At 72.1% G+C, this 48,294-nt stretch carries 42 protein-coding genes and 1 pseudogene; 20 read left to right on the plus strand and 23 right to left on the minus strand.

Annotated features, from left to right (window positions below; translation table 11 throughout):
- Positions 1 to 71: 71 nt before the first annotated feature.
- Positions 72 to 803, minus strand: a complete 732-nt coding sequence (locus tag ACWCRJ_RS40870) for a glycoside hydrolase family 75 protein (protein ID WP_450944046.1) — start codon at positions 801 to 803, stop codon at positions 72 to 74.
- 425 nt (positions 804 to 1,228) lie between these two features.
- Here ACWCRJ_RS40870 and ACWCRJ_RS40875 point away from each other — a divergent pair, with 425 nt between their 5' ends.
- Both ACWCRJ_RS40875 and ACWCRJ_RS40880 read left to right on the plus strand, forming a co-directional pair.
- Complete coding sequence (locus ACWCRJ_RS40875) at positions 1,229 to 2,209, plus strand: fibronectin type III domain-containing protein (RefSeq protein ID WP_450944047.1); 981 nt, start codon at positions 1,229 to 1,231, stop codon at positions 2,207 to 2,209.
- Between the two features lie 185 nt (positions 2,210 to 2,394).
- Positions 2,395 to 2,931, plus strand: coding sequence for a hypothetical protein (locus ACWCRJ_RS40880; protein ID WP_450944048.1), 537 nt, complete (start codon positions 2,395 to 2,397; stop codon positions 2,929 to 2,931).
- Between the two features lie 15 nt (positions 2,932 to 2,946).
- Here the strand turns inward: ACWCRJ_RS40880 and ACWCRJ_RS40885 are convergent, their stop codons facing one another.
- From ACWCRJ_RS40885 to ACWCRJ_RS40900, 4 genes are all read right to left on the minus strand, one after another.
- Entirely contained in the window at positions 2,947 to 3,510 is a 564-nt protein-coding gene (locus tag ACWCRJ_RS40885) for a PadR family transcriptional regulator (RefSeq protein ID WP_450944049.1), read from the minus strand.
- Between the two features lie 60 nt (positions 3,511 to 3,570).
- Positions 3,571 to 5,592 carry an oxidoreductase gene (locus ACWCRJ_RS40890; protein WP_450944050.1) on the minus strand — a complete coding sequence of 674 codons (2,022 nt, stop codon included), beginning with the start codon at positions 5,590 to 5,592 and terminating at the stop codon, positions 3,571 to 3,573.
- Positions 5,593 to 5,721: 129 nt separating this feature from the next.
- Positions 5,722 to 6,498 (minus strand): putative protein N(5)-glutamine methyltransferase, encoded by a 777-nt coding sequence (locus tag ACWCRJ_RS40895; protein ID WP_450944051.1) that lies wholly within the window; start codon positions 6,496 to 6,498, stop codon positions 5,722 to 5,724.
- Positions 6,499 to 6,864: 366 nt separating this feature from the next.
- Complete coding sequence (locus ACWCRJ_RS40900) at positions 6,865 to 7,611, minus strand: GNAT family N-acetyltransferase (RefSeq protein ID WP_450944052.1); 747 nt, start codon at positions 7,609 to 7,611, stop codon at positions 6,865 to 6,867.
- Positions 7,612 to 7,844: 233 nt separating this feature from the next.
- On the opposite strand from ACWCRJ_RS40900, the gene ACWCRJ_RS40905 reads away from it, so the two are divergent.
- The 7 genes from ACWCRJ_RS40905 (at position 7,845) to ACWCRJ_RS40935 (ending at position 13,670) form a co-directional block, all read left to right on the plus strand.
- A complete protein-coding gene (locus tag ACWCRJ_RS40905) occupies positions 7,845 to 8,450 on the plus strand; it encodes a sulfite oxidase-like oxidoreductase (RefSeq protein WP_450944053.1) in 606 nt (201 codons plus the stop codon).
- Complete coding sequence (locus tag ACWCRJ_RS40910) at positions 8,443 to 9,237, plus strand: ferredoxin reductase (RefSeq protein WP_450944054.1); 795 nt, start codon at positions 8,443 to 8,445, stop codon at positions 9,235 to 9,237. Before ACWCRJ_RS40905 ends, ACWCRJ_RS40910 begins: the two co-directional genes overlap by 8 nt.
- 351 nt (positions 9,238 to 9,588) lie before the next feature.
- Positions 9,589 to 10,173, plus strand: a complete 585-nt coding sequence (locus ACWCRJ_RS40915) for an Rv1733c family protein (RefSeq protein ID WP_450944055.1) — start codon at positions 9,589 to 9,591, stop codon at positions 10,171 to 10,173.
- 114 nt (positions 10,174 to 10,287) lie between these two features.
- Positions 10,288 to 10,473: a hypothetical protein gene (locus ACWCRJ_RS40920; RefSeq protein ID WP_450944056.1), complete on the plus strand. Its 186-nt coding sequence runs from the start codon at positions 10,288 to 10,290 to the stop codon at positions 10,471 to 10,473.
- A gap of 526 nt (positions 10,474 to 10,999) precedes the next feature.
- A complete protein-coding gene (locus tag ACWCRJ_RS40925) occupies positions 11,000 to 11,968 on the plus strand; it encodes an acetylxylan esterase (RefSeq protein ID WP_450944057.1) in 969 nt (322 codons plus the stop codon).
- A gap of 14 nt (positions 11,969 to 11,982) precedes the next feature.
- The gene (locus ACWCRJ_RS40930) at positions 11,983 to 12,402 is read left to right on the plus strand and encodes a nuclear transport factor 2 family protein (RefSeq protein WP_450944058.1); all 420 of its coding nucleotides are present in this window, start codon (positions 11,983 to 11,985) and stop codon (positions 12,400 to 12,402) included.
- Between the two features lie 107 nt (positions 12,403 to 12,509).
- The gene (locus tag ACWCRJ_RS40935; protein ID WP_450944059.1) at positions 12,510 to 13,670 is read left to right on the plus strand and encodes a serine hydrolase domain-containing protein; all 1,161 of its coding nucleotides are present in this window, start codon (positions 12,510 to 12,512) and stop codon (positions 13,668 to 13,670) included.
- Between the two features lie 116 nt (positions 13,671 to 13,786).
- Here ACWCRJ_RS40935 and ACWCRJ_RS40940 read toward each other — a convergent pair whose 3' ends face one another.
- Positions 13,787 to 14,545 (minus strand): class I SAM-dependent methyltransferase, encoded by a 759-nt coding sequence (locus ACWCRJ_RS40940; RefSeq protein ID WP_450944060.1) that lies wholly within the window; start codon positions 14,543 to 14,545, stop codon positions 13,787 to 13,789.
- 64 nt (positions 14,546 to 14,609) lie between these two features.
- On the opposite strand from ACWCRJ_RS40940, the gene ACWCRJ_RS40945 reads away from it, so the two are divergent.
- Positions 14,610 to 16,193 carry an alpha-amylase family glycosyl hydrolase gene (locus ACWCRJ_RS40945; protein WP_450944061.1) on the plus strand — a complete coding sequence of 528 codons (1,584 nt, stop codon included), beginning with the start codon at positions 14,610 to 14,612 and terminating at the stop codon, positions 16,191 to 16,193.
- A 61-nt stretch (positions 16,194 to 16,254) separates the two neighbouring features.
- Here ACWCRJ_RS40945 and ACWCRJ_RS40950 read toward each other — a convergent pair whose 3' ends face one another.
- Positions 16,255 to 18,153 (minus strand): sulfatase, encoded by a 1,899-nt coding sequence (locus ACWCRJ_RS40950; protein WP_450944062.1) that lies wholly within the window; start codon positions 18,151 to 18,153, stop codon positions 16,255 to 16,257.
- Between the two features lie 367 nt (positions 18,154 to 18,520).
- On the opposite strand from ACWCRJ_RS40950, the gene rho reads away from it, so the two are divergent.
- Together rho and ACWCRJ_RS40960 are read left to right on the plus strand one after the other, a co-directional pair.
- Positions 18,521 to 19,663, plus strand: coding sequence for a transcription termination factor Rho (gene rho, locus ACWCRJ_RS40955; protein ID WP_450944063.1), 1,143 nt, complete (start codon positions 18,521 to 18,523; stop codon positions 19,661 to 19,663).
- An 80-nt stretch (positions 19,664 to 19,743) separates the two neighbouring features.
- The gene (locus ACWCRJ_RS40960) at positions 19,744 to 20,949 is read left to right on the plus strand and encodes a D-alanyl-D-alanine carboxypeptidase family protein (RefSeq protein WP_450944064.1); all 1,206 of its coding nucleotides are present in this window, start codon (positions 19,744 to 19,746) and stop codon (positions 20,947 to 20,949) included.
- Here the strand turns inward: ACWCRJ_RS40960 and ACWCRJ_RS40965 are convergent.
- The 11 genes and pseudogenes from ACWCRJ_RS40965 to ACWCRJ_RS41015 all read right to left on the minus strand — a co-directional run.
- A pseudogene (locus tag ACWCRJ_RS40965) lies at positions 20,840 to 22,082 on the minus strand (glycosyltransferase 87 family protein); the annotation flags it as partial. The gene ACWCRJ_RS40960 and the pseudogene ACWCRJ_RS40965 overlap by 110 nt on opposite strands.
- On the minus strand, positions 22,079 to 23,467 hold the full coding sequence (gene mptB / locus ACWCRJ_RS40970) for a polyprenol phosphomannose-dependent alpha 1,6 mannosyltransferase MptB (RefSeq protein ID WP_450944084.1): 1,389 nt from the start codon (positions 23,465 to 23,467) through the stop codon (positions 22,079 to 22,081). The pseudogene ACWCRJ_RS40965 and the gene mptB, both read right to left, overlap by 4 nt.
- Positions 23,468 to 23,593: 126 nt before the next feature.
- Complete coding sequence (locus ACWCRJ_RS40975; protein ID WP_450944065.1) at positions 23,594 to 24,514, minus strand: glutaminase; 921 nt, start codon at positions 24,512 to 24,514, stop codon at positions 23,594 to 23,596.
- The gene (aspA, locus tag ACWCRJ_RS40980) at positions 24,514 to 25,929 is read right to left on the minus strand and encodes an aspartate ammonia-lyase (RefSeq protein WP_450944066.1); all 1,416 of its coding nucleotides are present in this window, start codon (positions 25,927 to 25,929) and stop codon (positions 24,514 to 24,516) included. Before aspA ends, ACWCRJ_RS40975 begins: the two co-directional genes overlap by 1 nt.
- A 247-nt stretch (positions 25,930 to 26,176) precedes the next feature.
- Entirely contained in the window at positions 26,177 to 27,223 is a 1,047-nt protein-coding gene (locus tag ACWCRJ_RS40985; protein WP_450944085.1) for an asparaginase, read from the minus strand.
- Positions 27,224 to 27,231: 8 nt separating this feature from the next.
- Complete coding sequence (locus ACWCRJ_RS40990; RefSeq protein ID WP_450944067.1) at positions 27,232 to 28,680, minus strand: amino acid permease; 1,449 nt, start codon at positions 28,678 to 28,680, stop codon at positions 27,232 to 27,234.
- Positions 28,677 to 29,408 (minus strand): FadR/GntR family transcriptional regulator, encoded by a 732-nt coding sequence (locus ACWCRJ_RS40995; protein WP_097250942.1) that lies wholly within the window; start codon positions 29,406 to 29,408, stop codon positions 28,677 to 28,679. Before ACWCRJ_RS40995 ends, ACWCRJ_RS40990 begins: the two co-directional genes overlap by 4 nt.
- Positions 29,409 to 29,473: 65 nt before the next feature.
- Positions 29,474 to 30,307: an undecaprenyl-diphosphate phosphatase gene (locus ACWCRJ_RS41000; RefSeq protein ID WP_097250941.1), complete on the minus strand. Its 834-nt coding sequence runs from the start codon at positions 30,305 to 30,307 to the stop codon at positions 29,474 to 29,476.
- 140 nt (positions 30,308 to 30,447) lie between these two features.
- Entirely contained in the window at positions 30,448 to 30,822 is a 375-nt protein-coding gene (gene crcB / locus ACWCRJ_RS41005; RefSeq protein ID WP_450944068.1) for a fluoride efflux transporter CrcB, read from the minus strand.
- Positions 30,819 to 31,364 (minus strand): fluoride efflux transporter CrcB, encoded by a 546-nt coding sequence (gene crcB, locus ACWCRJ_RS41010; RefSeq protein WP_450944069.1) that lies wholly within the window; start codon positions 31,362 to 31,364, stop codon positions 30,819 to 30,821. The genes crcB (ACWCRJ_RS41005) and crcB (ACWCRJ_RS41010) overlap by 4 nt, the downstream gene beginning before the upstream one ends.
- 261 nt (positions 31,365 to 31,625) lie before the next feature.
- A complete protein-coding gene (locus ACWCRJ_RS41015) occupies positions 31,626 to 32,612 on the minus strand; it encodes an SMP-30/gluconolactonase/LRE family protein (protein ID WP_450944070.1) in 987 nt (328 codons plus the stop codon).
- Positions 32,613 to 32,722: 110 nt separating this feature from the next.
- On the opposite strand from ACWCRJ_RS41015, the gene ACWCRJ_RS41020 reads away from it, so the two are divergent.
- Positions 32,723 to 33,556 carry a hypothetical protein gene (locus ACWCRJ_RS41020; protein WP_450944071.1) on the plus strand — a complete coding sequence of 278 codons (834 nt, stop codon included), beginning with the start codon at positions 32,723 to 32,725 and terminating at the stop codon, positions 33,554 to 33,556.
- Positions 33,557 to 33,609: 53 nt separating this feature from the next.
- Here the strand turns inward: ACWCRJ_RS41020 and ACWCRJ_RS41025 are convergent, their stop codons facing one another.
- Together ACWCRJ_RS41025 and ACWCRJ_RS41030 are read right to left on the minus strand one after the other, a co-directional pair.
- Positions 33,610 to 35,178, minus strand: coding sequence for a glycosyl hydrolase 53 family protein (locus ACWCRJ_RS41025; RefSeq protein ID WP_450944072.1), 1,569 nt, complete (start codon positions 35,176 to 35,178; stop codon positions 33,610 to 33,612).
- Between the two features lie 131 nt (positions 35,179 to 35,309).
- Positions 35,310 to 37,331 carry a beta-galactosidase gene (locus tag ACWCRJ_RS41030; RefSeq protein ID WP_450944073.1) on the minus strand — a complete coding sequence of 674 codons (2,022 nt, stop codon included), beginning with the start codon at positions 37,329 to 37,331 and terminating at the stop codon, positions 35,310 to 35,312.
- A 185-nt stretch (positions 37,332 to 37,516) separates the two neighbouring features.
- On the opposite strand from ACWCRJ_RS41030, the gene ACWCRJ_RS41035 reads away from it, so the two are divergent.
- The 4 genes from ACWCRJ_RS41035 to ACWCRJ_RS41050 are packed head-to-tail and all read left to right on the plus strand — an operon-like array spanning position 37,517 to position 41,740.
- Entirely contained in the window at positions 37,517 to 38,839 is a 1,323-nt protein-coding gene (locus ACWCRJ_RS41035; RefSeq protein WP_450944074.1) for an extracellular solute-binding protein, read from the plus strand.
- Positions 38,836 to 39,810 carry a carbohydrate ABC transporter permease gene (locus ACWCRJ_RS41040; protein WP_450944075.1) on the plus strand — a complete coding sequence of 325 codons (975 nt, stop codon included), beginning with the start codon at positions 38,836 to 38,838 and terminating at the stop codon, positions 39,808 to 39,810. Before ACWCRJ_RS41035 ends, ACWCRJ_RS41040 begins: the two co-directional genes overlap by 4 nt.
- The gene (locus ACWCRJ_RS41045; RefSeq protein WP_450944076.1) at positions 39,807 to 40,712 is read left to right on the plus strand and encodes a carbohydrate ABC transporter permease; all 906 of its coding nucleotides are present in this window, start codon (positions 39,807 to 39,809) and stop codon (positions 40,710 to 40,712) included. The genes ACWCRJ_RS41040 and ACWCRJ_RS41045 overlap by 4 nt, the downstream gene beginning before the upstream one ends.
- Positions 40,709 to 41,740, plus strand: a complete 1,032-nt coding sequence (locus tag ACWCRJ_RS41050; RefSeq protein ID WP_450944077.1) for a LacI family DNA-binding transcriptional regulator — start codon at positions 40,709 to 40,711, stop codon at positions 41,738 to 41,740. The genes ACWCRJ_RS41045 and ACWCRJ_RS41050 overlap by 4 nt, the downstream gene beginning before the upstream one ends.
- A 13-nt stretch (positions 41,741 to 41,753) precedes the next feature.
- On the opposite strand, the gene ACWCRJ_RS41055 is transcribed toward ACWCRJ_RS41050, so the two are convergent.
- Positions 41,754 to 43,367 (minus strand): MFS transporter, encoded by a 1,614-nt coding sequence (locus ACWCRJ_RS41055; protein WP_450944078.1) that lies wholly within the window; start codon positions 43,365 to 43,367, stop codon positions 41,754 to 41,756.
- 221 nt (positions 43,368 to 43,588) lie between these two features.
- Between ACWCRJ_RS41055 and ACWCRJ_RS41060 the strand changes: the two genes are divergently transcribed.
- On the plus strand, positions 43,589 to 44,389 hold the full coding sequence (locus tag ACWCRJ_RS41060; protein WP_450944079.1) for a VOC family protein: 801 nt from the start codon (positions 43,589 to 43,591) through the stop codon (positions 44,387 to 44,389).
- 23 nt (positions 44,390 to 44,412) lie between these two features.
- Here the strand turns inward: ACWCRJ_RS41060 and glgX are convergent, their stop codons facing one another.
- Complete coding sequence (gene glgX / locus ACWCRJ_RS41065) at positions 44,413 to 46,539, minus strand: glycogen debranching protein GlgX (protein WP_450944080.1); 2,127 nt, start codon at positions 46,537 to 46,539, stop codon at positions 44,413 to 44,415.
- Complete coding sequence (locus tag ACWCRJ_RS41070) at positions 46,536 to 47,051, minus strand: pep a2 (RefSeq protein WP_450944081.1); 516 nt, start codon at positions 47,049 to 47,051, stop codon at positions 46,536 to 46,538. The genes glgX and ACWCRJ_RS41070 overlap by 4 nt, the downstream gene beginning before the upstream one ends.
- Positions 47,052 to 47,318: 267 nt before the next feature.
- Between ACWCRJ_RS41070 and ACWCRJ_RS41075 the strand changes: the two genes are divergently transcribed.
- Positions 47,319 to 47,654 carry a DUF5133 domain-containing protein gene (locus ACWCRJ_RS41075; protein ID WP_450944082.1) on the plus strand — a complete coding sequence of 112 codons (336 nt, stop codon included), beginning with the start codon at positions 47,319 to 47,321 and terminating at the stop codon, positions 47,652 to 47,654.
- Between the two features lie 60 nt (positions 47,655 to 47,714).
- A partial coding sequence (locus tag ACWCRJ_RS41080; protein ID WP_450944083.1) for a maltotransferase domain-containing protein occupies positions 47,715 to 48,294 on the plus strand: 580 nt, incomplete at its 3' end.

Below are 48,294 nucleotides of genomic sequence, written 5' to 3' on the forward strand. Positions count from 1 at the left end.
CTCCCCGTGTTGGTGGTGGGGTGGGGGGGGGCGCCGCGGGCCGCGCGCCCCCCCCCCCCCCCCCGTCCGGGTCAGCCCGCCACTCCGCCGCGCATCGCCGCGCCCCTGCGCATCGCCGGACCTCCCACCCACTTCCGCGCCAGCGCCTCCCCCAGTCGCACCGCGGCGTCGTGGTTCTCGATCGGGGTCACCCGGGAGTCCTCGAAGACGATGTAGGTGACACCTGACGCGGTGCCGCCGCTGCGCGGGTCGGGACGGATGCCGAGGGCCTCGGCCGTGGCGTACGAGGCCTCGCCGATGATGTTCTGGGGGCCGGTGTCGCCGACGACGGCGTACTGGACACGGTCCTTGTACACGACGGCGGCCACCGAACCACCCCTGATGCCGTGGACCCGGTGGTCCCAGAGGCGGCTGGCGACGGGGACGACGATGAACGGCAGGCTCTCGGAGCGCAGGTACCGGCCGTCGGACTGCAGGAACGACGTGGCGGGCTGGAACCACGGGTCGGTGGCGCTGTTGCAGTGCGTGCTCGGCCGGCCGTCGCAGTCGATGTCCATGTCGGCCTTCCAGAACACCGCGCCGTCGACACCGCAGACCGGGATGTCGGCGGGGGTGCCCGCGTCGCTCCTGTACAGCCCCTCGGACACCCGGACACAGCCACGCGCCTTGGCCAGCAGGGCGGCGGCGGTCACCCCGCCCTCCCGGTGGTGCACCGGGCGCTGCGGGTGGGCCAGGGCGGGCAGGGCGACCGGGGCCAGCAGGGCGGCGCCGACGGCGGCCAGCGTCAACGACCGGACTCGCACGATGAGGACCCTCTCCTGGGGGACATGACGAACACCCACCCCAAGGTGGTGGGGGTCGGAGAGGACGGCCACCGGGAGGGGGCCGGACGGATCACGGCACGCCGCGCGACGGGTGCGCGGCCGAGGGCCGGGCCCGACTCGGCCCCGGCCGCTCGGCCGCTCTCGTCGGCGCGGGATCGGCGACGACAGCGGCCCGCGCCGTACGACGCGAACAGGCCCGGAAATCAGGCGAGTTCACGCCGTGTCAGGACACCAGCATACGTATCCGTCCGCCGTGCCGCGCACCGCGTCGCCGTCGGGGCCGAGCACCCGCGCGACGCGGACCGCTCCGCACCCAACCCTTGATGTGACCGCGTCAGTCATGCCATACATGGAGTCAGGTACAGACCAATCTCGTCCGGCTCGACGACCGAGGGGGCAGGATCGTGCGACGCGTTCCCGTGCCGGCACTCGCCCTGGTGCCGCTGGTCTGCGGCTCGCTGCTCCTCATGTCCGGCTGCGCGCTCGAGGAGACTCCCGGCCGCCGGCCGCCGCCGGCCCCGCCCGGCGTCACCGCCGAGGCGGGCAGCGCCACCAGCGTGCACGTCATGTGGAACCGGGCGTCCGGCGGCCCGCGGATCGCCGGGTACGCGGTGTACCGGGGCCGCACGAAGATGAAGGACGTGCCGGGCGGCGAGCACATGGCCGACATCACCCGGCTCCGCCCCGCCACCACCTACGTGTTCACGGTCCGCGCCCGCGATGCCGCCGGGGACCTCGGGCCGCCCAGCACACAGGTCCGGGCCACGACTCCCGCCGCCGGGACGGGGGACCGCCGGGCCCCCACCCGTCCCGGGCGCCCGGACGGCAGGACGGTCGGGAGCAGGGCGGTACAGCTGTCCTGGGGGCCCTCGACGGACGACCGTGACGTGGCGTCGTACGACATCCTCCAGGGCGGTTCGAAGATCCACAGCGTGGGCGGGCAGCAGACGGCGGCCGTGGTCACGGGGTTGCGGCCCGGCACCCGCTACTCCTTCGCCGTGCGCGCCCGGGACGCGGCGGACAACGTCTCTCCCGTGAGCCCGGCCATACGCCTCACCACCTCGCCGGGGGCGGACGACGGGCGGGGCACCGCGCCCACCGGGTTCCGCGCCGGCATCCGCCGGGTCGACGGGGCGTACTCCATCGAGCTGTCCTGGCGGCCGCCGCGCGCCGACGGGGTGATCACGGAGTACGAGATCCAGCTCGACGGACGCCCGGCGACCACGCTCGTCTGGGGCGGGACCCCGCCCCGCGACCGGGCCACCCACAGCTTCTACGCGGGCCGGGAGTCCGGGGTGTCCTACCGGGTGCGGATCCGCGCGAAGCTCCCGGACGGGACCTGGGGCGGATTCTCACCGGAACGGACGGTGACCACCGGCGGGTGAGCCGGGGCGGTCGCGGCGGGGCGTGTGCGCCGGGTCCCCCGTACGGCGCAACGCGTCACCTGCCCGGGGGCCGCCGGCGTGCGGACCGGGCGGACGGCACGTTGGCTCACCCTGAGGCAGCACGGGTCTCCCGATCCTCGGCGGCGCACGGGACGTGCCGCCACCGTGCCGCTGGAGGGCAGACCATGCGTACGTCCCAGCTACTCCTCCGCTTCGGCCCGACCGCGGCCGCCGCCGTGCTGCCGATCGCCCTGACCACGCCGTCGGCCGCCGCCGCCCCCACGGGCATCTCGGTGAGCACCACGGGTTCCTCGGTCACCGTCACCACAGACGACTGCCCCAACAGCACCAACGGCACGTTCGGCACCGCCTCGCTGCTCTCCAGCGGGCAGGCGAACTTCTCCCAGGGGCGGCAGGCGACCCTCACCGGCACGAGCGCCAACCAGTCCGCCTCCTGGGCGAACGTGGGCCCGGGCACCTACACCGTGATCGGGGTGTGCAAGGACGGGACCACGGCGGGGACCCAGTCCGTCATCGTCACGGCCGCCACCCCCACCATCGCCTCGACGGCCTCGCCCGCGCGGGGCGTCATGGGCGGCGTCGGCGGAGCCACCCGGGAGTACGGCACCGTCACCCTCGTCGGCGGCGGGGCGCTGGTGGCCCTGGGCACGGGCGCGGCCGTCTGGTACCTGCGCCGCCGGGCCAAGCCGCACCGCCTCTGACCGCCGGGCGGGTCCTCACCCCTCGCCGCCGTCGCCGTCGGCTTCCGGAAGGGTCTCGAACTCCTGCAGGGCGTCGGTCAGCCACTGGGTCCAGAAGGTCTGCAGGTCGATGCCCGCCCGCAGGATCAGATGCTGGAGCCGGTCCTGGGTCGTGTCCCGGCCGGGCCCGAAGTCCCGCTTCTCGATCGTCTCGTACTCCGCCAACTGCCTCTGATGCAGGGCGAGATGACGCCGCAGATCGTCCGCGAGACCTGCCGTGCCGACCACGGCCGCCGCGCGCAGCCGGACGAAGAGCGCGTCACGCCACGGCTTGGGGTCCTGGGGTGCGGCGGTCCAGCGGGCCAGCTCCTCACGGCCGGCAGGCAGGACCTCGTAGCTCTTCTTCTGCCCTCGGGCGGGACGCTCGGAGGGCAGGGCCCGGATGTGGCCCACGCCCTCCAGCCGTCCCAGCTCGCGATAGATCTGCTGGTGCGTCGCCGACCAGAAGTAGCCGATCGACCGGTCGAACCGCCGGGTCAGCTCAAGGCCCGACGACGGCTTCTCTAGCAGGGCGGTGAGGATCGCGTGCGGGAGTGACATGGGCTCATCCTAGGAAGGGCCGCAGAGCACGACCGCCGCACGCGTCCCGCGGCCGGCCGGCTACAGCGCCGCCGCCACCTCCGTCCCCTGCTGGATCGCCCGCTTGGCGTCCAGTTCGGCCGCCACGTCCGCGCCGCCGATGAGGTGTGCGGAGCGCCCGGCCGCCACCAGGTCGTCGTACAGGTCGCGGCGCGGGTCCTGGCCGGTGCACAGGACGACCGTGTCGACCTCCAGCACCTGGCGGACGCCGCCGACGGTGACGTGCAGACCGGCGTCGTCGATCAGGTCGTACTGGACGCCGGGGACCATGGTGACGCCGCGGTGCTTCAGCTCGGTGCGGTGGATCCAGCCGGTGGTCTTGCCGAGACCGGCGCCGACCTTGGAGGTCTTGCGCTGCAGGAGGTGCACCGAGCGCGGCGGGACGGGCCGCTCGGGCGCGGCGAGGCCGCCGGGGGTGCTGTAGTCCATGTCGACGCCCCACTGCCGGAAGTAGGCGGCCGGGTCCTCGCTGGTCTTCTCCCCGCCGTCGGTCAGGTACTCGGCGACGTCGAAGCCGATGCCGCCGGCGCCGAGGATCGCGACCCGGTCGCCCACGGCGGCGCCGTCGCGCAGGACGTCGAGGTAGCCGACGACCTTGGGGTGGTCGACGCCGGGAAGTTCGGGCGTGCGCGGGGTGACACCGGTGGCGACGACGACCTCGTCGTACGCCGTCGCCGTGAGGTCGTCGGCCGAGACCCGGGTGTTCAGGCGTACGTCGACTCCGTGCGCGTCGAGCCGGTTGCGGAAGTAGCGCAGGGTCTCGTCGAACTCCTGCTTGCCGGGGACCTTGCGGGCCACGTTGAGCTGGCCGCCGATCTCGCTCGCGGCGTCGAACAGCGTGACCGCGTGGCCGCGTTCGGCCGCGCTCACGGCGCAGGCGAGGCCGGCCGGGCCCGCCCCGACGACGGCGACCCGCTTGCGCGACCGGGTCGGGGAGAGGACGAGTTCCGTCTCGTGGCAGGCGCGCGGGTTGACCAGGCAGGAGGTGATCTTCCCGCTGAAGGTGTGGTCGAGGCAGGCCTGGTTGCAGCCGATGCAGGTGTTGATGGCGTCTGCGCGGCCCTCACGGGCCTTGACGACGAAGTCGGGGTCGGCGAGCATCGGGCGGGCCATGGACACCATGTCGGCGTGGCCGTCGGCGAGCAACTCCTCGGCCAGTTCCGGGGTGTTGATGCGGTTGGTGGTGACGAGCGGGACGGAGACCTCACCCATCAGCTTCTTCGTCACCCAGGTGTACGCGCCGCGCGGCACCGAGGTCGCGATGGTGGGGATACGGGCCTCGTGCCACCCGATGCCGGTGTTGATGATGGTCGCCCCGGCCGCCTCGACGGCCTTCGCCAGCGTGACCACCTCCTCGAAGCTGGAGCCGCCGGGGACGAGGTCGAGCATCGACAGCCGGTAGACGACGATGAAGTCCTCGCCGACCGCCTCGCGCACCCGGCGCACGATCTCGACGGGGAAGCGCATCCGGTTCTCGTAGGAGCCGCCCCAGCGGTCGTCGCGGTGGTTGGTCCCGGCGGCGATGAACTCGTTGATCAGATAGCCCTCGGAGCCCATGATCTCGACGCCGTCGTACCCGGCCCGGCGGGCGAGGCGGGCCGCGTTCGCGTAGTCGTCGATCGTCTGCTCGACCTCGGCGTCCGTGAGCGCGTGCGGGACGAACGGGCTGATCGGGGCCTGCAGAGCGCTCGGGGCGACCAGGTCGCGGTGGTAGGCGTACCGCCCGAAGTGCAGGATCTGCATCGCGATCCGGCCGCCCTCACGGTGGACGGCGTCGGTGATCCGACGGTGCTCGTCCGCCTCGGCCTCGGTGGTGAGCTTGGCGCCTCCCTCGGCCGGCCGGCCGGCCTCGTTGGGTGCGATGCCGCCGGTGACGATGAGACCCACTCCCCCGCGGGCCCGGGCCGCGTAGAACTCCGCCATGCGCTCGAAGCCGCGCTCGGCCTCCTCCAGGCCCACGTGCATGGAGCCCATGAGGACGCGGTTGGGGAGCGTGGTGAAGCCCAGGTCGAGCGGGCTCAGCAGGTGCGGGTAACGGCTCATCGGGACCTCCGTGCGGGGCGTCGTCATCAAGGTTCTAGACGACGCCCCCTCGTTTATGCAACTAGTTGCACAACCGTTGAGGGGAAGGCCACATCCGGCGCGGGAGCCCTGGGTGGGCCCTCGGGTGCCTCAGGGTCCGGTGCCGAGCACCACATGGGCGTACATCTCCTCCGAGACGGCCGTGCGCGCGGTGAGGCCGGAGCGCCGGAAGGCGTCCAGGGCGAGCGGCGCCTGGCGTTCGCTCGTCTCGACGAGCAGACAGCCGCCCGGGGCGAGCCACTCGGAGGCCGCGCCGGCGACCCTGCGCAGGACGTCGAGGCCGTCCCTCCCGCCGTCCAGGGCGACGAGGGGTTCATGGTCGCGGGCCTCGCTCGGCAGGAACGGGACCTCGCCGGTCGGGACGTACGGGACGTTCGCCGCGAGGATGTCGACGCGGCCCCGCAGACGGTCGGGCAGTGCCGCGAAGAGATCGCCCTCGTGGGCGTGGCCGCCGTGCGGGGCGATGTTACGGCGGGCGCAGCGGACGGCCGCCGGGTCGATGTCGGCGGCGTGGAGTTCGGCGCCGTCGAGCGCGGCGGCCAGCGCGGCGCCCACCGCGCCGGAGCCGCAGCACAGGTCGACGACGACCGCGGCGCCGGGGACGGTGGCCAGAGCCTGCTCGACGAGGAACTCGGTGCGGCGGCGGGGGACGAACACGCCGGGTTCCACGATGATGCGCAGGCCCGCGAACTCGGCCCAGCCGAGGACGAGTTCGAGGGGCAGGCCCGCGACACGCCGGTCCACCATGGTGGCGGCCTCGTCCGGGGTGCGGGCGGTGGTGAGGATCAACTCCGCCTCGTCCTCGGCGAAGACGCAACCGGCGGCGCGAAGTGCCGTGACGACAGAGGAGGTGGAGAGAAGTGGCATGACAGCCGGGAGCCTTTCGGTGGGCCGAAGGGCGCTCCCGCGGTGGCCTATCGGCGAGGCACCGCGCCGCGTTGGGGTGAGAGCACCCGACCTGACACAGCGGTAATGGGTCCCACCTCCTCGTTCCACGTGCTGACTGGCCCGGCAACCCTACCCCATGGTCATGCCCGGCCTTCAAGGGCGCGGCCGGCTCCCCCGAGCCCCCGCCGAGCCCCACGAGGGCGCTTGGCGCGCGGGCCGGATGTTGCGGTGGGGCTCCGCGTTCCGGCCGCCGCCAAGGCTCCCGGCCAAGGTCCGGCTCCGGCTCCGGCTCCGGCTCCGGCTCCGGCTCCGGCTCCGGCTCCGGCTCCGGCTCCGGGGAGGTTGCTACACCCCGACCCGTTCCTCCCCCGCGTCGAGCGCCGGCACCCTGGCCGCCATGAAGCGGGTGGTGCGGCGCAGGCGGAAGCCGAGGGATTCGTAGAGGCGGATGGCAGTCGTGTTGGTCGCGGCGGTGTGGAGGAAGGGCGTTTCGCCGCGTTCGCGGATGCCGTGGGCGACGGCGAGGACCAGACGGGTGGCGAGGCCCGCGCCGCGGAAGGCCGGGTCGGTGCAGACCGCGCTGATCTCGGTCCAGCCCGGCGGGTGCAGCCGCTCGCCGGCCATCGCGACCAGCGCGCCCCCGCGACGGATGCCCAGGTAGGTGCCCATCTCGACGGTACGGGGCAGGAAGGGGCCCGGCTGGGTGCGCTCGACGAGGTCGAGCATCTCGGGCACGTCGGCGGGGCCGAGTCGTACGGCCTCGTCGTCCGGGGCGGCGGCGATCCCGTCGTCGACGAGCTGCACGCCCTCGAGATCGAAGGTCACGTCCCAGCCGGCCGGGAAGCCCCCGGTGTAGGCCGGGACCGGAACCTCGGCACCGGGGCCGGCCAGCGCCGCGAGGTCGGCCCAGTCGTCCGCGCCCGGGTCGTCGGGGAGGGCCAGCCACGGCGACACGTCGAGCGGATAGCGCAGCACCCGCCCGCGCCGCTCGGCGAAGTGGGCGTGCGGCCCGGTGAGGGAGGCGAGAGCGGGATTGTCGAGGACGTGGGGCACGTTGCCCGCACCCTTGCTGCCACTCGCGTACTCGGACATGCGCTCTCCGCTCTGCTTCGGACTGTTCTGATCTGCTGCGACCGGGGCACGCCGACGGCCGGATCCGCCGGCACCCTCCTCTTGCGGCAAGGAAGATCGCCGAGCCCCTATTCCCGGGCCGCCGGAGAGTTCATACGGCCGCAACGATCGCCGTCCGGCCCTCGGGCCGGAGCACGCGCCCCGGACACGTACGGTGGTACGACTCAGCATTCACCGTCGTCACGTGGGACCCCATGAACGTCACCCGAGGCTTCACCGGACGCCCCCGCGTCCACCATCCCGGACTGCCGCCCGGCCAGTACGACGCCGGCGACGACTGGCCCGTCCTGTCCGCCGAGGTCACTCCCGATCTCACTCCCGCCGACTGGACGTTCCGGATCGACGGTCTGGTGGCGCGGCCGCGCACCTGGGACTGGGACGAGGCCCACGCGCTGCCCGCCTCGCTGTACGAGGGCGACATCCACTGTGTGACGAGCTGGTCGAAGTTCGGGGTGCGGTTCGGGGGCGTCTCGCTGGACGCGTTCCTGGACGTGGCCGGACCCGACGCGGCCGCCACCCACGCGGTCGCGTACTCGCACAGCGGCTACACCACGAACCTCCCGCTCGCCGACCTCACCGGCGGGCGCGCCTGGATCGCCTGGGAGTACGACGGCAAGCCGCTGCCCGCCGAGCACGGCGGCCCGGCGCGGCTGCTGGTGCCGCACCTGTACTTCTGGAAGAGCGCCAAGTGGATCGCGGGTCTGCGGCTCCTCGACCACGACGAGCCCGGCTTCTGGGAGCAGAACGGCTACCACGCGCGGGGCAACCCGTGGGAGGAGCAGCGGTACTCCGGTGACTGAGACAGCGACGAACACGGCCGTCACCCCACCGCCGGGCCCGGCCTTCACACCGCCCACGCGGTTCGCGGTGCCGGGCCGGATCGCCGTGAGCACCCGGGCCGCGTCGCTCTGGCAGCGGGCGACGCTCATCGAGATCCGGCGGGAGACACCGACCGTGGCCACGTTCCGGTTCGAGGTACCCGGGTGGGCGGGGCATCTGCCGGGCCAGCACCTGATGCTGCGGCTGACCGCCGGGGACGGCTACACGGCGCAGCGTCACTACTCGCTGGCGTCACCACCGGACGACGGCGGGCACATCGAGCTGACCCTGGACCATGTCGAGGGCGGCGAGGTCTCCGGGTGGTTCCACACCGAGGCCCGGACGGGTGACGTGGTGGAGGTGCGCGGCCCGCTGAGCGGCTTCTTCGCCTGGCCCGGGGACCGGCCCGCGCTGCTGATCGGCGCGGGTTCCGGTGTGGTGCCGCTGATGTCGATGATCCGCCACCACCGGGCGCGCGGGCTCGACGTCCCGCTGCGGCTGCTGGTCTCCGCGCGCGGGCCCGGGGAGCTGATCTACGGGGCGGAGTACGGCGCGGAGACCACGGCCGTGTTCACGCGCCGGGCGCCGGAGGGAAGGCCGGTGGGACGGCTGTCGGCGGCCCATGTGGCCCCGCTGCTGGCCGAGCGGCCGGTGGGCGGCTGGGAGGCCTACGTGTGCGGCTCCAACGCGTTCGCCGAGCACGCCTCACGGCTCCTGGTCGAGGCCGGACAGCCCGTGGACCGCATCCGCATCGAACGGTTCGGCTGAGGCCTGAGGGCTGAGGGCTGGGAAAAGCCTCGGCCGAGGGTTGGGGGCTCGGCTGAGGACTGGGCGGCGCGGTACGCCAGACCTCCGGGGCGGCGCCACGAGCGCGCGTCCCCCTCGGGCCGCGCGTCGCCCGCGGCCGCTCCAGGCCGACGCTCCCGCCCGGCCGACGCGCATCCCGTCCGGCCTGACCGGGACCCCACCAGGGCCCTTTTCGAGGCCTCTGCCGGACCGCGCCTCCATGACTTCTGGCGCAAACCATGCCATCACGCCCTCTTTCGGGTACACCGGAAGTGCGGACCAGTCCAGACCGGGGTTCTCGTACACGAGGACCGGACCGGCGAGGAGGGCGAGATGCGAGGCCAGGTGTTCGGGTGGCGTTGGCGGGCCAATCCACTGCGCCGCCGCTCGGACGTCGTCGAGGCGTGGACGGTGTTGTGCGTCGTGCTGCTGCTCGCCCTCGGCGCCCCGGCCGCCGGGCTGACGGTGGGCCGGTGGGCCCACGCGGACGCGCGGGCGCACGCGACGGCCGAGCGGGCCGTCCTCGACCGCGTGAGTGCCGTGATCGCCGAGAAGGCCCCGGCCTCCGTGCCCTCGGCGCACGACGACAAGCAGCCCACGTTCTGGGTGCGGGCCCGCTGGACCGAGCCCGACGGCGGCTCCCGTACCGGTGAGGCCCGGGTACCGGCCGGCACCGAGCGCGGCGACCGCGCCGACGTCTGGCTGGACAAGGCGGGCCGCAGCGTCGAGCCGCCCCCGACCGACACGGCCGTCTGGCAGCACGCGCTGGCCATGGGGACCTGCGCCACCGGCGGTGTCGTCGGCGTCGTCCTGCTCGGGCACGCGCTCGTCCGCCGGGTCGCCACCCGGCATCGGCTGGCCGAATGGGAGCGGGAGTGGGCGAAGACGGGCCCCGACTGGGGACACCGCTGGGCCTGACACCGTTCCCGCCGCGTCAGCGGCCCGTGCGACCGGCGGTCGCCGACTGCGCGCTCGCTGTGTGCACCCTCCACCTGGTGCCCGACTGGTAGGCAGCATCGCGTCGATGACTTCGTGGGGGAACCCGGACCCACCACCCGCATGATGGTCGTGATCGTCATCGGCGCGATCGTGACGATCCACGCGGGGACGGCTGCAGGCCGGGCGCCACTGTCGTCCGGCGTCAAGGCCGTGCTGCTCGTCGCCGGTGTCAGCGTGGTCGCCGTCCTGGTGTCAGCGTGGTCGCCGTCCTGGTGTTGAACCGCTTCGACTGGAACGCGTCCTCAGCACGATGTTCGCCCTCCTCGCCGGGGCACCGACACCACCACGCTGGCGTTCCTGGTGTTCGCGATCGTCACCTCTGCCATCCTGCCGACCCTCCTCCACAGCCTGTTCCGGCGCGGGTCCACCGCCCGCGGCGCCCCGCTCAGCCCGTACGGCGGGCTGGTCGCGTCCGTGGTGCCGGTGCTCTTCTCGCCGGTCGTCCCCTCCGCCCCGGCCTCGGTCCGGCCTAGGGCCGACTTCGCGCGGTTCCCGCTGCAGAACCCGGGCATCGTCTCGATCCCGGCGGGCTTTCTGCTCGGCCGGCTCGGCTCCCTGCTCATCCCCCGGCAGGAGGAGAGCGCGTACGGGACTTCGAGGTCCCGGCCCTGGCCGGAGAGGATCGGAGGTGAGGGGACGCGGGGCCGTCGAGGCCGTCGAGGCCCGAAAAAAGGCCCTTGGCGACCCGCGGCGCCCCACGTACGGTGTGATCATCCGCACCTCAGAACTCAAAAGGTGGTCCTTCATGGCCCTGTTCGACCTGCCGTTGGACGAGCTCCGTGGTTATCGAAGCGCTTCGACCGAGCCCGAGGACTTCGACACCTTCTGGGCGAAGACGCTCCAGGAGGCCCGCGAGCACGACCTCGACGCCCGTTTCGAGCCGGTCGAGACCCACCTGAAGACGGTCGAGGTGTACGACGTCACCTACTCCGGGTTCGGCGGGCACCCGGTCAAGGGCTGGCTGGCCCTCCCGGCCGGCGCCGACGGACCACTGCCCACCGTCGTGGAGTTCATCGGCTACGGCGGTGGCCGCGGCCTGCCCCACACCCACCTCCTGTGGGCCTCGGCTGGCTACGCCCACTTCGTCATGGACACCCGGGGCCAGGGCAGCGCCTGGGGCGGTGGCGGCGACACCCCCGACCCGGTGGCCGGCGCCCCCGCCTTCCCCGGCTTCATGACCCGGGGCATCGACGCCCCCGAGAACTATTACTACCGCCGGGTCTACACCGACGCCGTCCGCGCGGTGGAGGCCGCCCGCTCGCATCCGCTGACCGACGCGGCGCGTACGGCCGTCGCCGGTTCCAGCCAGGGCGGCGGCATCTCCATCGCCGTCGGCGGACTCGTCCCCGACCTGGTCGCGGTCGCGCCCGACGTACCGTTCCTGTGCGACTTCCCGCGCTCCACGACGATCACCGACCGCGATCCGTACCGCGAGATCGGCAAGTACCTCAAGACCCACCGCGGCCGCACCGAACAGGTCGGACGCACCCTCGCCTACTTCGACGGCGTGCACTTCGCCGCACGCGGCCGGGCCGCCGCCCTGTTCTCGGCGGCCCTGGAGGACCAGACCTGCCCGCCGTCCACGGTCTTCGCCGCCTTCAACGCCTGGGCGGAGTCGAACAAGCGCATCGAGGTCTACGACTTCAACGACCACGAGGGCGGCGGCCCCTACCAGGAGGCGGTCAAGCTGCGCTGGCTGGCCGCGCGGCTCTGAGGAGGCGGGACATCATGGACACGGCGGAGGCCGCCGGGCGGTTCGTGGGTGTGTGGCAGCGGGCCTGGGCGGCACACGACGTCGAGGCGATCCTGGAGTTGTACGCGCCGGACTGCGTGCACCGGTCGATGCCCTTCCGGGAGCCGCACCGGGGCCGCGACGAACTCGCCGGGTACCTGCGCTGGTCCTTCACCGGTGAGCGGGTGGACGACGTGCGCTTCTCGGACCCGGTGATCGGCCGGGACGGTGTGGCCGTCGCCGAGTTCCGGGTGCTGTCCGAGGTCGACCAGGAGCCGCAGACCCTGGCGGGCTGCGTCTTCGTACGGTTCGACGCGGCCGGCCTCGCCGTGGAGACCCGGGACTACTGGCACCTGGTCCCGGACCGCACGGAGCCCGCCCGGCCCCTGTTCCTGTCCGGGGATCCACACCGGTAGGAGCGGTTCCGCCGCCCGGCTTCCCTGCTGTCCGACCAGTCGGTATGTTCAGGGAGGCCGGGCGGCCCTCGTCCCGGCGAACGACGGCCGGCGATGGAGGGGTTCATATGTCCGAGTCTCAGGTCCAAGGTCACTGCGAGGCACGGTTCGCGGCCGTGCGCGACGCCTTCGAGGAGAACTTCGGCGAGCGTGACGAGCTGGGGGCGGCGGTCACGGTGACGCTGGGCGGGGAGACCGTCGTGGACCTCTGGGGAGGCTGGGCCGACGCGGCGCGCAGCCGCCCCTGGGAGCGGGACACCGTGGTCAACGTGTGGTCGACGACCAAGGGCGCGACCGCGCTGTGCGCCCACATCCTCGCCGACCGGGGCCTGCTCGACCTGGACGCCCCGGTGGCCGTGTACTGGCCGGAGTTCGCGGCGGCCGGCAAGGAGGGCGTGCTGGTCCGGCATCTGTTGTCCCACCGCTCGGGGCTCGCCGGGCCACGTGAGCCGCTCTCGTTCGAGCAGCTCTGCGACTGGGAGCTGACGGTCAAGCGGCTCGCGGCCCAGGAGCCCTGGTGGGAGCCCGGCACGCAGTCCGGGTACCACGCGATGACGTTCGGCTTCCTCGTCGGCGAGGTGATCCGACGGGTGTCGGGGCTGCTGCCCGGCGCGTTCCTGGCGCGGGAGGTCACCGGGCCGCTCGGCATCGACTTCACGATCGGCCTGCCGGAGACGGAGGCGGCACGGGCGGCCGAGCCGGTGCATCCGCCGGCCGCGACGACCAGTGAACAGGCTGCGGTCTTCGCCCAGTTGACCCCCACGGCGCTGGCCGCCCTCGCCAACCCGCTGGTCGGAGCCACCGAGGCCAACACCCCCGCGTGGCGGGCCGCCGAGATCCCGGCCGCCAATGGCCACGGCTCCGCCCGGGCGGTCGCCGCGCTCTACGGGGTCCTCGCGATGCGCGGCACCTGGGGCGGCCGACAGGTGCTGTCGCCGGATGCGGCCGAGCGGGTCCGGGAAGGGCAGGGCGCCTGCCGTGACCTGGTGCTCGGGGCCGGGTTCGGCCGGGACACGGAGATCGGGCTCGGGCTGTGGCTGAGCGGCCCGCACGGCTCGTACGGGCCGAACCCGAGGGCTTACGGCCACGACGGCTACGGCGGCTCCTGCGGCCTCGCCGACCCGGAGGCCGGGGTCTCCCTCGGCTATGTCATGAACCGCATGGGCCCGCACATCGCCGACGACCCGCGCAAGATGGCGCTCGTCGAGGCGCTGTACAGCGCGCTGTGACCCGCCGGAGGCGGCAGGCCTGAGCCGAGAGACGCCCGTTGGCCCATGCCGCCGGGTCGACTCCTTCGGGCCGGGCGGCGGCTGCTGCTGCGCGGGCGGTCACTCCCTGCGGGTTGTCACCCCTTACGGGTGGCCACCACCATCCGGCAGCGCGGGCTGCCGTCGGCCCGGCGCCCGAACTCGGGCAGCGCGAACAACTCCACCTCGAAGCCGGTGCGTTGCAGCTCGTCCCGTACGACGCCGAGCCGGAACGGCCGGTAGTACATGACGAACGGTGGTCGCCAGAGCGCGTTGCGCACCCGCATCGCGGTGTCGAAGCCCAGTGCGGCCCAGTACCAGGGGGAGCGGGGCGGGGCGGGCGCCGGCAGCGGGAACGCGAAGCGTCCACCGGGGCGCAGCACCGAGTGCACTTCGGCGAACAGTCCCGGCAGCTCCTCCGGCAGGAAGTGCCCGAACGCGCCGAAACTGACGGCCAGGTCGAAGACCGGGCCGAAGGGCAGCGCCAGGGCGTCACCGCGCACCCAGGAGACGCGGGGCCCGCCGGAAGCGGGGCCGGCCGCGGAGCGGGCGGGTGCGGACCCCGTCCGCGCCCGCCCCACGGCCAGCATCCCCGCACTGATGTCGACGCCGGTGACACTCTCCCGGCACAGCTCGCGCAGCACCTCCATACCGGCCCCGGTGCCGCAGCAGAGGTCCAGGCCGTGTGCGAAGGGGCCCAGCGGCGACAGGGCCGCCTCGACCGCTTCCAGGACCGAGTCCGGCGTACGGAACGGGGTCTCGTCGAACTTGGGTGCGAGCAGGTCGTAGCCGTGTTCGACCGAGGAGAGCGCCTGAACGGCGAGTTCGCGGAGGCTGGGGCCTTGCGGGGTGAACATCACGTCAGCTTAGGCCCTGACTCGGGGCAGCGGCGGGCGTGTGCTCTCGCCTAAGGTCCGTGACATGACTTCGTTCCGTCCCGCCCCGACCTGGCTGGCCGACGCCGTCTTCTACCAGATCTATCCGCAGTCCTTCGCCGACTCCGACGGGGACGGCATCGGGGACTTCGCGGGGATCACCGCGCACCTCGACCATCTCTCCTGGCTGGGTGTCGACACCGTCTGGCTGAACCCCTGCTTCGTCTCGCCGTTCCGCGACGCCGGATACGACGTCGCCGACTATCTGAACGTCGCCCCGCGCTACGGCTCGAACGACGACCTGGCGACGCTCGTCGACGAGGCGGGCCGCCGGGGCATCCGGATCCTGCTGGACCTCGTCGCCGGCCACACCTCCGTCGACCACCCGTGGTTCCGGGCCGCCGCCGACGATCCGGACGACCACCGCTACATCTGGACGTCCGAGGGGCGTCCCGAAGGCTTCGTGCCCTCCCCCGGCAGCCGCCCGGGAGCCTATCTCCCCAACTTCTTCGACTCCCAGCCCGCCCTCAACTTCGGTTACGCGCGCGGGAATCCGGCCGAGCCGTGGCGGCTGCCGGTCGACGCCGACGGCCCGCGCGCCAACCGTCACGCCCTCCGCGCGATCATGGATCACTGGCTGAGCCTCGGCCTGGCCGGCTTCCGGGTGGACATGGCCGCCTCACTCGTCAAGGACGACCCGGACAGGGCCGAGACCTCCCGCCTCTGGACGGAGCTGCGGCACTGGCTGGACGCCGCCCACCCGGACGCCGTGCTGCTCGCCGAGTGGGGCGAGCCCGAGGTGTCGGTCCCGGCCGGCTTCCACGCCGATTTCTTCCTCCATTTCGGCGGCCCCACCGACGGCCTCGCCCTGCGCTCGCTGTGGAACAACGGCGAAGGCACGGTCCACGAGAACTGGGACCCGCTGGACTGCTTCTTCGACGCGAGCGGCCACGGCTCGCCGCGCCCCTTCGTCGAGGCATGGCAGCAGGCGAACGCGGCGGTCGGCCGCGCGGGCTCGATCTCCCTGCCCACCGCCAACCACGACTTCTCCCGTCTCAACTGCGGCCCCCGCGACGCCGAACAGCTCCCCGCCGCGTTCACCTTCCAGCTGACCTGGCCGGCACTCCCGGCGATCTACTACGGCGACGAGATCGGCATGCGCTACGTCCCGGGCCTGCCGGACAAGGAGGGCAGCGTCCTCGGCCCCCGCTACAACCGGGCGGGCTCCCGCACGCCCATGCAGTGGGACGGCACCCCGAACACGGGGTTCTCCACCGCCCCCGCCGACCGCCTCTATCTCCCTGTCGACCCCTCCCCCGACCGCCCGGACGTCGCCGCCCAGCGCGCCGACGACACCTCGCTCCTCCATCTCGTACGCCGCCTGATCGCCCTGCGCGGGCGCACCCCCGAGCTGGGCTCCGGCGGGTCGGTGGAGGTGCTGCACACGGGGTACCCGTTCGTGTACGTCCGGGGCGGCCGGTACCTGGTGGTCGTCAACCCGCAGCAGCACACGGCGAGTTGCCCGTACGAGTTCGCTGTCCACGCCCCCCTGGAGGCGCGGGGCGTGGAGGTCGCGGACGGCACGATCACCGCCCAGGGCTTCGGCTACGGCGTCTTCGAGCTTCGCTGACAGCCGCCGGAGCGGCTGCCCGGTCCCCCGTGCCGGGCAGCCGCACTCGTGGTGCGGACCTCTACGGCGCGGGCGCGCCGGCCGGCTCCGGCTCCTCGCCGTACGCGGTGAGGAAGCGGTCGCGGAAGGAGTCCATGCGCCAGACCGGGGCGTCGTCGCCGGGCCGCAGTCCGTCGGACCAGCCCCAGTCGTCGATCCTGTCGAGGACCTTCGGATCGTGGGCGACGATGGTGACCGGGACGTCATGACTCGCGCCGTCGCCGCTGACCCTCGCCATGGGCTGGTGGTCGCCGAGGAAGACCAGCACGGAGTTCTTGTCGCCGTACTTCTCGATGTACTGCAGGAGGCTGTGCAGCGAGTACTGGACGGACTTGCCGTACTCCTCCTTCACCTTGACGGGGTCGGTGAACACGTCGGCCGGGTCCTTGCCGGCCTTCTCGATGTCCTTGTAGACGGAGCCGTCACCGACCTCGTCCCAGCCGACCATCTTCGGCAGCGGCGCCCACGGCTGGTGGCTGGAGGTCAGGATGATCTCCGACATCAGCGGCTTGTCGCCCTTCTCCTTCTTGGCGGCCTCCAGGCGCTGAAACGCGGTGAGCGCGTACTGGTCGGGCATGGTCGACCAGCTGAACTTCGGCCCCCGGTAGCCGACATCACGGGAGTCGTAGACCTTGTCGAAGCCGTAGAAGTCGCCTTCCGGCCAGTTGTACCGGACGCCGGGCACCACCCCGACCGTCCGCCAGGCGCCTGTCCTGCCGAAGGCCCCGGGCAGGGTGAGGCGGTCGCCGGCGGTGACCGTGCGGTAGCGGCTCTGGTTGTCGATCCACAGGCCGGTGAGGAACGTGGAGTGGCCGAGCCAACTGCTGCCGCCGTACGTCGCGGAGGTCAGCCAGCCGCTCCTCGCCGCGAACCCGGCCTTGGTGAGCGCCTCGCCCTCCTCGTCGAGGGCGCCGTTCACGCCGGGTGCGATGGCCGGGTCCTGGAGGGCGGCGCGGCCGTAGCTCTCGATGAAGGCGATCATGACGTCCTTGCCGCGCAGCCCGGTCAGCAGCCGTTCGACGGGCACGTCGGCGAACTTGTCCTTCTTGACCTCCTCGGCGAACGCGGCCTCGTCCCGGAGAGTCTCCTGGACCCGGCCCCAACGGTCCTGCACGAACCCGATGGTGCTTCGGGAGGCGACCGCGGTGTTCTCGATGGGTGTCAGGCCGAGCGCGGCGCAGGTGATCCACACGGTCCCGGCGACGATGGTGCCTTTCGTGGCCCGGTCCCGGTCGCGCACCAGCAGGTTCGCGAGCCGCACCACCGCCAGCGCCATGACGACGAACAGCAGCAGCACGAGGGCCATCAGCCCGAGCACGGCGGCCCGCGCGCCCGTGGGACCGAGGGTGTCCTGTACGTACGACTCGGCGTCGTCGAGCAGACCCCAGTCAAGGATCACGTTGAAGCCGCGGCCGAGGAATTGGTTGAAGCCGATGTCCAGCGCCTTCACGACCACCAGTGCGGCCAGACCCACCCCGATGACCACCGCTCCCACCCGCCTCGGCCGGCGCGGCAGCACCATCAGCAGGGCGGCGGCGAGGATGGGCTCCACCGGTATGCGCAGGAACTGCCGCGCCTCGAAGTACTCGGCCTTGCCCGGCATGAGGAGCGCGAAGAACACCAGGGCGGCGGCCAGCGCGGTGACCGCCGAGGACAGACCGCGTGCGGCGAGCGGGTACCTCTCCCGGAACGCCGCGCGGTGCCTTCGCCACCGGCGCACCGGTCCGCCGGTCTTCGGCGGACCGTCGGCGGCGGGAGCGTCCGAGGGCGCCGGGTCGACCGCCGGGTCGACCGTGGGGTCGGCCGTGGGGTCGGCCGTGGGGTCGGCCGTGGGGTCAGCGGTCGACGGCCCGCTCGTCCCGTCCGTGTCGTCGGTGCTGTCCGTGTCGGGTGAGGGGCTGGAGCGCGTGAAGAGCGACACGCGACGTTCCTTCCGTGCGAAGACCGCTGGCGGTGCCCCCATGTGTACGAGGGCTCCGCGAGATCAGTTCACCGGCCACGGGTAAGCCATCGGTAAGGAACTCCCCGACGCGCGGCCACCGATGGTGGTACTCTGTCCTTGGCACACGTGTATCGCCTCCTCTGGGGCGCCGGTGCCGCTCTCTCAGATCCTGAGATCACTTCCGCTGAACCGCCCGTCGATTCCCGACGCCGTCAGCTTTCCCGCACCGCCCATGACACACGGTCCGCCTCTCACGCGTGGCCGCCAACGGCTCAGCCGTAACCCGGGTGTGTGCCCTCCCCCTCTCTCTCACGCGTCTCCCATGTCCTCGAAAGGACACCCACTCATGACCACCACCACACTCGAACGCACTTCCACCGACCCGCGGCCTCCCGCCCGGGTCACCGGCGTCCTGGAGATCGCTCAGGGCGGGCAGGGCCACCTGCGCGTCGACAGCGGACTGCCGGGCCCCGCCGACCCGCAGGTCCCCGCCGCGCTGATCCGCCGTCACGGGCTGCGCAGGGGCGACACCGTCGAGGGCGTACGCGACGGCCGGCGCGGCCTCACCGAGGTCGAACGGATCAACGGCCGTACGCCCGAGGAGCTGCGCCGCCGCCCGCACTTCCACGACCTCACCCCGCTGCACCCGCGCGAGCGGCTGCGGTTCGAGCACCCGGCGAGCGGACTGACGGGCCGTCTGGTCGACCTGGTGGCCCCCGTGGGCAAGGGGCAGCGGGGGCTGATCGTGGCCCCGCCCAGGACCGGCAAGACGGTACTGCTCCAGCAGGTGGCCGCCGCGATCGCCGCCAATCATCCGCAGGCCCGTCTGATGGTGGTGCTCCTCGACGAACGGCCCGAGGAGGTGACCGACATGCGGCGCTCCGTGCGGGGCGAGGTGTTCGCGTCGACGTTCGACCGGTCCCCCAAGCAGCACATCGCGCTCGCCGAACTGGTCGTGGAGCGCGCCAAGCGGCTCGTCGAGCAGGGCGAGGACGTCGTGATCCTGCTGGACTCGCTGACCCGGCTGTGCCGGGCGCACAACAACGCGGCCGCCGCCGGTGGGCGCACGCTCAGCGGTGGGGTCGACGCCGCCGCTCTGCACGGCCCCAAGCGGCTGTTCGGCGCCGCCCGGCTGACCGAGGAGGCCGGTTCCCTCACGATCCTGGCCACCGCCCTGGTGGAGACCGGGTCCCGCGCGGACGACTTCTTCTTCGAGGAGCTCAAGGGCACCGGCAACATGGAACTCCGTCTCGACCGCGCCCTGGCGGACCGGCGCGTCTTCCCCGCCGTCGACATCACCCCCTCCGGCACCCGCCGCGAGGAACTCCTGCTGACACCGGGGGAGTTGACGGCCCTGCGCGGGCTGCGGCGGGCCCTGCGCCCGCGCGAGGGGCAGGCGAACCTCGAAACCCTCCTGGAGCGGATGCGCGCCACCCCGGACAACGCGACCTTCCTGCGGCAGGTGCAGCCCACGCTGCCGGCGGCATGACATGAGGCATCCGGGTGCTCCGTCCGTGCGCTCGGCCCTGGCATCCCGGAGTCGGACACGCCTATTCCTACGTTTGCGGTATGACCATCGGATTCTCATCCCGTGTCCTCCGGCTTGCCCGTGTCCCCCATCTTGCCCGTGTCGCCGTCTGCCTCTCGGCCGTCTGTGCGCTCGGAACCCTGGCCGCCGTGACGAACCCGGAAGAGGCCGGGCGTCCGGCAGGGACGGACCGGCCGGACGCCAAGGCCGCGCAGGAGACGCCGTCACTGTTCCGGCGGGGGACACAGGTGCGGCCACGGGCCGGAGCGCCCCGGGCGCCGCAGGACATCTCCGCGGTGTCGTGGCTGGTGGCCGACGCCGACAGCGGCGACGTGCTCGCCGCGCACGACGCGCACCGCAGACTGCCGCCCGCGAGCACACTGAAGACCCTGTTCGCCCTGACCGTGCTGCCGGGGCTGCCGGCGGGCCTGAGACACACCGTCGAGAGCGAGGAACTGGCGGGCATCGGCGCCGGGAGCAGCCTGGTCGGTATCAAGGAGAACCGCACGTACACCGTCGCCGATCTGTGGCGCGGGGTCTTCCTCAGCTCGGGCAACGACGCCGTACGCGTCCTGGCGTCCCTCAACGGCGGCTGGAAGGCCACCGCCCGGCAGATGCAGGACAAGGCCCGCGCCCTGGGCGCCCGGGACACCCGTGTCGTCTCGCCCGACGGGTACGACGCCCCCGGCCAGGTGTCCTCCGCCTACGACCTGGCGGTGTTCGGGCGGGCCGGGCTGCGCAACGCGGAGTTCGCCGGGTACTGCGCCACGGCCACCGCGAAGTTCCCCGCGGGCAACTGGTCGTACGGCATCCAGAACACCAACCGGCTGCTCACCGGTGCCGGGGTCGAGCGCTATCCCGGGCTGATCGGCGTCAAGAACGGCTACACCACCAACGCGGGCAACACCCTGATCGCCGCCGCGAAGCGGGGCGGCCGCACCCTGGTGGTGACGGTGATGCGCCCCGAGTCGGGCGGCGGCCACGCCGTATACGAGGAGGCACGCTCCCTGCTCGACTGGGGTTTCCGGGCCGCCGGGCGCGTCGACGCCGTGGGGTCGCTGCTTCCACCGCGCCCGGCGGCGGCTCCTCAGGCCGGCCCCGGGCCGCTATCCGTCCGCGAGGAGAAGGACGCGGTCACCGACCCCGGCTGGCCGCTGGCGGGCGCGATCACCGGCGCGGCCGGACTCGGCGCCGCGTCCGTGGCACTGGCCCTGCGGCTCAGGAACGGCCGGCTCCCCCGGGGCTGACCGACCGGCAGCCACAGCAGCAGTCCCAGCGTGATCCACACATAGGTGTTGCTGCCGACGAAGCCGCCGAGTCCCGACGCGTCGTCGAACCACAGCCACACGACGCTGCTGCACAGCACCGCGTACAGCGCCGCCGTGAGCGGCAGCAGCCGGCGGTGTCCCAGCAGGACGGCGAAGGACGGCAGCAGCCAGACCAGATGGTGCACCCAGGTGATCGGGCTGACCAGACACGCGGTCAGCCCGGTGAGGGCGAACGCGGCCGTCCAGTCCTCGGTGCGTACGGCCGCGCGGACCCGCCACACCCACACGCACAGCACCACCAGCACGAGGAACACCCAGAGGGCGCGGCTCGGTTCGTGCGGGGCAGCGAGCCGGGCCAGGACTCCTTGCAGCGACTGGTTGGAGACGTAGTCCAGGCGGCCGATGCGGCCGGTGTCCCACAGGGCCTCGGTCCAGTAGAAGCGCGAGGCGGCCGGGGCGATCCAGGCCGCCGCCGCGGTGGCGGCCGCGGCGACGGCGGTCGCGAGCCCGGCGGCCCGCCACCGCCGGGCGAGCAGCAGCAGAACGATGAAGATCGCGGGGGTCAGTTTGACCGCCGCCGCCAGGCCGATGCCGACACCCGCCCAGCGGCCCCGGCCGGTGGCCAGCAGCCAGGCGTCGGTGAGCACCAGGGCCAGCAGCACGAGGTTCACCTGGCCGAAGCTGAAGGTGTCGCGCAGCGGCTCGAACAGGGCGAGCGCGCAGAGGGCCAGCGAGATACCGAACCAGCCGTGGCGGCGCGCCAGCGGCCCGGCCAGCACGTACAGGACGGCCGCGAGCGCCGCCAGATTCAGCGCCAGGCACAGCGCGATCGCCGTGCGCAGGCCGGTCACTGCCATCGGGAGCATCGCGACGGCCGCGAACGGCGGATAGGTGAAGCCGTAGGTCGTCCCCGGCACCACGTAGTCGTAGAGACGGCCGTCGTGATGGACCCAGGAATCGATGGCACCGTGGTAGACGCGCAGGTCGAACCAGTCGCGCAGCAGCGGGACGGTCGCGGTGAACACGGTGATCGCGACGGCCGACGCGAGGACGAGGAGGAGGCGGGCGCGATCGGAGCGCGGCCCGTGGCTCGGGTGTCGCGGTTCGCTCATGCCGTACGCCCCAGGACCGGTGCGCGGGAGCCCAGTTCCGCCTGCCACAGCACGACCAGCGCGAGCACTCCCCCGCACACCGCCAGCACGATCTGCTCGGTGTCCGCCGCGTAGCCGCTCGGCAGGACGACGAGCGCGAGCACCCCGCTGACGGCCACGGCCCGGCGCTGCACGGACACGTCCCGGGCGGCCGCGGCGATGAGGAACAGCCCCCACAGCGCGTACCAGGGGCGGACGGCCGGGCCCAGCGCGGCCACCGCCGCCAGGCTGAGGCCGAGCGCGTACACCGGGCCGGGTCTCAGCCGGAGCCAGACGAACAGCACGACGGCGAGGGTCAGCAGCAGTCCGGCCGTGCGCCAGGCCGGGAGGGCGAGGGGGGCCAGGTCGCTGCCGAGGTCGTGCAGCAGGGTGCCGGTGGCGCGGCCGAGGACGCTGGTGGGCGACCAGTTCTGCGGGGAGACCGGGGTGCGCAGGGCGGCGATCCAGCCGTATCCGGTGCCGGTCAGGGCGGTGACGGCGGCCGTGGTGGCCGTCGCGACGGCCAGTGCCGCGGCGGTCGTGCGCAGCCGGCCGGAGCGGCCGCGCATCATGACGACCGCCGGCAGGCCGAGCGCGGCGGGTGCCTTGACCAGCGCGGCGAGAGTGACGAGGACGACGCCGAGGAGGAACCAGCGGCCCCGCGCGAGCGCCAGTCCGACGCCGAGCAGCCCCAGCATCAGCGCGTCGTTGTGGGCCCCGGCCACCAGGTGCAGGAGTACGAGCGGGTTGAGCGCGCCCAGCCAGAGGGCGACGGCCGGGTCGGCTCCGCCGTGCCGGGCCAGGCGGGGCAGCGCCACGGCCATCAGGGCCACCCCGAGCAGCGCGATCAGACGCATCCCGATGAGGCCGGCCGGTACCCGCCCCTCGGTGAGGCCGGACAGTGCGGAGGCCACGGCGAGGAAGACGGGGCCGTACGGGGTCGCGGTGTGCTGCCACATCGGGGCCACCTCGTCGGCGAGCGGGCCGCCGAGCCGGGCGGGTCCGTGCAGGTAGACGTCCATGTGCGCGTCGACCATGGCGCCCTGGGCGAGGTAGCTGTAGACGTCCCGGCTGAACAGCGGCGGTGCGAGCAGCAGGGGTGCCGCCCAGACGGCCAGCACGAGGAGCAGGGCGCGCGGGGTCGGCGGTTCGGGGCCTCGGATCACCTTCCCCAGCAGTGCCCAGGCGGCGGTCAGCAGGACGACGCCGAAGTAGACGCCGACCAGACCCAGCGCGCCGCGTCCGGAGGTCGGCGCGAGGAGGTCCTGGACCGGCAGGGCGCCGGCGGTCTCACCCCCCAGGGCGAGGAAGGCGGTTCCGGCCAGGCCGAGCGCCTGGCAGCGGCGGAGGTCGACGGGGAAAGCGATGGCCAACACGCGTTCAGCGTGCCGACACCGGGTGGCGCGGAGACGACGCGGCGCCTTCCTGACGGGTACCGGGACGTGACCATGAGGGCGCCCCGGCCGGTCAGGTCGGCAGATACCGGTCGGGGTTCAGAACACGGACAGTCCCGTCAGGGTCGTGAACCGGTCCAGCGCCGCCACTCCCGCCACCGAGTTGCCCCGCTCGTCCAGTCCCGGACTCCACACGCACAGCCCGCAGCGGCCCGGGACGACGGCGATGATCCCGCCGCCCACACCGCTCTTGCCGGGCAGGCCGACGCGGTAGGCGAACTCCCCGGCCGCGTCGTAGGTCCCGCAGGTGAGCATCACGGCGTTGACCTGTTTGGCCTGGCTGCGCGTCAGGAGCCGGGTGCCGTCGGCGCGGACTCCGTGGCGGGCCAGGAAGGTGGACGCGAGGGCGAGGTCGGCGCAGGAGGCCGTGAGGGAACACTGGCGGAAGTACTGGTCGAGGAGGGCGGGTACGGGGTTGTCGATGTTGCCGTACGACGCCATGAAGTGGGCGAGCGCCGCGTTGCGGTCGCCGTGGGCCGTTTCGGAGGCGGCGATCTCCGTGTCGAAGTCCAGGTCCGGGTTCCCGCTCTCCGACCGCAGGAAGGAGAGCAGCTCACCGGCCGCGTCGCCGGTACGGGTGTGGAGTCGGTCGGTGACGACGAGCGCGCCCGCGTTGATGAACGGGTTGCGCGGGATGCCGCTCTCGTACTCCAGCTGGACCAGGGAGTTGAAGGGGTTGCCGGAGGGCTCGCGGCCCACGTGCTCCCAGAGGGCGTCACCCTCGCGGGCCAGGTCGAGGGCGAGGGTGAAGACCTTGGTGATGGACTGCGTGGAGAACGGCTCGCGCCAGTCCCCCACGCCGTACACCGAGCCGTCGAGTTCCGCGACGGCCATGCCGAAGCGGCGCGGATCGCGGGCCGCGAGAGCCGGGATGTAGTCGGCCGGCCGACCGCGGCCCGGGGTCCGTTCGATCTCCTCGGCGATGCGTTCCAGCACCGCCTGGTAGGTGGGCGCCCCCATCAGACGAGGGGGGTGCCGCTGCCCGCGAGCACCTCGGGCCGCAGCAGTTCCCGGAGCCGTTCGGCGGGCAGCAGGCCCTTCTCCTGGACGAGTTCGGCCACGCCCCGGCCGGTGGCGAGGGCCTCCTTGGCGATGTCGGTGGCCGCCGAGTAGCCGATGTACGGGTTGAGGGCGGTCACCAGGCCGATGGAGTTCTCCACGCTCGCGCGCAGCGCCTCGGTGTTGGCGGTGATGCCGTCCACGCACCGCTCGGCCAGCGTCAGGCAGGCGGCCCGCAGATGGGTGAGGGACTCCGACAGGGAGTGCAGGATGATCGGTTCGAAGGCGTTGAGCTGGAGCTGCCCGGCCTCGGCGGCCATGGTGATGGCGACGTCATTGCCGATGACCTCGAAGGCGACCTGGTTGACGACCTCGGGGATGACCGGGTTGACCTTGCCGGGCATGATCGACGAACCGGCCTGCACCGGCGGCAGGTTGATCTCGTTCAGGCCCGCGCGCGGGCCGGAGGACAGCAGCCGCAGGTCGTTGCAGGTCTTGGAGAGCTTCACCGCGACCCGCTTGAGCACACCCGACATCTGCACGAACGCGCCGCAGTCCTGGGTGGCCTCGACCAGGTTGGCGGCGGTGACCAGCGGCAGTCCGGTGATAGCGGCGAGGTGGCGGCGGGCCGACTCGGCGTATCCGGCGGGGGCGTTGAGGCCGGTACCGATGGCGGTCGCCCCGAGGTTGATCTCGTGGACCAGCTTCACGGCCTCCGCGAGACGGGACCGGTCCTCGTCCAGCATGACGGCGTACGACGAGAACTCCTGGCCCAGCGTCATGGGCACCGCGTCCTGGAGCTGGGTGCGTCCCATCTTCAGCACGTCACGGAACTCGACCGCCTTGCGGGCGAAGGAGTCCTGGAGCACCGCCATCGCCCGGAGCAGCTCGCGCACGGCGTAGACGGTCGCGATCTTCACGGCGGTCGGATAGACGTCGTTGGTGGACTGGCCGAGGTTGACGTCCTCGTTGGGGTGCAGGTGCCCGTACTCGCCCCTGGCGTGGCCCAGCAGTTCCAGCGCCCGGTTGGCGATGACCTCGTTGGCGTTCATGTTGGTGGAGGTGCCGGCGCCGCCCTGGATCACGTCGACGACGAACTGGTCGTGCAGCTTGCCGTCACGGATCTCCCGGCAGGCCTCGACGATGGCGGCGGCCTTCTCGGGGGCGAGCAGACCCAGTTCCTCGTTGGCGCGGGCGGCGGCCTCCTTCACGGCGGCCAGGGCGTCGATCAGGTGCGGGTAGGCGGAGATCGGGGTGCCGGTGATGGGGAAGTTCTCCGTGGCGCGCAGGGTGTGGACGCCCCAGTACGCGTCGGCGGGGACGTCACGGTCTCCGAGCAGATCGTGCTCACTGCGGGTCGCTGCGGCGGCGGTCATGGTGGTGGGAGCCTTCTTTCGTGACGTGCGGGTGGGTGGGTGAGCGGGTCGTTGGGTGGGTTGCCGGGTGCGGGCGGGTGCGTGGGGGCTTCTCGCGCAGTTCCCCGCGCCCCTTGAGGGCCGCAGGCCCTGACGGGCCTGCGGCCCTTTCGGGCCGAAAAGCAGGGGCGCAGCCCCGCTTTTTCAGGGGCGCGGGGAACTGCGCGAGAAGCCCCACCGGGCCGGAAGCCGACAACGCCCCCGACCGTCAGGGCAGACGCGGCATCGGATCCAACGCCCGGACCGCACTGACACGACCGACCGCACGCCCACCCCCGAGCAGAACCTCACCCGCGAAGTCGACGAGAGCCTCGGGCGCGACCCCGGCCCGCACGAGCGCCGCCGCCGTCACCGGCACCCGCGCCCGGTTCGCGCCGTCGGCGATCTTCACGGCGACGGCCCGGCCGTCCGGGAGAGCGGCGGCCTGGACGCCCTCGAAACCGTCCTTGGTGAGCAGTCCGGGCACGGCCCGCATCAGCTCGGCCACGTCGCGTCCGGCCCCGGACGCCATCTCGGGGTGCGCGCGCATGGCGTCGGCGACCGTCCGCTCGGGCGTGCCCTCGGCGGCGGTGGTGATCCGGGCGAGGGCGCGGGCCAGGCCGTGCAGGGAGACGGAGAAGAGAGGGGCGCCGCAGCCGTCGACGGTCACCTGGGCGATGGCCTGCCCGGTGAGATCCTCGACGATCTCGGCGATGGCCTGCTGCAACGGGTGGGCCGGGTCGAGGTAGGTCTCCAGGGACCAGCCGTTGAGCCGACAGGTGTACAGCATGGCCGCGTGCTTGCCGGAGCAGTTCTGCGCGAGCCGGGAGGGCTGCCTCCCCTCGCGTATCCACGCGTCCCGCACAGCCGGGTCGTACGGCATGTCGGTGACGTTGCGCAGGTCGTCCTCGGTCGCCCCGGCCAGCTCCAGGATCTGCCGGGCTCCGGCGAGGTGGCGTTCCTCGCCGGAGTGGCTGGCCGCGGTCAGGGACAGCAGCGCGCCGTCCAGCGGCAGTCCGGCGCGCAGCATCGCCACGGCCTGGACCGGCTTGAGCGCCGACCGGGGGTAGAACGCCGCCTCGATGTCGCCGAGTTGGAGTTCCACCTCCCCGTCGGCGCCCAGCACCACGACGGAGCCGTAGTGGATGCCCTCGATGACACCTCCGCGTACGAGGTGGGCGACGGGGGCGTGGAGCGGTTCCCGGATCGCGGGGGCCGCGGCCACCGGAGACGCAGGGATCGCCGCGGCGCCGGTGGTCGTGGGGTCGTACGTCACTGCCTGAATCACTTCTTCACTCCGGCCGACTGCTGGGCGACCCGGCGACGCACGCCGAACCATCCCGCGATCAGCGCCAACACGATGAGGGGGAGGCACAGCACGGTCGTGCGGCCCGCGCCGCCGTCCGCGTACATCAGGACGAGGACCGAGGCCAGGAAGAACAGGGTCACCAGTTCGGTCCACGGGGAGCCCGGCAGCCGGTAGCTCGGCCGGGTCAGCTCGCCCTTCTCGGTCTTCTGCCAGAACACCAGGTGACAGATCATGATCATGCCCCAGGTGCAGATGATGCCGATCGCGGCGAAGTTGAGCACGATCTCGAACGCGTCCGCGGGGACCACGAAGTTCAGCCCGACGCCGAGCACGCAGATACCGCTGGTGAGCAGGATGCCGCCGTAGGGGACCTGGTTGCGGCTCATCACGCCGGTGAACTTCGGGGCGGAGCCCGCCATCGCCATGGAGCGCAGGATGCGGCCGGTGGAGTACAGGCCCGAGTTGAGCGAGGACATGGCCGCGGTCATCACGACCAGGTTCATGATGCCGCCGGCCGCCGGGACGCCGATGTTGGAGAGCACCGTGACGAAGGGGCTCTCGCCGGCCTTGTACGAGGACCAGGGCAGCAGCATCGCGAGGAGCAGGACGGAGCCGACGTAGAACAGACCGACGCGCCACATGATCGAGTTGATCGCCTTCGGCATGATCTTCTCGGGGTTCTCGGTCTCGCCCGCCGCGACGCCGACCAGTTCGACGGAGGCGTAGGCGAAGACGACACCCTGGATGATCAGCAGCATGGGCAGCAGACCGTTGGGGAAGATGCCGCCGTTGTCGGTGATCAGGGACGGGCCGGGGGTGTGGCCGTCGACGGGCTGCTGGGTCACCAGCAGGAAGATGCCGATCAGCATGAAGGTGACGAGTGCGCCGACCTTGATGATCGCGAACCAGAACTCCAGTTCGCCGAACATCTTCACCGAGATCAGGTTCACGGCGAGGACGACCCCGAGGGCGACGAGCGCGATCACCCACTGGGGGATGTCGGAGAACATGCCCCAGTAGTGGGTGTAGAGGGCGACCGCGGTGATGTCGGCGATACCGGTGGTGGCCCAGTTCAGGAAGTACATCCAGCCGGCCGTGTACGCGCCCTTCTCGCCGAGGAACTCCCGGGCGTAGGACACGAAGGCGCCGGAGGAGGGCCGGTACAGGACCAGTTCGCCGAGGGCGCGGACGACGAGGAAGGCGAAGACTCCGCAGACCGCGTAGGCGATGAAGAGGGACGGGCCGGCGTCGACGAGACGGCCGCCGGCGCCGAGGAACAGGCCGGTGCCGATCGCTCCGCCGATGGCGATCATGTTGACGTGGCGGGACTTCAGGGACTTGCTGTAGCCGGCGTCTCCGGCGTCGACGTGGGCCGGGGACGTCCTGCTCTGTACGACGTCTTTGTCGAGGGACTGCTCGCTCACGCCTCGGGTCCGCCTTCCGTGGAACTCTCCGTGCGCGGGGGACGCACGATGTCGGTGAGGGTGGTCTCGACGCGGTCGAGGTGGTGGGACATGGCCTCCACCGCGTCGTGTTCGGAACCGTCGATCAGCGCCTCGACGATGGCCCGGTGCTCGCGGTTGGACTGCTCGCGCCGGCCGCCCAGCTCGTTGAGGAAGGCCGACTGGCGGGCCAGCGCGTCCCGGATCTCCTCGATCACCCGGCGGAACACCGGGTTCTGGGCGGCCTCGGCCACGGCCAGGTGGAAGAGGGAGTCCATCGCGACCCAGGCGGTGGTGTCGGTCTCCCGCTCCATCCGGTCCAGCAGATGGGCCAGGTGGTCCAGGTTCTCCGGGGTGCGCCGCACCGCCGCGTACCCGGCGACCGGGATCTCCACGTGCCGGCGCACCTCCAGCAGGTCGCTGGCCGTGAAGTCACCGAAGGTGGGGTCCTCGACGGCGTTCGCGATCACGAAGGTGCCCTTGCCGGTGCGGGACTGGGTCAGGCCCATCACCTGGAGCGCGCGGAGCGCCTCGCGGAGCACCGGACGGCTCACTTCGAGCTGCCGGCACAGCTCCGCCTCCGAGGGGAGCTTGTCCCCGATGGCGTACTTGCCGCGCTCGATGGCGTCGCGGAGGTGGGTGAGCACCGCTTCCATGGCGCTGACGCGCCGGGGTGCCGAGCCACCTGTCTGGCTGTCTGACAGGTTCACGGGGGTGATCCTGCGGGTGACGGAAGGGGGCTGTCAAGAGGTCAGGGATTCGATCTTCGAGCCGGTCAGCTCAGCCCGCCCGCGCCGAGCAGCCCGAAGAGGAGCACCCCGACGACGATCCGGTAGGCGACGAACACGTTGAAGGAGTGCCGGGTCACGAATTTCAGGAGCCACGCGACGGAGGCGTACGCGACCGCGAACGAGACGACGGTTCCGGCGATCAGCGGAGCCGCGCCCACCCCCGCGCCGAGGGCGTCCTTCAGCTCGTAGAGGCCCGCGCCGGTCAGGGCCGGTATGCCGAGGAAGAAGGAGAGCCGGGTCGCCGCGACCCGGTCGAGGTCGAGCAGCAGCGCGGTGGACATGGTGGCGCCGGAGCGGGAGAAGCCGGGGAAGAGCAAAGCGAGGATCTGCGAACCGCCGACGAGCATCGCGTCCCGGAACCGGGTGTCCTCCTCCGCGCGCCGGCGCCTGCCCACCTGTTCCGCGACCCACATCACACCGCTGCCGACGATCAGCGAACCGGCCACCACCCACAGCGAGGCGAGCGGCCCCTCGATGAGCGACCGGGCGGCGAGCCCCACGAGCACGATCGGGATCGTCGCCGCGATCACCCACCACGCGAACCGGTAGTCACGGTCCTGCCTCTCCCCCGCATGGCGGATCCCCCGGAACCAGGCGGAACCGATCCGCGCGATGTCCCGCCGGAAGTAGACGAGCACCGCCGCGATCGCGCCGACCTGGATCACCGCCGAGAACCCGACGACGGCCTTGTCGTCGACCTGGATCCCCATGAGCCCTTCGGTGATCTTCAGATGCCCGGTGGAGGACACCGGCAGGAACTCCGTCACCCCCTCCACCGCTCCGAGGACGACGGCCTGACCGACGCTGATGGTGCTCATGGGGTCCAGTTCTGCTCGGCGAGGGCATGCCTGACGGGGGCATGGCTGACGGGGGCATGGCTCAGGTGGGACCGGGCACGGGGTCACTGCGACCGTGATCGCGCCGAGGCAGTCGTACTACAGCCGGGTAAGGGCCGCGCTCAGGCCCAGAGAGCCCGCGCCACCGCCAGCCCCACGAAGACCGCGCCCAGGCCCGCCGTCACGCTCGCGACCACATTGGCGACGGCGAGCGGACGGGCGCCGTCCTGGGCCAGCCGCAGGGTCTCGTACGAGAAGGTCGAGTACGTGGTGAGCGCCCCGCACAGCCCGGTGCCGAGCAGAAGCCGCAGGTGGGAGTCGGCGGCGCCGGCCGCTACGGCGCCGGTGAGGGTGCCGAGGACCAGCGACCCGACGACATTGACGGCGAACGTCCCCCAGGGGAAGGCCGTGGCGTGCCGCGCCTGCACGGCACGGTCGGTGAGATAGCGCAGGGGCGCGCCGATCATTCCGCCGACGATGACGAGCACCCAGTTCACGACGACCTCTTACCTTTCTCACGGGTCGCGGCGGGTCCGGTCCGCAGCAGGCGGCGGGCCGTGGCAGCCGCGAGCCAAACCGCCGCGAGGGCGGCGAGGAGGGTCGCGGCGAGGTAGGCGAGGGCGGTGCCGGGACGGCCCTCCTCCATCAGGCGCTGGATGTCGACGGCGTACGTCGAGAAGGTGGTGAAGCCGCCGAGGACTCCCGTGCCGAAGAACGGCCGGACCAGACGGTGGACGGGCCGCCCCTCCGTGATCACGATCATGAACAGGCCGATCACGAAGCAGCCGGCGACGTTCACCCAGAACGTGGTCCAGGGAAAGCCGGCCGGGCCCGTGGGCCACAGGAGGGACGCGCCGTAGCGTGCCGTCGCGCCGATGCCGCCGCCGGCCGCCACGACCGCGACCACGGGTGCCTGCCCGTGCCAGGGGGCGGGACGGGGCGGATCGGCCACGGGGGCGTCGGGGGACAGCGCGGGCTCGGCCCCGTCCGGCGCGAGCGATCGGGGGGCTTCGGGTCCGTCGGGGTGCGGTACCGCCATGGGTGCGCGTCTCTCCTACTCGCCGGGGCCCGGCGTCCGCCGGGCGCGCTCCGTCGCAAGCAGGGACCGTTGGCGGCACGGTGCCGCGGTTCGGGTACGGCGGGCCCCACCGCCGCGCCGCGAGGGCGATCGCGGCCGGTCACCAGCCTAACGCGGCCGAACTTCGCCCCGCACCCGGCCGGCGCCGCGGGCCCCCGGGCCGCGTCGGCGCTCCCCCGGGCCGCGTCGGCGCTCCCCCGGGCCGTGGACCTGCGGTCGCCCTCAGGCCGCCTTCGCTGGCAGCTCGCACACCGCGACGCCCCGCTCCCACAGGCTCCCGAGGATCAGCCGTCCGTCGGCGACGCAGGCGGCGGTGACCATGCGGTAGCGGGACCGGCGATCGACGAGGGTGTGGACGACGTGCCCCTGGTCGTCGACCGCGACGACCCCGGCGAACCCGAGCGGCCGGAACGGCGCCCGCACCGCGACCCGGCTCGCGGCCCGCCGCACGGCGGGGCCCGCGCGGTGCAGACGGTCGAGAGCACCGATGCGCGGTCCCGCCAACGCCACCCACATCAGCCCGTCGGGCCCGCGCCACATGTTGTCGGGGGTACCCGGCAGATCCTCGACGAACGGCTCGCTCGTGCCCGCCCGCGCCCCGGTGAGGTGGACGCGCGTCAGCCGGCGGGCGCCCGTCTGCGCGACCACCAGGTAGGACTCGTCGGCGGAGGGCGCGAGGCCGTTGGCGAACTGGAGCCCCTCCAGGACGACTTCGGGAGTCCTCTCGCCCGGCGCGAGGCGCAGCAGCCGCCCGGTCCCGGTGTGTTCGACGATGTCACCGATCCACTGGTCAAGGGGGTAGCGGCGGCTGGAGACAGTGAAGTACACGGTCCCGTCGGAGAGCGCCACGACATTGCTGCAGAACCGCAGCCGCTCGCCGCCCGCCTCGTCGGCGAGCACCCGGACGGTGCCGTCGCCGGCGGTGACCCGCAGCAGCCCCCGCTCGGCGTCACACACCAACAGGTCGCCGTCCGGGAGGAGTTCGAGACCGAGCGGCCGGCCACCGGTCTCGGCGACCGTCACGACCCGCGCCCGCCCCGGTTCCGCGAGCCCGTCCACCCGCAGGACGCGTCCGTCCTCCACCCCGGTCAGCACCCGTCCGCGCTCGTCGACGATCACGTCCTCGGGTCCGCGCCCGCCGATCCCGACATACGCCGTCGCCCGGAGTCCGGCGCCCCGTGAGTCCGTGCCGCCCGCCACGCCCGTCATGTCCGCCTCCTGGTGTCCGCCCGCTGCCCCGCCGGTCCATCCTGGCAGGCGGCCGGGCCGCCCCAGGTGACCTCGGGTTAAGTTGGCCGTCACCGACCAGGGAGAGTGCCGTGCCCGCCCGCCCCCGCCTGCTGTACGTCACCGACCTCGCCTATCCGGCCCGCGGGCGGCGCTACTGCGACGAGGACGTCTTCCTCACCTCCCGGCTGCGCGCGGACTTCGACCTCGCCCTGTGCCACCCCCTGGACGCCGCGGCCCTGCTGGACGGCTTCGACGCGGTCGTGGTCCGCAACAGCGGGCCCGTCCTGCACCACCAGGAGGCGTACGACGCCTTCCGCGCGCGGGCGACGGCACTGGGCACCCCCGTCTACAACCCGCTGACCGGCCGCGCCGACATGGTCGGCAAGCAGTACCTGCTGGACCTGACCGAGGCCGGGTACCCGGTCATCCCGACCGTCGACAGGGCCGAGAACCGGGGGCGGCTGCCCGCGTCCGACAGGTACGCCGTCAAGCCGAGGGCGGGCGCGGACTCGATCGGTCTGCGCTTCGTGACCGGTGCCGAACTGGCGGGCCTGACCTGGGGCGACGACCTGGTGCAGCCACGCGTCGACTTCCGCTACGAGGTGTCCTTCTACTACGTCGACGACACCTTCCAGTACGCCCTGTACGCGCCGGACCCCGACCGCCGCTGGGTCCTGGAACCCTACGAGGCCTCGGCGGCCGATCTCGCCTTCGCCCGGCGCTTCGTCGACTGGAACACCCTCGACCACGGCATCCAGCGGGTGGACGCGTGCCGTACCCGGGACGGCGACCTCCTCCTGGTGGAGCTGGAGGACCTCAACCCCTACCTCTCCCTGGACCGTGTGCCCGAGCCGGTCCGGGACGCCTTCGTCGCCGCCATGACCGCCTCGCTCCACGGCTTCCTGGGCACGGCCGGCGACTGAACGGCCGAAGGGCCGCACGCCGAGGCGTGCGGCCCTGACTCAGCGGCGGACCACTACCGGTGACCGAACCAGGCCATCGCCGGAAGCGCCCTGTCGTCATAGCCGAACAGCGCCTGGTTCTCCCATCCGTTCCCGGAGGCGGCGTCCGTCGGGTCCCAGCCGTTGCCCGCGACGGCGGTCCACGTCGACTCCCAGTAGAAGATGCCGAGGCCACGGCCGTTGGGGACGGCCTCGACGATGCTCGCGACGTCCTTCATCCACCGGGTCTGGCCGGCGGTCGTGGCCGGGTAGCCGGAGACCAGTTCGCCGGACAGGTCGATGATGTTCTCGTGGGCGTCCTCGCTGTCCAGCCGGAACGGGTAGGCCGTCTCGGCGAGGAACACCGGCTTGCCGTACCGGGAGGCCGCGTCGTCCAGCGTGGTCTGGAAGTCCGCCAGCGTGCCGTGCCAGTACCCGTAGTACGACAGGCCGATGACGTCGAACTTCACACCGCCCGAGACGGCGTTGTCGAACCACCAGCGGGTGCCCGACAGGTCGCCGCCCTTGGCGAGGTGCAGCGCCACCTGGGTGGTGGAGTTGACGGCCTTGACCGCGTCGTAGCCGGAGTTGAGCAGTCCGGCGAGCTGTGACCAGTTGGAGGTGGAGCCGGCGGACCAGAGCATGCCGCCGTTGATCTCGTTGCCGACCTGGACCATGTCGGCGGTGGTGCCCTGGGACTTGAGGGCGTTGAGCACGTCGTGGGTGTGGTTGTAGACGTCCGTCCGCAACTGGCTGTAGCTGTGCCCGGTCCACGCGGACGGCACGGTCTGGGCGCCGGGGTCGGCCCAGGTGTCCGAGTAGTGGAAGTCGACCAGCAGCTTCATGCCCTGCGCCTTGACGCGCTTGGCGGCGGCCAGCACGCGCGCCTTGTTGTTGTAGCCGTCGGCCGGGTTCACCCAGACCTTGACGCGGGCGTAGTTCTGCCCGGCGTTCTTCAGGATGGCGAGCGCGTCGCCGGTGGCCCCGGAGCCGTTCCTGTAGACGCCTCCCTTGGCCTCGCTCTTGACGAGGGAGGACACGTCCGATCCCTTGATGGCCAGGCCGGTCGATCCGGGCGCGAAGGTCAGGTCGTCGACGTTGAGCCAATTGCCGGCGTTGGCGTCGGAGTTGACGCTGATGGTGCACTGGTTGTTCGTCACCGCGACGGAGGTGACGATCCGGATCCAGCCGCCGGCGGAGACCGGGATGTCGGTGCGCTGCTCGGCGCTGCCGCAGTTCTTGAGCGCGAGGTACGCGGAGTTCTGGCCGCCGCCGGAACGCACCCACGCGGTGAGCTTGTAGGTGCCGTTGGTCAGGCCGGACAGGTACTGGTAGGTCTCCACCTTGTAGGCCGAGGCCGACCAGTGGCTGAGGCGGTAACTGCCGCCGTGGCCACCGGACTCGGTGAAGGAGGCGGAGTTCTGCCCGGCCGCCGAGTACGTCGACCAGCCGGCCGGCGTCGCGGTTCCGGTGCCGCCGGACTCGAAGCCCCCGTTGGTGAGGGTGGAGGCCGCGGCTGCCGGGCCGGCGGGCAGGGTGGTCAGCGCCAGACCTGCGAACAGCGGTATGAGCAGGGCCCTGAGGGCGCGTCTCGCGTGGAACATCGTCGTCCCTTCGACGAAGGTGGGGACCTGGTTGCGCGGTGCTGAGGCGGCGCCGCACCCGAAGGCCGTGGGCGCGGCGCCGCCGGTACCGGCCGGAAGTCCCCAGAGATCCGACCGGTGTTCGGGGGTGGTCAGGCGTCGAGGCGTACGACCCTGACGCCACCGGCGGGGACGGCGAGATGGCCCGCCGCGCGTTCGCCGGTGAGGAGTTCGGTGCCGTCGGTGTCGAGCGGCACCTTCGTGTCGGCCGTGGTGTGGTTGATCGCGAAGAGGAAGTCGCCGGACTCCCCCGCGCGACGCACCACTTCGACGTCGCGCGGCAGGTCGCCGCGGGGCGCGAGGCCGGCGTCGTCGGCGGCCCAGCCGAGCAGCGCGTCCAGGCCGTGCGCGTCGAGGCGGGTGGACACGTACCAGGCGGAGCCCTCGCCGAGCCGGTGCCTGGTGACGGCGGGCCGCCCGGCGGTGAGGCCGTCGGCGTACGTCCATACGGGTTCGGCGCCCTGCGGCACCACGAACTCCGTCCACACGTCGCCGGTGAGTTCGGAGCCGTCGGGGCCGGTGATGCGGACGCTCTCCCCGCCCAGCAGCGGCGAGAACTCCTCGACGGTCAGGCCGAGCACGTCCCGCAGGGCGCCGGGGTACGGGCCCTCGTGGACGGCGTCGTGCTCGTCGACGATGCCCGAGAAGTAGGAGACGACGAGGGTGCCGCCGTTCTCGACGTACGCCTTGAGGTTGTTCCCGGCCGCTTCGGTCATCAGGTACAGCGCGGGAACGACGACAAGACGATAGGCCGACAAGTCGGCTTCCGGGTGGGCGAAGTCCACCGTGAGGTGGCGGTCGTAGAGGGTCTCGTAGAACGCGTCGGCGCGTTCGCGGGCCTCGTGGTCCTCGCTGGGACGCCAGGCGAGGTTCTGCGCCCACCAGGAGTGCCAGTCCCACACGACGGCCACGTCGGCGACGGTCCTGCTGCCACGGACCTGGCTGAGGGAGTCCAGGGAGGCGCCCAGTTCGACGACCTCGCGCCAGACCCGCGACTCGGTGCCGGCCTGCGGCAGCATCGCCGAGTGGAACTTCTCGGCGCCGCGCCGGGACTGCCGCCACTGGAAGAACATCGCGCCGTCGGAGCCGCGCGCCACATGGGCGAGGGAGTTGCGGGCCATCTGGCCGGGGGCCTTGGCGGGGTTGCGGGCCTGCCAGTTGACACCCGAGGTGGAGTGCTCCAGGAGCAGCCAGGGGGCGCCGTCGCCGACCGAGCGGGTGAGGTCGGCGGCCATGGCCAGGTTGACATGGGTGCGGCGGCCGTCGGTGATCAGGTAGTGGTCGTTGGTGACGAGGTCGACCTCGCGGCCCCAGGCCCAGTAGTCGAGGGAGTCGCACTGGCTGAGCGCGGTCATGAAGTTGGTGGTGACCGGGATGCCCGGAGCCAGGCGGTGCAGGATGTCCCGCTCGGTCACGAAGTTCTCGCGGATGGTCTCGTCGGCGAACCGCTTGTAGTCGAGGGCCTGGCCCGGGTTGCCCACCGTGGGGGTCACGCGTGGCGGGTTGATCTGCGCGAAGTCGGTGTAGTGCTGGCCCCAGAAGGCCGTGCCCCAGGCCTCGTTGACGGCCTCGACGTCGCCGTACACGCGCTCCAGCCAGCGGCGGAAGTGCGCGGCGCAGGAGTCGCAGTAGCAGGCGGAGACGGGGACGCCGTACTCGTTGTGCACGTGCCACAGGGCGAGCCCCGGGTGGTCGGCGTAGCGCTCGGCGAGCTTCGTGGTGATGGTCGCGGCGGCGGCGCGGTAGTCGGCGTTGCTGTGGCAGATGGCGCCCCGGGAGCCGAACTCGTAACAGGTGCCGTCGGCGGCCACGGGCAGCGCCTCGGGGTGCTCGCGGTAGAACCAGACGGGCGGGACGACGGTGGGGGTGCCGAGGTCGACGCGGATGCCGTTGTCGTGGAGGAGGTCGAGCAGACGGTCGAGCCAGGCGAAGTCGTAAACCCCCGGTTCGGTCTCCAGCAGGGCCCAGGAGAAGATCCCGACACTCACCATCGTGACGCCGGCCTCGCGCATCAGCCGGACGTCCTCGTGCCAGACGTCTTCCGGCCACTGCTCGGGGTTGTAGTCCCCACCGAAGGCGAGCCTGGTGAGGCCAGTGGGGGTGGTCTCCGGCATGGATCTCTCCCGTTGGGTCGATCATCTGGGAACGTGCACACACAGCGGCGGCGGTGCGAGCCCAACATAACCGCACAGCAACAACCATTGACAAGTGTCCGAGATGTTTCTCTACTGTGAACGCTCACAGAAGCATGACACGGTCTTCGCAGTGGGCGAGGACCCAGGTCAGGGGAGAACGATCCATGCCCAACATCACGAAGCACCGGCGCTTTGTGGCCACTGCCGTCGCCGTCACGCTCGGCGCCACCGCACTTGCCGCCTGTGGCGGGTCCGACGACGACAGTGAGGCCCGGTCGGGGCCGGCGAAGCTGACGTACTGGACCTGGACGCCGGGCATGGACAAGGTCGTCGACCTGTGGAACAAGGGTCCCGGCAAGGAGCAGCAGATCACCGTCACGGCGAAGAAGCAGGCCTCCGGTGACACCCTGGTCACCAAGATCCTCACCGCGCACAAGGCGGGCAAGGGTCCCGACCTGGTGCAGGCCGAGTACCAGGCGCTGCCGACGCTGGTCAGCAATGACGCGGTGGCCGACATAGCGGACGAGGCGCAGGACGCCAAGGGCAAGTTCGCCGACGGTGTGTGGCAGCAGACGACGCTGGGCTCGGACGCCGTCTACGCGATCCCGCAGGACATCGGGCCGATGATGTTCTACTACCGCGAGGACCTGTTCAAGAAGTACCGGCTCGAAGTCCCCAAGACCTGGGACGAGTTCGCCGAGACCGCGCGGAAGCTGAAGAAGGCGGACCCGGACGTCGATCTGACCACCTTCTCCGCGAGCGACTCCGGCCTCTTCGCCGGTCTCGCCCAGCAGGCGGGCGCGCGGTGGTGGACCACCGAGGGCCAGAAGTGGAAGGTCGCCATCGACGACACGGCGACGCGGCGGGTCGCCGACTTCTGGGGCGGCCTCGTCGAGGAGGGCGCCGTCGACAACCAGCCGATGTACACCCCGGCCTGGAACAAGGCGCTCAACACCGGCAAGCAGATCGCCTGGGTCAGCGCCGTGTGGGCGCCGGGCACCCTGACCACCGCGGCGCCCGACACCAAGGGCAAGTGGAAGGTGGCGCCGCTGCCGCAGTGGTCCTCGTCCGAGAACGTGACCGGCAGCTGGGGCGGCTCCTCGACCGCCGTCACCACCGACTCCGACCACCAGGGCGCCGCCGCCAAGTTCGCCACCTGGCTGAACACCGACCCCGAGGCGCTGACCGCGCTGGCGAAGGAGGGCGGCATCTACCCGGCCGCCACCACCGCGCAGACCAGCGACGCGTTCGCCGAGCCGCCGGCCTTCTTCTCCCAGCAGGCCGACTTCTACACGACGGCCTCCGAGATCGCGAAGACCACCGCGCCCTCCGCGTGGGGGCCGAACGTGAACGTCGCCTACACCACGTTCAAGGACGCGTTCGGCGCCGCCGCCAAGAACAAGTCGGACTTCGGCACCGCCCTGAAGAAGATGCAGGACGACACGGTCGCCGACATGAAGAAGCAGGGCTTCGAGGTCGCTCGGTGACGACGGAACGCCGAAGGTCGTACGGGGTCGAGGGGGCCCCGTACGCCCACCCGTCTCCCCCCACCACCCGCAGACCGGCGCGCGGCGCCCCCTATGTCTTCCTCCTTCCCGCCACGCTCCTCTTCGCTCTCTTCTTCGCGCTCCCGATCGGCTACGCGGTCTGGCTCAGCCTGCACAAGGTGCAGGTCAAGGGCCTGGGCCTCGGCGCGGGAGCGCGCAGCGAGGTGTGGGCGGGCCTGGAGAACTACACCGACGCGCTGACCGACTCCGAGCTGCTCGACGGCACCCTGCGCGTCCTCGGCTACGGCGCGATCGTGGTCCCCGTCATGCTCGGCCTGGCGCTGGTCTTCGCCCTGATGCTCGACAGCGACAAGGTGCGCCTCGCCCCCTTCACCCGGCTGGCGATCTTCCTCCCCTACGCCGTCCCGGGCGTCGTGGCGGCCCTGCTCTGGGGCTTCCTCTACCTCCCGGACGTCAGCCCCTTCTACTTCGTGCTGGAGCGGCTGGGGCTCCCGCAGCCGGACCTCCTGGACGGCGGCGGCCTGTACGCGGCGCTGTCGAACATCGCGATCTGGGGCGGTACCGGCTTCAACATGATCGTCATCTACACCTCACTGCGGGCGATCCCCGCCGAGGTGTACGAGGCCGCGAAGCTCGACGGCGCGACACCGCTGCAGATCGCTCTGCGGATCAAGATCCCGATGGTGGCGCCCTCGCTGGTGCTGACCTTCTTCTTCTCCATCATCGCCACGCTCCAGGTGTTCAGCGAGCCGACCACCCTCAAGCCCCTCACCAACTCCGTCTCCACGACGTGGAGTCCGCTGATGAAGGTGTACCGGGACGCGTTCGGCGAGGGCGACCTCCACTCGGCCGCGGCCGGCGCGGTGATCATCGCGGTGGCCACCCTGGTCCTCTCCTTCGGGTTCCTGAGGGCCGCGAACTCCCGGAACAAGCAGGAGGCAGCACGATGAGTTCTCTTGCCGTCACCAAGACCGCCCCGGCGGCGGGTGCCGCGCCCGGCACCGCCCAGGGCCCGCCGCTGCGCCGCCGGATCGCCCTCGTCCCGACGCTCACCCTGCTGCTGGGCGCGATCTACTGCCTGCTGCCCGTGGCCTGGGTGCTGATCGCGGCCACCAAGTCGGGCAGCGAACTGTTCTCCACGTTCACGTTCCTGCCGGGCAGCGGCTTCGCCGACAACCTGTCCGACCTGAACGCCTACCGCGACGGCATCTACTGGCAGTGGATGGGCAACTCCGCCCTCTACGCCGGCCTCGGCGCCCTGCTGTCGACGGCCGTCTCCGCGATCACCGGGTACGCGCTGGCGATCTACCGCTTCAAGGGCCGCGAGACCGTCTTCAACGTGCTGATGGCGGGCGTGCTGATGCCGCCGGTGATCCTCGCGATCCCGCAGTACCTGCTGATGGCGAAGGCGGACCTCGCCGACAGCTACTGGTCGGTGCTGCTGCCGCTGGTCCTCTCCCCCTACGGCGTGTACCTGTCCCGGATCTACGCCGCCGCGGCCGTCCCCTCCGACGTGGTCGAGGCGGGCCGGATGGACGGGGCGGGCGAGTGGCGGATCTTCACCCGGATCGCGCTGCCGATGATGGTGCCGGGTCTGGTGACGGTCTTCCTGTTCCAGTTCGTGGCCGTGTGGAACAACTTCCTGCTGCCGTACATCATGCTCAGCGACGACGAGAAGTTCCCGATCACGCTCGGTCTGTTCACGCTCCTCGAACAGGGCGCGAACACTCCGGCGCTCTACACCCTGGTGATCACGGGTGCCCTGCTCGCGGTGATCCCGCTGATCGCGCTCTTCCTGGTCATCCAGCGCTTCTGGAGCCTCGATCTGCTCTCCGGAGCCGTAAAGTCATGACCATGAGCAACACCGGGGGCAGGCGCAGGGCGCCGACCATTCACGATGTGGCGCGCGAGGCGGGAGTCTCCCGGGGGACGGTCTCGCGTGTGCTCAACGGTGGTCACTACGTCAGCCCGGCGGCCGCCGAAGCGGTCGACGCCGCGATCCGGAAGACGGGTTACGTCGTCAACCGGCACGCCCGCTCGCTGATCACGGGCCGCTCCGACTCGATCGGCTTCCTGCTCACGGAACCGCAGGAGAAGCTGTTCGAGGACCCCAACTTCAATGTGCTGCTGCGCGGTTGCACCCAGGCGCTGGCCGCGCACGACATCCCCCTGCTGCTGATGGTCGCCGGCACGGAGGACGAGCGGCGCCGGATCACGCGGTACATCACGGCCGGCCACGTCGACGGGGTGCTGCTGGTGTCCAGCCACTCCGGGAACCCGGTCGCCCGGGAACTGCGCGAGGCGGGGATTCCCCTGGTCCAGTGCGGCAAGCCCATGGCGCCCGGCTCCAAGGTGAGTTACGTGGCCGCCGACGACCGGGACGGCGCCCGTGACATGGTGCGCCATCTGCTGTCGCTGGGCCGCCGCCGCGTCGGCGTCGTGACCGGGCCGCTGGACACCCCGGGCGGCGTCGACCGGCTCGCCGGGTACAAGGAGGTCCTCGGGGAGGCGGGTATCGAGATCGACGAGCGGCTCATCGTCTCCGGCGACTACAGCAGGTCCAGCGGCGAGGCGGGCACCGAACGGCTGCTGGCCCGGGCACCCGACATGGACGCCGTGTTCGTGGCCTCCGACCTGATGGCACAGGGCGCCCTGGCGGCGCTGCGCCGGGCGGGCCGCCGGGTCCCCGAGGACGTGGCCGTGGGCGGTTTCGACGACTCGGCGGCGGCGACGGAGGCCGTCCCCGCCCTCACCACCATCCGCCAGCCCTACGACCGCATCAGCAACGAGATGGTGCGGGTGCTGCTGGCCCAGATCGGCGGCGAGGATCCGGCGGCGGTGATCCTCCCGACGGAGCTGGTGCGGCGGGAGTCGACCTGAGGCACGGCGGACGTCAGTGCTTCGCGGGCGCTCGTCGGGGCTCGGACGCCTCTTCGGTGACCCGCGTCCCGGGGTGCCGCAGCGCGCACAGGAACCCGATGCCGAGCGCGATGGCCATCCCGTAGAACACCCACTGATTGGCCTCGGCGAAGTCGATGCGGATGGCGTCCATCGAGTCGCGCATCGCCCTGGCGACGACACCCTCGCCGCTCGGCGCCTGGCTGTCCGGGTTGCCGGTGACCGCCTCGGCGATGTCGCGGGCGGCGGCCCGCGCCGTGTCGTCCGGCACGCCTCTGGAGGTCAGCGTCCCGACGACGTTGTCGGTGGTGATGTGCGTCAGGATCGTGCCGAACACGGCGAGGCCCACGGCCGCCGCGTAGTTGCGCACGGTCTGGGTGATGCCGGTGACCTCGCCGTAGGAGGCGTTGAGGGAGCGGTTGACGGCGTCGGTCGAGGCGGGCGCGAGCAGGAGGCCGATCCCGGCGCCGGCGAGGGCGGCGTAGGGCCACTGGTTGTGCATCGACAGATCCGTCAGCTTGTTCGCCCACAGGGCGAAGCCGACCGCGCCGAGGGCCGTGCCCAGTTTCATCGCGGGCCGCGCGCCCCGCCGGTCGAGGATGTGACCGCCCCACTGGGAGGCGAGCCCGAAGCCGACGAAGAAGTACAGCAGGAACAGCGCGGCCTGGGTGGGCGAGGCGCTGAGCGAGACCTGGGCGTACACCGAGGCGAAGAAGAACACAGGGACGAAGGCGAGCATCGCGAAGAACAGGACGGCCGCGTCGACGCTGAACGCCTTGTCACGGAAGACGTGGAGCTTGATGAGCGGTTCGTCGACGCGGAGTTCGTAGGCGCAGAACAGCACGAGGACGGCGAGCCCGCCGACGATGCAGGCCCAGGTGGCGGCGCTGCTCCAGCCCCAGGACGAGGCCTGTTGCAGACCGAACACGCTCAGGCCCATGCCGACGGCGACCAGCACGGCGCCGGGCAGGTCGAGGCGTTCTCGGCGGGCCCGGTGGGGGATGTGGGCGAGCGCGGTCAGGACGAGGGCGACGAGCGCGACGGGCACGTTGACCCAGAAGATCGCCCGCCAGGTCCAGTCGGTGAGCCAGCCGCCGAGGAGCGGTCCGAGCGCGGTGAGGGCGCCGGACAGACCGAAGAACAGGGCCAGGGCCCTGCCGCGCTTGTCCACCGGGAATACGGCGACGACGACGGCGAGCGCGGCGGGGAACATCAGCGCGGCGCCCAGCCCCTGCGTGGCACGGAACGCGATCAGCCAGCCCAGCGCGAAGCTGTCGTCGGGGACACAGCCGCAGAGCACCGAGGAGATCACGAAGACGAGGGTGCCGATCACCATCATCCGGCGGTGTCCGACGATGTCGGCGAGCCGTCCGCCGAGCGCGAAGAACGCGGCCAGGGCGAGCAGATAGGCGTTGACCACCCACTGCATGCCCGACGAGGAGAGATCGAGTTCGTCCACGATGCTCGGGGCGGCGATCGCCACGATGGTCTGGTCGATGAAGGTCATCGAGACGGCGAACAGCATCGCCGCGAGAGCCATGCTCTGGTGGGGCGCTGAGGAGCCGGCGGCGACCGGCCCGGGCGCTGAATCTTCCCTTATGTCGGCCATAGGTGGAATCTTCCCCGCATCCGGCGCACGGCGCACGCGCGAGGGCCCGCGGTGACCACACGAAACCCCCGGTCACCACCCGAACGGTCGTCCGAAGATCGCGTCCCCACCGGGATCGGAACACCGACACGGGGGTACTCGACGCGCACCGGCCCCGGATCCGGTTGGACACTGGAGTGCGGCCGGGGTGTGCCGGCGGACGAGACCAGGACGCGACTGCCATGAACAACGACAGTGACTTCGGGGGCGCGGAGAACGTCGTCTCCAGCCATTCCGTCTTCGGGGCCCCCTGCTGGGTCACCCTCACCAGCCGGGACCTGCCGGCCACGGAGAACTTCTACGCGGCCGTGCTGGGCTGGCGATGGCGTACGGCCAAGCTCGGCGACCACTTCCGGATCGCGCTCGCGGACGGTGTGCCGGTCGCCGGGATCGCCGGGGTGGCGTCCCTGTGGCAGATGGCGGTGGCCTGGACCCCCTACTTCGCCGTGTCCGACGCGGACGCGGCGGCATCCCGGGCCCGGGAGCGCGGCGGCACGGTCGCGGTCGGCCCCCTGTCCTTCCCGCCCGGCCGGGCGGCCCTGCTGGCGGACCGGCACGGTGCGTCCTTCGGGATCTGGGAGGGCGCGCTGTTCACCGACTGGGAGACCTGGCGCAAGGCGGCCCCGGCCTTCATCCGGCTCCACACCCGCGACGCCTTCGACGCCGCGATCTTCTACGGCGAGGTCCTGGAGTGGGCCACCGAGAAGCCCGGCTGCTGCGAGGTCCACTACGAGGGGAACGAGGTCGTCCTGCGCAGCGAGGGCGAGGCCGTGGCCCGGATCACCTCCGGCGCGCTGGAGGCCGCTCCGGACCCCACGATCCGCCCGCACTGGCAGGTGCACTTCTCCGTCTCCGACGTGGCGGCCCGTGTCGAGGCCGCCCAGCACCACGGCGGCACGATCCTGACGCACGACGCGGACGAGGCGGTGCTCCGTGACCCGGACGGCGCCCAGTTCACGATCACGTCACGCATCAGGCGCTGACCGCCGCCGCGTCCCGGCACGGGTCAGCCGCCCCGCGGGGGCCTTGACAGCAGCACCAGGCTCCGGGCCTCGACGGTGATCTCCGCACCCGCCTTGTGCTCGGACTCGTCGGGGACGCCGTCCGGCTCCGCGGCCGTGTCCACGAGGCCCACCCACACCTCGCCGTACGCGGTGCCGGGCAGGCGGAAGTCCTGCGGCTCCCAGTGGCTGTTGAACAGCAGCAGGAAGGAGTCGTCGACGACCGGGCCGCCGTGGGGGTCGGGTTCGGCGATGGCATCGCCGTTGAGGAAGACGGCCACGGCGTGCGCGTCGGAGCGGTCCCAGTCGGCGTCGGTCATCTCGGTGGCGTCCGGCAGCAGCCACACCAGGTCGGGCAGCGGCCGGCCCGGGCGGGTCGGTGTGTCGCCGCGGAAGAAGCGGCGGCGGCGCAGCACGGGGTGGGCGGCCCGCAGGGCGATGAGGTCGCGGGTGAAGGCGAGCAGCGCGCGGCGTTCGGGGTCGGGCCGCCAGTCGACCCACGAGACCTCGTTGTCCTGGCAGTAGGCGTTGTTGTTGCCGCGCTGGGTGCGGCCCGACTCGTCCCCGTGACCGATCATCGGGATGCCCTGCGAGAGCAGCAGCGTGGCCAGGAGGTTGCGCTGCTGGCGGGCGCGGAGCGCACGGACGCGCGGATCCTTGGTGGGGCCCTCGGCACCGCAGTTCCAGGACCGGTTGACACTCTCGCCGTCCCGGCCGCCCTCTCCGTTGGCCTCGTTGTGCTTGTCGTTGTACGAGACCAGGTCGCGCAGGGTGAAACCGTCGTGCGCGGTGACGAAGTTGACGCTGGCGCGCGGACGGCGCCGGCTGCGCTCGTACAGGTCGGCGGAGCCGGTGAGGCGGGAGGCGAACTCGCCGAGCGTGTGCGGGCGTCCACGCCAGAAGTCCCGTACGGCGTCGCGGTACTTGCCGTTCCACTCCGACCACAGGGGCGGGAAGTTGCCGACCTGGTAGCCGCCCTCGCCCACGTCCCACGGCTCGGCGATGAGCTTGACGCGGCTGATCACGGGGTCCTGCTGGATCAGGTCGAAGAACGCGGAGAGGCGGTCGACCTCGTGGAACTGTCTGGCCAGCGTGGCCGCGAGGTCGAAGCGGAAACCGTCGACATGCATCTCGGTGACCCAGTACCGCAGCGAGTCCATGATCAGCTGGAGGACGTAGGGGTGCCGCATCAGCAGACTGTTGCCGGTGCCCGTGGTGTCGTAGTAGTGGCCCCAGTCGCCGTCCACCAGCCGGTAGTACGAGGAGTTGTCCAGGCCCCGGAAGGAGAGGGTGGGGCCCTTCTCGTTGCCCTCGGCGGTGTGGTTGTAGACGACGTCGAGGATGACTTCGAGGCCGGCCGCGTGCAGCGCCTTGACCATCGACTTGAACTCGGTGACCTGCTGGCCCCGGGTGCCGTGGGCGGCGTAGGCGTTGTGGGGCGCGAAGAAGCCGATGGTGTTGTAGCCCCAGTAGTTGCTGAGGCCCCGGTCCTGGAGGACGCCGTCCTGGGCGAACTGGTGCACCGGCATCAGCTCGATCGCGGTCACCCCCAGCGAGGTGAGGTGCTCGACGACGGCGGGGTGGGCCAACCCGGCGTAGGTGCCGCGCAGTTCGGCGGGGACGTCCGGGTGGGTGCGGGTGAGGCCGCGGACGTGGGCCTCGTAGATGACGGTGTCGGCGTAGGCCCGACGGGGCGGCCGGTCGTCCCCCCAGTCGAAGTACGGGTCGGTGACCACGCCGAGCATGGTGTGCCCGGCGCTGTCGGCACCGGGCTCGTACAGGGAGGGGTGGTTGTCCGTCTGCCCGTCCACGGCCCTGGTGTACGGGTCCAGCAGGAGCTTCGCCGGGTCGCAGCGGTGGCCGGCGGCGGGGTCCCAGGGGCCGTGCACCCGGTAGCCGTAGCGCTGCCCGGGTCCGACGCCGGGGAGGTGGCCGTGCCAGACGAATCCGTCGACCTCGGTGAGCGGCACTCGGCGGTGGGCGCCGCCGTCGTCCACGAGGACCAGGTCGACGCGTTCGGCGACCTCGCTGAAGAGCGCGAAGTTGGTGCCGGTGCCGTCGAAGGAGGCACCCAACGGGTAGGGGTGCCCGCTCCACACGGGCACCCCTTTCCGGTCCGGTCGGACGGTCACCGCGCGGCCTCGCACGCGTCCGGCGCCTCGCCGACGGGCACGCCGGCGAGCAGGGCCATGTGTGTCGCGCGGGGCACCTGGAGCACCTCGCGCAGGGCCGGCTCGGGCACGGTCGGCACCAGGGGCACGCTCTGGTCGACCGGCGCCCGCTGGGTGAACCAGATGACCGTGCTGCCGGTGGCCGTCGAGCAGCAGCCCCAGCCGTCGCTGAGCGCGGCGATACGGGTCAGGCAGGGGCGCAACTCCCGGTCCGGGCGCATCTCCCGGTCGTTCGCGCCCACCGCCGCGATCAGATGCTGGCCGTTCCACCACATCTCGACCGAGGTGTTCTTGTCCGCCGCGTGTTCCTCGATGGCGCGCAGCAGCAGTTCGGCATTGTGGCAGACGGTTTCTGCGAGGGGCTCCAGGTCCCAGAACCGGAGGTGGGCGGCCAGGATGCGTCTGACCTGGCCGACCCGTTCCGGACTGACCTCCACGTCGAGGTGGTAGTAGCGAGGCACTGCGGTCTTCATCGTCGTTGGCTCCTCACCGGCGAAGCTCCGGCCCCATGAGCACGAGGCGTGAGCACCGATCACTTCTGAGTCAGCTCCAGAGTGGGAGTGCTACGCCATTCGTGCAACACGAGCGACTCCTGGGGTAGTTGAAGAACCAACAAGACGGCCGGTCGTTACCTGTGCACCATGAGTGAAGGCATCGGCTCGGTCAGGCGCCGGTGCCCCTCCATGCACGACCTCCCCCGGGAAGCGTGCTCCGCCGAGAGTGCCGGGAGGGATCAGCACATGCTGCTGCCCGCCAAGAACGAGGTGGCCAGACATCTGCGGCGCTACCGCACCTGGGAACGCGCGATGCTCGCGTCCCCGACCGACCGCGCGGCCCGGGACAATTTCGAGGACTCGGGCTACACGCTGTGCGTGCTGATGGGCAAGCGCTGCGCCCGGGAGGCCGTGACGGCCGCCGAGCGCTACCTCCAGACGAGCCTGCCCGCCTATCTCCAGGAGCAGACCGGCCGTCCCCACCAGGACCAGCCCGGCAAGACCCGCAAGGACCAGCCCGGCAAGACCCGTTCCGCCCGACGCGGTCCGCCGTCCGGGCAGCGTTTCACGGCAGGGCGGTAGGACCCGTTCAGTACCCGTTCGGCCGAGCGCCGATTCCCGAGCACGGCGGAGGTGAGACCCATGAGTCCGATCCCGGCCCCGGCCGTCGGCCGCGTCCCCGTCAGGGACGTCCGCCCGCTCGTCGAGTGCGGCAGGCGTCCCGCGAAGGCAGTCGTCGGCGAGACCTTCGAGGTCACCGCGACGCTCTTCCGGGAGGGGCACGGCGTGGTCGCCGCCAACGTGGTGCTCAAGGATCCGGAGGGCCGCCCTGCCCCGTGGACCCCGATGCGTGAACTCACCCCCGGCACCGACCGCTGGGGCGCCTGCGTCACCCCGACCGCCGAAGGCCGGTGGACGTACCGCGTCGAGGCCTGGAGCGACCCGATCGCCACCTGGCGTCACACCGCCCGCATCAAGGTCCCGGCCGGCATCGACACCGGACTCGTCCTGGAGGAGGGCGCCGAGCTGTACGCGCGCGCCGCCGCCGGGGTGCCCGAGGCGGACCTGCACGCGACCCTGCTCAACGCCGTGCGGAAGCTCCGCGACGACACCCTCCCGGTCGCCGACCGGCTGGCGGCGGCGTTGGCGCCGGAGGTGAACGAGGTCCTGACCCGTCACCCCCTGCGGGAACTGGTCACCTCCTGCGAACCACTGCCGCTGC

The organism is Streptomyces sp. NPDC002324 (assembly GCF_053593335.1).

Bases quoted from the DNA above. Each gene is read 5' to 3' on its own strand.
- ACWCRJ_RS40880 (WP_450944048.1), top strand. From the start codon at position 2,395: ATGCGTACGTCCCAGCTACTCCTCCGCTTCGGCCCGACCGCGGCCGCC.
- ACWCRJ_RS40885 (WP_450944049.1), bottom strand. From the start codon at position 3,510: ATGTCACTCCCGCACGCGATCCTCACCGCCCTGCTAGAGAAGCCGTCG.
- ACWCRJ_RS40890 (WP_450944050.1), bottom strand. From the start codon at position 5,592: ATGAGCCGTTACCCGCACCTGCTGAGCCCGCTCGACCTGGGCTTCACC.
- ACWCRJ_RS40895 (WP_450944051.1), bottom strand. From the start codon at position 6,498: ATGCCACTTCTCTCCACCTCCTCTGTCGTCACGGCACTTCGCGCCGCC.
- ACWCRJ_RS40900 (WP_450944052.1), bottom strand. From the start codon at position 7,611: ATGTCCGAGTACGCGAGTGGCAGCAAGGGTGCGGGCAACGTGCCCCAC.
- ACWCRJ_RS40905 (WP_450944053.1), top strand. From the start codon at position 7,845: ATGAACGTCACCCGAGGCTTCACCGGACGCCCCCGCGTCCACCATCCC.
- ACWCRJ_RS40915 (WP_450944055.1), top strand. From the start codon at position 9,589: ATGCGAGGCCAGGTGTTCGGGTGGCGTTGGCGGGCCAATCCACTGCGC.
- ACWCRJ_RS40925 (WP_450944057.1), top strand. From the start codon at position 11,000: ATGGCCCTGTTCGACCTGCCGTTGGACGAGCTCCGTGGTTATCGAAGC.
- ACWCRJ_RS40930 (WP_450944058.1), top strand. From the start codon at position 11,983: ATGGACACGGCGGAGGCCGCCGGGCGGTTCGTGGGTGTGTGGCAGCGG.
- ACWCRJ_RS40935 (WP_450944059.1), top strand. From the start codon at position 12,510: ATGTCCGAGTCTCAGGTCCAAGGTCACTGCGAGGCACGGTTCGCGGCC.
- ACWCRJ_RS40940 (WP_450944060.1), bottom strand. From the start codon at position 14,545: ATGTTCACCCCGCAAGGCCCCAGCCTCCGCGAACTCGCCGTTCAGGCG.
- ACWCRJ_RS40945 (WP_450944061.1), top strand. From the start codon at position 14,610: ATGACTTCGTTCCGTCCCGCCCCGACCTGGCTGGCCGACGCCGTCTTC.
- rho (WP_450944063.1), top strand. From the start codon at position 18,521: ATGACCACCACCACACTCGAACGCACTTCCACCGACCCGCGGCCTCCC.
- ACWCRJ_RS40960 (WP_450944064.1), top strand. From the start codon at position 19,744: ATGACCATCGGATTCTCATCCCGTGTCCTCCGGCTTGCCCGTGTCCCC.
- ACWCRJ_RS40975 (WP_450944065.1), bottom strand. From the start codon at position 24,514: ATGGGGGCGCCCACCTACCAGGCGGTGCTGGAACGCATCGCCGAGGAG.
- aspA (WP_450944066.1), bottom strand. From the start codon at position 25,929: ATGACCGCCGCCGCAGCGACCCGCAGTGAGCACGATCTGCTCGGAGAC.
- ACWCRJ_RS41000 (WP_097250941.1), bottom strand. From the start codon at position 30,307: ATGAGCACCATCAGCGTCGGTCAGGCCGTCGTCCTCGGAGCGGTGGAG.
- crcB (WP_450944069.1), bottom strand. From the start codon at position 31,364: ATGGCGGTACCGCACCCCGACGGACCCGAAGCCCCCCGATCGCTCGCG.
- ACWCRJ_RS41015 (WP_450944070.1), bottom strand. From the start codon at position 32,612: ATGACGGGCGTGGCGGGCGGCACGGACTCACGGGGCGCCGGACTCCGG.
- ACWCRJ_RS41025 (WP_450944072.1), bottom strand. From the start codon at position 35,178: ATGTTCCACGCGAGACGCGCCCTCAGGGCCCTGCTCATACCGCTGTTC.
- ACWCRJ_RS41030 (WP_450944073.1), bottom strand. From the start codon at position 37,331: ATGCCGGAGACCACCCCCACTGGCCTCACCAGGCTCGCCTTCGGTGGG.
- ACWCRJ_RS41035 (WP_450944074.1), top strand. From the start codon at position 37,517: ATGCCCAACATCACGAAGCACCGGCGCTTTGTGGCCACTGCCGTCGCC.
- ACWCRJ_RS41045 (WP_450944076.1), top strand. From the start codon at position 39,807: ATGAGTTCTCTTGCCGTCACCAAGACCGCCCCGGCGGCGGGTGCCGCG.
- ACWCRJ_RS41050 (WP_450944077.1), top strand. From the start codon at position 40,709: ATGACCATGAGCAACACCGGGGGCAGGCGCAGGGCGCCGACCATTCAC.
- ACWCRJ_RS41055 (WP_450944078.1), bottom strand. From the start codon at position 43,367: ATGGCCGACATAAGGGAAGATTCAGCGCCCGGGCCGGTCGCCGCCGGC.
- ACWCRJ_RS41060 (WP_450944079.1), top strand. From the start codon at position 43,589: ATGAACAACGACAGTGACTTCGGGGGCGCGGAGAACGTCGTCTCCAGC.
- ACWCRJ_RS41070 (WP_450944081.1), bottom strand. From the start codon at position 47,051: ATGAAGACCGCAGTGCCTCGCTACTACCACCTCGACGTGGAGGTCAGT.
- ACWCRJ_RS41075 (WP_450944082.1), top strand. From the start codon at position 47,319: ATGCTGCTGCCCGCCAAGAACGAGGTGGCCAGACATCTGCGGCGCTAC.